General features: G+C 32.0%; 47 protein-coding genes, 1 tRNA gene and 1 riboswitch (1 of these 49 cut by a window edge). Of the genes, 26 read left to right on the top strand and 22 right to left on the bottom strand.

Annotated features, from left to right (window positions below; translation table 11 throughout):
• Window positions 1-23: 23 nt before the first annotated feature.
• The 4 genes from NHF47_RS00695 to NHF47_RS00680 all read right to left on the bottom strand — a co-directional run bounded on the left by NHF47_RS00695 (window position 24) and on the right by NHF47_RS00680 (window position 4,777).
• Window positions 24-105, bottom strand: a tRNA-Leu gene (locus NHF47_RS00695).
• A 130-nt stretch (window positions 106-235) separates the two neighbouring features.
• A complete protein-coding gene (accD, locus tag NHF47_RS00690; protein ID WP_252763116.1) occupies window positions 236-1,090 on the bottom strand; it encodes an acetyl-CoA carboxylase, carboxyltransferase subunit beta in 855 nt (284 codons plus the stop codon).
• A gap of 84 nt (window positions 1,091-1,174) precedes the next feature.
• Window positions 1,175-2,242, bottom strand: coding sequence for a class II fructose-bisphosphate aldolase (fbaA, locus tag NHF47_RS00685; protein WP_252763115.1), 1,068 nt, complete (start codon window positions 2,240-2,242; stop codon window positions 1,175-1,177).
• A gap of 45 nt (window positions 2,243-2,287) precedes the next feature.
• On the bottom strand, window positions 2,288-4,777 hold the full coding sequence (locus NHF47_RS00680) for a BamA/TamA family outer membrane protein (RefSeq protein WP_252763114.1): 2,490 nt from the start codon (window positions 4,775-4,777) through the stop codon (window positions 2,288-2,290).
• Window positions 4,778-4,878: 101 nt separating this feature from the next.
• On the opposite strand from NHF47_RS00680, the gene NHF47_RS00675 reads away from it, so the two are divergent.
• Window positions 4,879-5,601, top strand: a complete 723-nt coding sequence (locus NHF47_RS00675) for an RNA methyltransferase (protein ID WP_252763113.1) — start codon at window positions 4,879-4,881, stop codon at window positions 5,599-5,601.
• Between the two features lies 1 nt (window position 5,602).
• Here NHF47_RS00675 and NHF47_RS00670 read toward each other — a convergent pair whose 3' ends face one another.
• The 12 genes from NHF47_RS00670 to NHF47_RS00615 form a co-directional block, all read right to left on the bottom strand.
• Window positions 5,603-6,298: a porin family protein gene (locus tag NHF47_RS00670; protein ID WP_252763112.1), complete on the bottom strand. Its 696-nt coding sequence runs from the start codon at window positions 6,296-6,298 to the stop codon at window positions 5,603-5,605.
• Window position 6,299: 1 nt separating this feature from the next.
• On the bottom strand, window positions 6,300-7,031 hold the full coding sequence (gene ubiE / locus NHF47_RS00665; protein WP_252763111.1) for a bifunctional demethylmenaquinone methyltransferase/2-methoxy-6-polyprenyl-1,4-benzoquinol methylase UbiE: 732 nt from the start codon (window positions 7,029-7,031) through the stop codon (window positions 6,300-6,302).
• Window positions 7,032-7,064: 33 nt separating this feature from the next.
• Window positions 7,065-7,556 carry a dihydrofolate reductase gene (locus NHF47_RS00660; RefSeq protein ID WP_252763110.1) on the bottom strand — a complete coding sequence of 164 codons (492 nt, stop codon included), beginning with the start codon at window positions 7,554-7,556 and terminating at the stop codon, window positions 7,065-7,067.
• A gap of 17 nt (window positions 7,557-7,573) precedes the next feature.
• A complete protein-coding gene (locus tag NHF47_RS00655) occupies window positions 7,574-8,935 on the bottom strand; it encodes an aldehyde dehydrogenase (RefSeq protein WP_252763109.1) in 1,362 nt (453 codons plus the stop codon).
• 71 nt (window positions 8,936-9,006) lie between these two features.
• The gene (locus tag NHF47_RS00650) at window positions 9,007-9,702 is read right to left on the bottom strand and encodes a DUF547 domain-containing protein (RefSeq protein ID WP_252763108.1); all 696 of its coding nucleotides are present in this window, start codon (window positions 9,700-9,702) and stop codon (window positions 9,007-9,009) included.
• A gap of 253 nt (window positions 9,703-9,955) precedes the next feature.
• The gene (locus NHF47_RS00645) at window positions 9,956-12,400 is read right to left on the bottom strand and encodes a zinc-dependent metalloprotease (RefSeq protein ID WP_252763107.1); all 2,445 of its coding nucleotides are present in this window, start codon (window positions 12,398-12,400) and stop codon (window positions 9,956-9,958) included.
• Window positions 12,401-12,492: 92 nt separating this feature from the next.
• A complete protein-coding gene (locus tag NHF47_RS00640) occupies window positions 12,493-13,275 on the bottom strand; it encodes a bifunctional 2-polyprenyl-6-hydroxyphenol methylase/3-demethylubiquinol 3-O-methyltransferase UbiG (protein ID WP_252763106.1) in 783 nt (260 codons plus the stop codon).
• A 14-nt stretch (window positions 13,276-13,289) separates the two neighbouring features.
• On the bottom strand, window positions 13,290-14,114 hold the full coding sequence (locus NHF47_RS00635) for a thymidylate synthase (RefSeq protein WP_252763105.1): 825 nt from the start codon (window positions 14,112-14,114) through the stop codon (window positions 13,290-13,292).
• 140 nt (window positions 14,115-14,254) lie between these two features.
• A complete protein-coding gene (locus tag NHF47_RS00630; RefSeq protein ID WP_252763104.1) occupies window positions 14,255-15,916 on the bottom strand; it encodes a NupC/NupG family nucleoside CNT transporter in 1,662 nt (553 codons plus the stop codon).
• A gap of 13 nt (window positions 15,917-15,929) precedes the next feature.
• Entirely contained in the window at window positions 15,930-16,559 is a 630-nt protein-coding gene (locus NHF47_RS00625) for a bifunctional nuclease family protein (RefSeq protein ID WP_252763103.1), read from the bottom strand.
• 254 nt (window positions 16,560-16,813) lie between these two features.
• Window positions 16,814-17,782: an electron transfer flavoprotein subunit alpha/FixB family protein gene (locus NHF47_RS00620; RefSeq protein WP_252763102.1), complete on the bottom strand. Its 969-nt coding sequence runs from the start codon at window positions 17,780-17,782 to the stop codon at window positions 16,814-16,816.
• A 29-nt stretch (window positions 17,783-17,811) separates the two neighbouring features.
• Window positions 17,812-18,558 carry an electron transfer flavoprotein subunit beta/FixA family protein gene (locus NHF47_RS00615; protein ID WP_252763101.1) on the bottom strand — a complete coding sequence of 249 codons (747 nt, stop codon included), beginning with the start codon at window positions 18,556-18,558 and terminating at the stop codon, window positions 17,812-17,814.
• Window positions 18,559-18,955: 397 nt separating this feature from the next.
• On the opposite strand from NHF47_RS00615, the gene NHF47_RS00610 reads away from it, so the two are divergent.
• The 8 genes from NHF47_RS00610 to NHF47_RS00575 all read left to right on the top strand — a co-directional run bounded on the left by NHF47_RS00610 (window position 18,956) and on the right by NHF47_RS00575 (window position 30,734).
• The gene (locus NHF47_RS00610) at window positions 18,956-19,933 is read left to right on the top strand and encodes a pyruvate dehydrogenase complex E1 component subunit beta (protein ID WP_252763100.1); all 978 of its coding nucleotides are present in this window, start codon (window positions 18,956-18,958) and stop codon (window positions 19,931-19,933) included.
• A gap of 71 nt (window positions 19,934-20,004) precedes the next feature.
• On the top strand, window positions 20,005-22,491 hold the full coding sequence (locus NHF47_RS00605; RefSeq protein ID WP_252766045.1) for a DUF5686 family protein: 2,487 nt from the start codon (window positions 20,005-20,007) through the stop codon (window positions 22,489-22,491).
• A 103-nt stretch (window positions 22,492-22,594) separates the two neighbouring features.
• Complete coding sequence (locus tag NHF47_RS00600) at window positions 22,595-23,200, top strand: DNA-3-methyladenine glycosylase (protein ID WP_252763099.1); 606 nt, start codon at window positions 22,595-22,597, stop codon at window positions 23,198-23,200.
• Between the two features lie 108 nt (window positions 23,201-23,308).
• A complete protein-coding gene (locus NHF47_RS00595) occupies window positions 23,309-23,839 on the top strand; it encodes an inorganic diphosphatase (RefSeq protein WP_252766044.1) in 531 nt (176 codons plus the stop codon).
• Between the two features lie 111 nt (window positions 23,840-23,950).
• Window positions 23,951-26,491: a sodium-translocating pyrophosphatase gene (locus tag NHF47_RS00590; RefSeq protein WP_252763098.1), complete on the top strand. Its 2,541-nt coding sequence runs from the start codon at window positions 23,951-23,953 to the stop codon at window positions 26,489-26,491.
• A gap of 108 nt (window positions 26,492-26,599) precedes the next feature.
• Window positions 26,600-27,592: an isoaspartyl peptidase/L-asparaginase family protein gene (locus NHF47_RS00585; protein WP_252763097.1), complete on the top strand. Its 993-nt coding sequence runs from the start codon at window positions 26,600-26,602 to the stop codon at window positions 27,590-27,592.
• A gap of 12 nt (window positions 27,593-27,604) precedes the next feature.
• Window positions 27,605-28,276 (top strand): copper homeostasis protein CutC, encoded by a 672-nt coding sequence (locus NHF47_RS00580; RefSeq protein WP_252763096.1) that lies wholly within the window; start codon window positions 27,605-27,607, stop codon window positions 28,274-28,276.
• Entirely contained in the window at window positions 28,269-30,734 is a 2,466-nt protein-coding gene (locus NHF47_RS00575) for a glycoside hydrolase family 2 protein (protein ID WP_252763095.1), read from the top strand. The genes NHF47_RS00580 and NHF47_RS00575 overlap by 8 nt, the downstream gene beginning before the upstream one ends.
• Here NHF47_RS00575 and NHF47_RS00570 read toward each other — a convergent pair.
• The 3 genes from NHF47_RS00570 to NHF47_RS00560 are packed head-to-tail and all read right to left on the bottom strand — an operon-like array spanning window position 30,731 to window position 32,775.
• Window positions 30,731-31,321 (bottom strand): carboxymuconolactone decarboxylase family protein, encoded by a 591-nt coding sequence (locus tag NHF47_RS00570; protein ID WP_252763094.1) that lies wholly within the window; start codon window positions 31,319-31,321, stop codon window positions 30,731-30,733. The two genes, NHF47_RS00575 and NHF47_RS00570, sit on opposite strands and share 4 nt — an antisense overlap.
• Window positions 31,322-31,375: 54 nt before the next feature.
• A complete protein-coding gene (locus NHF47_RS00565) occupies window positions 31,376-31,990 on the bottom strand; it encodes a deoxynucleoside kinase (RefSeq protein ID WP_140997441.1) in 615 nt (204 codons plus the stop codon).
• Window positions 31,990-32,775 (bottom strand): hypothetical protein, encoded by a 786-nt coding sequence (locus NHF47_RS00560; protein ID WP_252763093.1) that lies wholly within the window; start codon window positions 32,773-32,775, stop codon window positions 31,990-31,992. Before NHF47_RS00560 ends, NHF47_RS00565 begins: the two co-directional genes overlap by 1 nt.
• Window positions 32,776-32,903: 128 nt before the next feature.
• On the opposite strand from NHF47_RS00560, the gene NHF47_RS00555 reads away from it, so the two are divergent.
• The gene (locus NHF47_RS00555) at window positions 32,904-33,809 is read left to right on the top strand and encodes a GLPGLI family protein (protein ID WP_252763092.1); all 906 of its coding nucleotides are present in this window, start codon (window positions 32,904-32,906) and stop codon (window positions 33,807-33,809) included.
• 3 nt (window positions 33,810-33,812) lie between these two features.
• Here the strand turns inward: NHF47_RS00555 and NHF47_RS00550 are convergent, their stop codons facing one another.
• The gene (locus NHF47_RS00550; protein ID WP_252763091.1) at window positions 33,813-34,493 is read right to left on the bottom strand and encodes a response regulator transcription factor; all 681 of its coding nucleotides are present in this window, start codon (window positions 34,491-34,493) and stop codon (window positions 33,813-33,815) included.
• Window positions 34,483-35,970 (bottom strand): sensor histidine kinase KdpD, encoded by a 1,488-nt coding sequence (locus NHF47_RS00545; RefSeq protein WP_252763090.1) that lies wholly within the window; start codon window positions 35,968-35,970, stop codon window positions 34,483-34,485. Before NHF47_RS00545 ends, NHF47_RS00550 begins: the two co-directional genes overlap by 11 nt.
• A gap of 118 nt (window positions 35,971-36,088) precedes the next feature.
• On the opposite strand from NHF47_RS00545, the gene NHF47_RS00540 reads away from it, so the two are divergent.
• Both NHF47_RS00540 and NHF47_RS00535 read left to right on the top strand, forming a co-directional pair.
• Window positions 36,089-36,925 (top strand): GLPGLI family protein, encoded by an 837-nt coding sequence (locus NHF47_RS00540; RefSeq protein WP_252763089.1) that lies wholly within the window; start codon window positions 36,089-36,091, stop codon window positions 36,923-36,925.
• 101 nt (window positions 36,926-37,026) lie between these two features.
• Window positions 37,027-39,741, top strand: a complete 2,715-nt coding sequence (locus NHF47_RS00535) for a carboxypeptidase-like regulatory domain-containing protein (RefSeq protein ID WP_252763088.1) — start codon at window positions 37,027-37,029, stop codon at window positions 39,739-39,741.
• Window positions 39,742-39,818: 77 nt separating this feature from the next.
• Here NHF47_RS00535 and metK read toward each other — a convergent pair whose 3' ends face one another.
• Window positions 39,819-41,069 (bottom strand): methionine adenosyltransferase, encoded by a 1,251-nt coding sequence (gene metK, locus NHF47_RS00530; RefSeq protein ID WP_252763087.1) that lies wholly within the window; start codon window positions 41,067-41,069, stop codon window positions 39,819-39,821.
• 554 nt (window positions 41,070-41,623) lie between these two features.
• Between metK and epsC the strand changes: the two genes are divergently transcribed.
• From epsC to metF, 14 genes are all read left to right on the top strand, one after another.
• Complete coding sequence (epsC, locus tag NHF47_RS00525) at window positions 41,624-42,448, top strand: serine O-acetyltransferase EpsC (protein WP_252763086.1); 825 nt, start codon at window positions 41,624-41,626, stop codon at window positions 42,446-42,448.
• A 10-nt stretch (window positions 42,449-42,458) separates the two neighbouring features.
• Window positions 42,459-43,370, top strand: a complete 912-nt coding sequence (gene cysK, locus NHF47_RS00520; protein WP_252763085.1) for a cysteine synthase A — start codon at window positions 42,459-42,461, stop codon at window positions 43,368-43,370.
• 112 nt (window positions 43,371-43,482) lie between these two features.
• Window positions 43,483-44,301, top strand: a complete 819-nt coding sequence (gene cobA / locus NHF47_RS00515; protein ID WP_252763084.1) for a uroporphyrinogen-III C-methyltransferase — start codon at window positions 43,483-43,485, stop codon at window positions 44,299-44,301.
• Complete coding sequence (locus tag NHF47_RS00510; RefSeq protein WP_252763083.1) at window positions 44,246-45,988, top strand: sulfite reductase flavoprotein subunit alpha; 1,743 nt, start codon at window positions 44,246-44,248, stop codon at window positions 45,986-45,988. Before cobA ends, NHF47_RS00510 begins: the two co-directional genes overlap by 56 nt.
• Window positions 45,989-46,076: 88 nt before the next feature.
• The gene (locus NHF47_RS00505) at window positions 46,077-47,717 is read left to right on the top strand and encodes an NADPH-dependent assimilatory sulfite reductase hemoprotein subunit (RefSeq protein ID WP_252763082.1); all 1,641 of its coding nucleotides are present in this window, start codon (window positions 46,077-46,079) and stop codon (window positions 47,715-47,717) included.
• A complete protein-coding gene (locus NHF47_RS00500) occupies window positions 47,718-48,476 on the top strand; it encodes a DUF2490 domain-containing protein (protein ID WP_252763081.1) in 759 nt (252 codons plus the stop codon). It begins immediately after the preceding gene.
• Window positions 48,469-49,092 carry a bifunctional precorrin-2 dehydrogenase/sirohydrochlorin ferrochelatase gene (locus tag NHF47_RS00495; protein WP_252763080.1) on the top strand — a complete coding sequence of 208 codons (624 nt, stop codon included), beginning with the start codon at window positions 48,469-48,471 and terminating at the stop codon, window positions 49,090-49,092. Before NHF47_RS00500 ends, NHF47_RS00495 begins: the two co-directional genes overlap by 8 nt.
• A 493-nt stretch (window positions 49,093-49,585) precedes the next feature.
• Window positions 49,586-50,878 carry an O-acetylhomoserine aminocarboxypropyltransferase/cysteine synthase family protein gene (locus NHF47_RS00490; protein ID WP_252763079.1) on the top strand — a complete coding sequence of 431 codons (1,293 nt, stop codon included), beginning with the start codon at window positions 49,586-49,588 and terminating at the stop codon, window positions 50,876-50,878.
• 2 nt (window positions 50,879-50,880) lie between these two features.
• Window positions 50,881-51,339: an OsmC family protein gene (locus NHF47_RS00485; protein ID WP_252763078.1), complete on the top strand. Its 459-nt coding sequence runs from the start codon at window positions 50,881-50,883 to the stop codon at window positions 51,337-51,339.
• A 97-nt stretch (window positions 51,340-51,436) separates the two neighbouring features.
• The gene (locus NHF47_RS00480) at window positions 51,437-52,390 is read left to right on the top strand and encodes an alpha/beta fold hydrolase (RefSeq protein WP_252763077.1); all 954 of its coding nucleotides are present in this window, start codon (window positions 51,437-51,439) and stop codon (window positions 52,388-52,390) included.
• Between the two features lie 5 nt (window positions 52,391-52,395).
• Window positions 52,396-53,493 carry an aspartate kinase gene (locus NHF47_RS00475; protein WP_252763076.1) on the top strand — a complete coding sequence of 366 codons (1,098 nt, stop codon included), beginning with the start codon at window positions 52,396-52,398 and terminating at the stop codon, window positions 53,491-53,493.
• Between the two features lie 170 nt (window positions 53,494-53,663).
• A riboswitch (SAM riboswitch) is annotated at window positions 53,664-53,774 on the top strand.
• 66 nt (window positions 53,775-53,840) lie between these two features.
• Window positions 53,841-54,830, top strand: coding sequence for a homocysteine S-methyltransferase family protein (locus NHF47_RS00470; protein ID WP_252763075.1), 990 nt, complete (start codon window positions 53,841-53,843; stop codon window positions 54,828-54,830).
• Window positions 54,830-57,508 carry a methionine synthase gene (metH, locus tag NHF47_RS00465; protein ID WP_252763074.1) on the top strand — a complete coding sequence of 893 codons (2,679 nt, stop codon included), beginning with the start codon at window positions 54,830-54,832 and terminating at the stop codon, window positions 57,506-57,508. Before NHF47_RS00470 ends, metH begins: the two co-directional genes overlap by 1 nt.
• A 77-nt stretch (window positions 57,509-57,585) precedes the next feature.
• A protein-coding gene (gene metF / locus NHF47_RS00460; RefSeq protein ID WP_252763073.1) for a methylenetetrahydrofolate reductase [NAD(P)H] crosses the window boundary here: on the top strand, window positions 57,586-57,671 show its 5' portion. Its footprint extends 871 nt past the window's final position; the window shows 86 of its 957 coding nt (coding positions 1-86); its start codon is at window positions 57,586-57,588; the stop codon falls past the right edge of the window.

Raw genomic sequence — 57,671 nt, 5'->3', positions numbered from 1 at the left:
AACTATTGTTCAGCTTTTTGTTGTGCGGGTAAAAGGACTCGAACCTTCACACCTTGCGGCACCAGATCCTAAGTCTGGCGTGTCTACCAATTTCACCATACCCGCTAAATTGGAGTGCAAATATAATTATTTTTAGATATAATCAAAAACTTTTAGCTGTTTTTTGAAAGGTTTTCTATCGCTTTTTTGCTAAAGGATTGAAAAAGAAAAAGCCAGCAATTGTGCTGGCTTCTTTTTATCGTATTTCTTGATTTAAAATCAAATCAATATATAAGTTGATTTTGTTTTTTAATTCTTTTCGGTGCGAAATAAAATCCAAGAATCCGTGTTCTAACAAGAACTCTGAAGTTTGGAAACCTTCTGGTAAATCTTTACCTGTGGTGTCTTTTACCACACGCGGACCTGCAAAACCAATTAAAGCACCTGGTTCTCCAATGTTGATATCTCCTAACATTGCATATGAAGCTGTTGTTCCTCCTGTAGTTGGATCTGTACAAAGTGAAATATAAGGTACTTTTGCATCAGCTAATTGCGCTAATTTAGCAGAAGTTTTGGCTAACTGCATTAAGGAATAAGCCGCTTCCATCATTCGGGCACCACCCGATTTAGAAATCATCACAAAAGGGATTTTGTTTTTGATAGCGTAATCAATTCCTCTAGCAATTTTTTCTCCTACAACCGCTCCCATGGAACCCCCAATAAAAGCAAAATCCATACAAGAAACTACTAAGTCTTTTCCTTTGGATTTTCCAACTGCAGTACGAACCGCATCTTTTAATTTGGTTTTCTCCATCGCTTCTTTTAAACGATCGCCATATTTCTTAGTGTCTTCAAACTTCAAAGGATCTTTAGATGTCATTTTAGCGTCTAATTCTTTAAATTCATTGTTATCAAACAAGATTTCAAAGTATTCAGCGCTACCTATTCGTACATGAAAATCATCTTCTGGACTTACCCATAAGTTTTTTGCTAATTCCTCAGTGTCAACAATTTTACCTGTTGGTGATTTGTACCACAACCCTTTAGGAACGTCTTTTTTATCTTCTGTTGCTGTTTGAATTCCTTTTTCTTTTCTTTTAAACCAAGCCATAATTCTTGAAGTTAGAAATTAATAATCAAAATTTAGAACTAGAAACCATAATATCCTAATTCTAAATTTTAAATTCTAAATTAATTATAAAGTGTTAACGTTATTTAAATCGGCAAATGCTTGCTCTAGTCTTTTGTTAAATGTTGCTTCACCTTCTCTAATCCATTTTCTTGGATCGTAGTGTTTTTTGTTTGGACTTTCTGGACCATCTGGACTACCAATTTGAGTTTTTAAATACTCGATATTTTTCGTCATATAGTCGCGAATTCCTTCTGTGAAAGCAAATTGTAAATCGGTATCAATATTCATTTTAATTACTCCGTAAGAAATCGCTTCTCTAATTTCTTCTAGTGTAGAACCACTTCCACCATGGAAAACAAAATCAACTGGGTTTGCCGTTGTGCTGTATTTGTTTTGTACGTATTCTTGAGAGTTCTTTAAAATTTTTGGAGTTAATTTTACATTTCCTGGTTTGTAAACCCCGTGTACATTTCCAAAAGCGGCTGCAATAGTAAATCTCGGACTTACCTTCATTAATTCTTCATATGCGTAAGCTACTTCTTCAGGTTGGGTATATAATTTGGAACTGTCAACATCAGAATTGTCTACACCATCTTCTTCACCACCAGTAATTCCTAATTCAATTTCTAACGTCATGTCCATTTTGCTCATGCGCTCTAAATATTTTTTAGAAATTTCAATGTTTTCTTCAATTGGTTCTTCTGATAAATCAATCATATGTGAACTAAACAAAGACTTTCCTTTTTCTTTGTAAAATTGTTCTGAAGCATCTAATAAACCATCAATCCAAGGTAATAAGTTTTTCGCACAGTGATCGGTATGTAAAATAACCGTTGCTCCATAAGCTTCTGCTAATTCATGTATGTGTTTTGCTCCTGCAACAGCTCCTAAAATTGCTGCTTTTTGATTTTCATTGGAAAGCCCTTTTCCAGCGTTAAATTGAGCGCCACCATTTGAAAACTGAATAATAACGGGTGCTTTTAGTTTAGCAGCAGTTTCTAGAACACCGTTTATTGTGCTTGAACCTGTAACATTAACAGCTGGTAATGCAAATCCTTTTTCTTTAGCATATTTGAATATTTCTTGAACTTGATTTCCAGTTGCTACACCAGGTTTTATTGAATGATTCATAGTTAGTTTGTTTAATATAATTTACAAAAATAATAATTTAAAAAATTAGAATGGGTAATTAATTCCAAAATTTAAGACAGTTTTACTAAAGTTTATATCTTTAAACCATCTTTCACTTTGTTCTTTTGCAGGATTGTATGCTTTGTAACCAAAATCGATTCTAAAGACAAAGAAATCAAAATCATATCGTAAACCAATTCCAGTTCCTACAGCTATGTCTTTTAAGGATTCAATACCATTAAAGGTGTAGGATTTGTCTTCTACATTGTCAAATACATTCCAAATATTTCCTGCATCTACAAAAAGACCACCGTTAATTTTTCCTACAATATTAAAACGATATTCTACACTGGCTGCGAGTTTTAAATTAGCTTCATTAAAATCATTAATACCGCCACTGCTTCCAGGTCCTAATCCATAGGCTTGCCAACCTCTATTATCATTGGAACCTCCTGCAAAATAACTTCGCGAAAAAGGAATAGAATTGGCATTCCCATAAGGAATAGCAATTCCTCCAAAAGTTCTAAAAGCCAGAATGTTCTTTTTACCTAAATCCCAGTGTTTGATTAAATCTACTTCTCCTTTTACATATTGCGCATATTCGATACCAAAAAGAGTTTCATTACCATTATCGCTTTCAGGTTGTGGCACTTGTTTGGCAAATAAACTTACTAAATTTCCTGCTGATTCAATTTTGGCTTTGATGGCATAAAAAGTATTATCTAAAAAACCTTTTCGAGTGTTTTTATTATATGTAAAAGCAGATGAAACAATCAAATTGTTTTCAATTAAACGTTTTCTTCTTTCTCCAATACTTCGTATCGAATTAAAATCAGAAGATTGGTTGTTAATTGGAATGGAACCATTTAAAACAGCGTCAATAAAACCTACGGCACTAGTATTGGTTAAGTTTCCTGTGTTTGGGTCCAAATACGTTCCTGTTGTATCATACACTTGAGCTAAATCGTTCAATCGATTATAAGAAGAGTTATACACATTAAAATAGTTGTCGATATTTAAATTACGAACAAATTGAATGTTTAATAAATCATAACGAATGGTAGTGTCGTCTTTGGGTAACCAATTGTAATTGATAATACTAGTGAAATTTTCTTTGTCCAATCCAATGTTTTTTTGATTGGTTAAACCAAAACTCATCTGTGTAGTAGGAAGCATTTCCTTTTTAATGATGCTAGTGGTTTTAAAAGGAAAAAATATTCTTGGAAACGTAAGTTTTACATCGGCTCCGTATTCAGAAAGGTTGAAAAAAGTCCCGTTTGGGTTGGGTAAATCTCGAGACGAACCAATATTACCTCGTGTTGAAATTTCTAAGGTTTCAGCTCTTCTAAAAAAGTTTCTAAAGGTTAACGAAAGATTTCCTGTAATACCAAAATCTTGAATATTGGAATGATTGAAATCAATAGAAGCGTTTAAATTTTTCTTTTTTAAGGGAATAAGATAAATATTGGCTACCAAATCATTTTCATCTTCTGTGGAAAGATCTTCTATATATTCAATATTAGGAAAATTAAATACCTTTAAGTTGCTTAATGATCTAGATGTTAATGTTTTGTCGTTGTCGCTAAAATAATTTCCTTTTTCAATAAAAATGGCATCAGTTATGGCTTTGGGTTTATAATTTAACTTTCCAATAGAATAAATATTATAGTTATTATAAACAACACTGTCACTAATTTTATATTTTCCTTTTTTAATAGGACTGTTGGTAAAAATATTTATTTGACTGATTTTATAAATCTTAAAAGGAGTTTTAACGAGCGTGTCACCTCTTTTAATTTTTCGGTCTTCAATATCATAAACAATATCTATATTGGTGTCTTTCTCACTGGTAATAACGTCATATCTCACATGGTTTACTTGAAAATCATAAACACCATGGTTTCTAAAATAAGTAGTTAATCGCGTTCTTTCTGCATCAAACTTTTCATCGTTAAATTGTTCGCCTTTTTTGATTAAAGAACGTGGTTGTGTTTTTACAAAAAGACTGTCCAAAGCTGGAGTTTCAATACGTTTGGAAATGCTATCAATAATATATCCTTTTCCTGTTTCTACATGGTAGGTAATTTCGGCTCTTTTTACACCTACAGAATCGACTTTTGCTGTTACTTTGGCATCAAAAAAACCTTGATTGCTATAAAAACCTTGTAGTCTATTTTTGGTTGTGCCAATTTTAATAGAATCAATAATAACGGGTGCTTCACCAGTTTTTTTTAAGAAGCGACTCAATCCAGAAACTAAAAAGGATTGGCTTAATCGATCCACTTGTTTATTGGATAGAATTTTGGCAAGATTTTCTCTTCTATTGGGTTTTCTTTCCAACCAAGCGTAATAAAGAGAGTCTGGATTGTCTTTGGCAATATTGTAGAGGCCTAAACGCAATGGAAATCCAAGAAGTTTTCCATTTGGTTTTTGGCTAATAAGACTTTCGACTCTTTCGTTTTTAACAACAGTATCATTGGTTATGACAGTGTTCTTCGTTAAGAGATGTTTGCCGTCTGGAACTTTTTTTACCATCGAACAAGAGTAAAATAAGGTGCCAGTTATAAATATAAATACTATTTTTGGAAAAATTTTTTTCAATTCGATTAATATAGTTAGTCAAAAATACAATTTTTATGCTTAGTAAAAACCAAATTAAGCTTATAACGAGTCTGCAACAAAAAAAATATAGAAAGCAGTACCAATTATTTTTTGCCGAAGGTAAAAAAGTAATTCAAGAGTTCCTAGATGCTAACTATGAATTGCACAGTTTATTCACTACAACTGATTTGTTTTTGTCTGTTGATACTAACAAAATTTATACCATAACGGTTGGTGAATTGAAAAAAATAAGTGCCTTAACTACTCCTAATTCTTGTTTGGCAATTTTTAAAATTCCGAAAGAAAAAAGAACAACTCCTAACGGGTTAATTTTAGCTTTAGATGATGTAAGAGATCCAGGGAATTTGGGAACAATTATTCGACTTTGTGATTGGTTTGGAATCGAAACGCTTTGGTGTTCTGAAGAAACAGTAGATATTTATAATCCTAAAGTTGTGCAAGCCACTATGGGATCTCTAAGTAGAGTAAATGTTTTGTATACGAATTTAGAAAAAAAATTAAGCGGAATTCGTGTGCCAATTTATGGTACTTTTATGGATGGTAAAAACATATATGAAGCCTCTCTTTTAAAAGAAGGCGTTATTGTAATGGGAAATGAAGCTAATGGAATTTCTCCTTCCATTGAAGCCTTGGTTACTCAAAAAATTGCCATTCCTAGGTTTGGTAACTTACAACAAACTGAAAGTTTAAATGTGGCAACCGCTACAGCTATTATTTTAAGTGAATTTAAAAGGTAAATTAGTGGAATGTGAAATTAATAAAGATACCTCTTGTTTTCATGGATTGAACATTTCCAGTCCAGGGACTGTCTGGTGTGTTGTCTCGAATTAATTCATCGTTCATGCTAAATACACCACGAATGGATGGAGAAAACTTGAAATATTCCAAATATAAGTCTATACCAAAACCTACTTCATAAAAATTAGACCATTTTTTCATTCTAAATCGATCATTGAAGTTGTCATCAGGTGCTTGTGAATTACTTCCTAAATTTAATGCTGTAGAGAGTCCTCCTACTAAATAGGGTCTAATATTTCCAGCACGTTTTGCAGAAAATTTAAGTAATAAAGGAAAATAAATATAAGTTGATTTTACTTCTCTCAGAGCATCAACAGGGTTGTCTATACCTGGAAAAGTTAAATTTCTTTGTGTAATATAAAGTCCTGGCTCAAATCGTAAATCTACATGGTCAATTATACGTAAGTTTCCAACTAAACCTACATTGAAACCAATTGTTGATTGTATTGATACATCTTCTGTGGGTTGTAAATAATCAAATTTAAAATCCAAACTATTAAAACCTAGGAAATAGCCCCAGTGTACTTTCTGTTTGTCGAAATTTTCGAGATTAATAATCGGGTCTTTCCCAAGTAAACCACCTTGAGCTAAGCTAATAGTGGTAGTTAGTAACAATAAAATAAAACTTTTTTTCATACTATTTCTTAGATGCATGATAAATTGTGGCAACTCCAAAGGTTTGAGGCAAATGCTTTACATCTATAAACCCAATTTTCCTTAAAATATTGTTCAAAGCTTCTCCAAAAGGGAAAATATTAGCAGAATCAGATAAATATTTATAAGCCACTTTGTCTTTAGAAAATAATTTTCCAATGAGTGGTAGAATAAATTTAGTGTAAAAAGCGTATCCTTGTTTATAAGGGAATCGAGTTGGGACAGAGGTTTCTAAAATAACAAAAATCCCATTTGGTTTTAAAACGCGAAGTATTTCTGCAAGTCCTTTTTCTAGATTTTCGAAATTTCGTACTCCAAAAGCTACCGTAATGGCATCAAAATAATTGTCTGGATAAGGAATATTTTCACTATCACCTAAAACCATAGTGATTTTATGGTCTAATTTTTTTTCATTAATTTTTTGTTTACCAATTTCAAGCATTCCAGCTGAAATGTCTAGACCAATAATTTCTTTAGCATCCGTTTTAGTCATTAAGATAGCTAAATCTCCCGTTCCAGTTGCGATGTCTAAAATGGTTTCCGGTTTGGTATTAGCCACTAATTGTAATACTTTTTTGCGCCAAGAAACATCAATTCCAAAAGAGATAACCCTATTTAAACCGTCATAATTGGTAGCAATGGCATCAAACATTTGGGCAACTTGCTCTTTTTTACCTAAATCTGAATCTTTGTATGGCGTTATATTTTTTGACATGATTTTAATTATATGGTGTGCAAAAATACGAATTTAATTTTCATTTCTACAGTAAGTAAGGTAGGTAAAATCATAAAGGTGTTTTTCGTCTTTAGGATGAAATTCTTCAGCAATTAAAGACCAATCTTTAGGGTCAAATTCTGGAAAAAAAGTATCTGCTTCTATAGTTGTATGTACACGAGTAAGTTCAATTTTATCTACTACATTTATAGATTGTTTGTAAATTTCTCCACCACCAATAATGAAATTTTCTTCATCTTTTGGACATTTAGCAATAGCTTCTTTCAAACTACTTACTACGATACAGTTTTCTGGGACAGTGTAGTTTTTTTGTCTAGTGATGATTATATGAGTTCTATTCGGTAAAGGCTTAGGGAAACTTTCAAAAGTCTTTCTACCCATTATGATGTAATGCCCCGTTGTTAATGATTTAAATCTTTTAAAATCGTCTGGTAAATGCCAAACTAAATCATTGTCTTTGCCTAATGCATTATTTTCTGCAGCTGCTGCAATTATGGTTAACATAGTATGTTTGTTTAAGTTTATAATTTCAATAAGAATTTTATTATTTTTAGTTTCTTCAACGAATGTGGGAAATATTTTAAATTCAATTCAAACCAATTGGGTTTTTCTAAAATACTTTTATAGTGTGAAAATGTTCTAAAACCATGTTCTCCATGATATGAGCCTATTCCACTTTCACCAACACCTCCAAAAGGTAATTTACTGTTGCTAATTTGCATAACGGCTTCATTTATACTTCCACTACCAAACGAAAGTTCGTTTAAAATTTTCTTTTTGGTAGGATGATCATTTGTAAAAACGTAGCAAGATAAGGGTTTTGGTCTTTGTTTGATCTTATGGATTATATCTGATAAATCCATGTAGGATAAAACAGGCAAAATAGGTCCAAATATTTCCTCTTTCATAATAGCATCTTCCTCTGTTATATTGTTTAAAAGAGTAGGTTGTATGTATCGATTCTCAATGTTATGGTTTCCACCAAAGAAAATTTTGTTTGAATCAATCAGTTCAGTGAGGCGTTTGTGATTTTTTTCATTAATGATTTGAACATAATTTTGATTTTCAAAACTGAAATGAGAAGCTTCAATTTCTTTTTGACACGCCTTTAAAAATTCGGCTTCTATTGCTTTGTGGACATAGACATAATCTGGAGCAATACAGGTTTGACCTGCGTTTAAGAACTTGGCCCAAATTAATCGCTTAACGGTCATTTTTAGATTACAATCTGCAGTAACAATTGCTGGACTTTTGCCTCCTAATTCTAAAGTTACTGGTGTTAGGTGTTTAGCAGCTGCTTCATATACAATTTTTCCAACAGTAACACTTCCAGTAAAAAATATTTTATCCCATTTTTGATTCAATAAAAAAGTAGTTTCTTCTATGCCTCCTTCCATAACATAGAAAAAATTGGGATTGAAATTTTCATTTATTATTCTAGCTAATGCCCGACTGGTATTTTTAGGCAGTTCGCTTGGTTTGAGTATAATAGTATTACCAGCTGCTATGGCTGCAATAGCAGGAGCTAATGAAAGTTGGTATGGGTAATTCCAAGCACCAATAATTAAAGTGTTTCCAAAGGGTTCAGGTACAATGTAACTTTTGGCTGGGAAATTTACCCAGTTAGTACTCACTTTTTTAATTCTTGACCATTTCTTAAGACGAGGTATTGCTTCATCAATGTCTTTATACAGTAGACCCAACTCATTAGTATAAGTGTCAAAAGCTGATTTTTTAAAATCGATATAAATGGCTTCGTATAAAAGAGTTTCGTTTTCCTGTAGGATACTTTTTAATTTTTTTAAAGCCTTTATTCTAAAAGGTAGGGATTTTGTTTGATTGGTATGGAAGAAAAGTCTTTGTTCTTGTATTATTTTTTTCATGAATTTTTGAATCAAAAATGCCTGTTTGAGGATTGTTTCAAACAGGCATTAAGATACTTACTTTTTTTGATTTATTTGTATAAATTCCAATCGTATTCTTTAAACTCTAATTTAGTGTTGTCGTTTATTTTTACTGCAGAATATTTATTGATAAAGCCTACCATATTCATGGGTCCAATAAAATCTGTGAAATACCATTCAAAAATTTTTGATAACTGGCAAGTTGCTGTCCCAATTGTGTTTTGTGTAGCGTCATTAATATAATTGCTGGTTGCTACGTCAAGATCATAATCAATACTATTTGAAGCATAGGCTGTATTTCTTAAATGTGGAGAAGAAATAGCTGTTGAATATAGTGCAAAATGAATTCTAGGATCGTTCATTGGACGTAAAATTTCATGTTCAATATGATCTAATGAAATTTTTTCACCATCAAAATCAATAAATTGCATTTTGAATGGATCTCTAATATAATTGATACTTTTAATAGGATAATTCTCTACTAATAATTTAATAATATTAGCATTGTAAACATTAATCCAGTAGGTTTTAACTTCAGCTTCTGACCAACTTTTATTAGGAGAAATTTTAGAGAAATTTTGTGCTATATTTCTAATTTCATTCATGTTTTTTAGAACCTTGTCGTAATCAACAACTCCCTTGCTCGATACATGTTTTTTCAGAAAATCATCATATTCTGAAAAATCAATAACTTGACTAAATCCATTTAAGGTAACAACTAATAATAATAGTAAAATTTTCTTCATAAGATTTTTTTAATAATTTTAATAATTTAAAAAAAACGATTGCAAAAATAGGAAATCTATTTTAGAATTGCAGTAAAAATAAGATAAATTTAATCGATAAATAAAAATTAAATTACTGTAAATCATAGTAGTAACTATTTGAACCGTCGTACTTATTTCATTATTTACAAAAAGTAAGCCAAATTGTAGAAAAATTGATTCTCTTTTTATAAAAATACTGCTTTTTTAATTATGACATTGATTTTCAGTTGTGTTATTTGGATTTGTTTTCCAATGTTTTTTCAATACGATTCAAACTTTCTAAAACATGATATTTAGTTTCTTTTTGAGTGATTTGGTTTGAGAGTGTTTTTAAATAGGATTTTAATTCTAAAAGTTGACCATAAATTAATGATTTAATGTCAGATAATTCAAATTTCGTAGTGGTGTCTTTATCTTCATAGAGTGTAATTAAATGACTTAAGTAAGCTTTTTGAAGATTTCTTTCTGAAATAGAATTTCCTTTAGTATGTATTGACCAAATATGGTTTCTAGTTTGAGTAAGTAATTCTAAAAGGGTAAAATTTTCTGAATCTATATATGCCGCATCTATTAAACGAGACATTCTTTCTAAACTCAATAAGTTGTTCAAATGTCTTTTTTGATAGCTTAAAAGTTTTTGAGCGTAATCATCTGGAGTAAATTTATTAAGTAATTTTGGGTTAACCAACCAATCTTGATCAGAAAAAGCATTTTTTAGTAGCCAACTTACAGCCTCTTTTTGCTTGTCTTTTGCAATAACGGTATAAATTGCTCCTTCCTGATTCGGTTTTTTTTCGATTTCATCAACTCCACCTACATACGTCACAACATGACCAATATAACGACTCCAAACACTAAGTAGTTCTCCATATAATTCTTCTAAATCCTCATAATTGTTAGTTTGACTACTTGTCCATTCAGGAAGATTTTGGGCCACAATTTTTAAGTTTTTTATACCATAATCACTTGCTTTCATGGCATTATTACTTATGTCTTCAGTTTGCGAATAAGGATTAAAACTGCTCGATTGTTTTCCAAATTCATACATAGGGTTACCTGCTTTTTCTAAAATCCATTGATCTAAAACTGGAATTTCATCTTCTGGTGTGGTTGCATTTGGAATAATTCTATAGCCCCAGTTTACAGCATAAGCATCATAGGGTCCCATTTGTCTTATGAAACGAACATTAGTGTCTCCAGGTTGCGCAATATAATTGAATCTTGCATAATCCATTATACTTGCAGAAATTCCATTTAGTTTTGTAAAATTTGGTTTTCTGTAATCATCTACATTATAAGCACAACTTGCACTCATATTATGAGGAAAACCTAACGCATGTCCTACTTCGTGAGCGATAACCATTTGCATCATTTCGCCCATTTCTTCATCACTGGTATGCAATGTTCGTGCGGAAGGATTAGCAGCTCCTGTTTCAAGAAGATATCTATTTCTATATGAACGGAGATGATTATGATACCAAATAATATCACTTTCAATAATCTCACCAGTTCTAGGATCTGAAATACTAGGTCCAATGGCATTTCTTGTGGTACTCGCTACATAACGAATTACAGAATAGCGAATGTCTTCTGGATTAAAATCTGGATCTTCTTCTTTTGTAGGTGGGTCTTTCGCTAAAATGGCATTTTTAAATCCAGCTACTTCAAAGGCTTTTTGCCATTCCTCAACTCCTTTTTTTATGTAGGGTCTAAGGTTTTCAGGTGTTGCGGGATCTAAGTAATAGATGATGGGTTTGATAGGTTCAACTAATTCTCCTCTTGCATAAGCTTCAGGATCTTTGGGCTCCAATCGCCATCTTCTGATATACGTTTTTTTGTCCGCTTTTAATTCTGTACTACTATAATCGTATTTATTCAAGGTAAACCAACCTACACGAGAATCAAAATAACGTGGACGCATAGGGTTATCAGGTAATAATATCAGCGATTGACTCATTTGAACGCTAATGGATTCCGTATTTTCTAAAATAGAAGGCTTTGAAGCATTATAAGTAAAATCCTGTAAAATTTCTATATTTAAAGGAAAAGCTTTCATATAAGTAATAAAACTTCTGCTTTCGTCTAAATTTTTAACTTTATAAGCTTCTCTTATTCTAGGAGACAAACCACTAATCGCTTTTACATCTGTTGAAAAAAATTTGGTCACATCAATTACAGTTGCGGTGGAGTCTTTAGAAAATGCACTTATATCAAATGTAAATAAAGTGATATCATTATTATTTGCTTTAACAGAAATGTTGATTGGTAAACTATCATTGGCAATACTATTTGCAGATTTTACTTTAATGAGTAATTTGTCTTCAAATCGATCCCAAAAAATCATTTGTGTATTCGTTTCAATACCAGCATTTACATAACCTCCTCCAAGACCTTCAGGAACCTTTGCAAATTTGCTCACCAAAAGCATGTCTTTATTTAAGAGTTGGTTAGGAACTTCAAAATAATATGTATCGGTTACTTTGTGTATTTTAAATAAACCAGAAGTAGTCTTAGCGTCTTTAGTAATCACACTATTATAATCCTTTATTTTTCCTGTTTTTTTCTTTTCGGTTGCTGCAGTTATTTCTGTTTTTGGTTTTTGTTTCTTTTTCCAAAATTGTGCAGTACTGCTATGAAATGCGAAAAGTGCTAAAAAAAGTAAGGTAATTTTTTTCATTCGTTTAAGTATAGTTTTTGCTAAATTACTAAATTGATAAAAAGGAATAAAAAAAGTGTTTTGTTTTAAGAAAATAATAACGTTTTAATGATTTATCTTTTTTTCTTAAAAATAAAAAACAAATCCAAACAATCTTTAGTGTCGTCTGTTAAAATGAAATCGGTGTTACTTATTGATAAACAAATTTCAGGATTTTTTTTCATTAAAAGGAAGCGATTAATCCGATTGAAAAATTCATACACTATTTTAAATAGGGAAGAAGGAAGATGGTTTCGAAGATTTAAAAAATCCAATTTAATTATTTTTTGAGTAGTCTTTGTGTTCATTTGAAAATAATGATTCACTTTTTCATTTCCTGAAATACCTTTTTTTGAAATAAGTTTAAATTGTGTTGAAGAAAATAATTGTAACAATTCTAGATCTGTATACTCTCTAATGTGCCAAGGGTTTTTTGTAATGGTTTTATTTTTATTGGGAGTAGAAAGAATTAATGTTCCATTAGGTTTTAAAACACGGTATATTTCTTCAAGAAACAAATCATCTTTTTCAATATGTTCAATCACGTGGAAACTTATTACAGTATCAAAGCGTTCATTTTCAATTTCTAATAAAGGTGGAACAGTTCCGTGAATGAAAGAATTTTCTGGGAAGTTTTGGATTTGCTCTTCAATTAGCTTTTTGTTTTTGTCAATTCCAGTGTAAGTAGTCCCTTTTTTTACAACAATTTCTAAACCTCTACCAATACCACAGCCAATTTCTAGTACATTGCCATGAATGTATTCTTTTGCAGAATAGTACCCAAAAAGTAACCTCTGATGAACAGGATTGTCGGATTTAATTTTGGAAGAAGTTACTTCTGTACTGTAATGTGACATCAAAAAAAATCTAATTAAACGGCCACAGCACCTTTAATATGAGGATGAGGATCATATCCTTCCAATGTGAAATCCTCAAAATCAAAATCAAATATATCTTTGATTTCAGGATTTAATTTCATTTTGGGTAAAGGACGACATTCACGTGATAATTGTAACTCCAATTGCTCAATATGGTTGTTGTAAATATGTGCGTCACCAAATGTATGGATGAAATCGCCAACTTGTAAATTACAAACTTGAGCCATCATCATTGTTAATAAAGCATAAGAAGCGATATTAAAAGGCACACCTAAGAAAATATCAGCACTTCTTTGGTATAATTGACAACTTAATTTTCCATCAGCAACATAAAATTGAAAGAAGGCATGACAAGGAGGTAAAGCGGCTTTACCATTGGCAACATTTTCTGCAAAGGAAATAGAAGTGTCTGGTAACACACTTGGATTCCATGCAGAAACCAGCATTCTGCGGCTATTTGGGTTGTTCTTTAAAGTTTCAATAACTTCTTTTATTTGGTCGATTTCCTCACTATTCCAGTTTCTCCATTGATGGCCATAAACAGGTCCTAAATCGCCATTTTCATCTGCCCATTCGTCCCAAATTTTAACGCCGTTCTCTTTTAAATAGTTGATGTTAGTGTCTCCTTTTAAAAACCACAATAATTCGTAAATGATAGATTTAAGATGTAGCTTTTTTGTGGTTACCATAGGAAAACCTTCACTTAAATCGAATCGCATTTGATATCCAAATACACTAATAGTTCCCGTTCCTGTACGATCTCCTTTTTGGTTCCCGTTTGCTAATACATGTTTTACTAAGTCGTGATATTGTTTCATCTTATTTGGTTAATGGTAAAAGATAAGGGTTGTTTTTTATTAAAAAAAATATAAACAAACCTATTTTCTTTTCTAAATTTTATATAAATATATTTTTTGTTTCAACTATTTCTACCTTTTTTTGGTTTTACCTAAAAGGGTTACCCAATAATCATTCCGGCTATTGTTGCAGATAATAGTGAAGCAATACTTCCGCCAATAACTGCTTTTAATCCAAACTCAGATAATGTTTTTCTTTGATTAGGAGCCAAAGAACCAATTCCTCCAATTTGAATTCCGATAGAGGCAAAGTTGGCAAAACCACAAAGCATATAGGTGGCCATAATTACCGATTTTTCATAGGTAAAATGGATGTCATTAGCAGCATTCTTTAATTCGGCCAATTGAATATAACCAACAAATTCTGAAGCAGCTAATTTAATTCCTAATAATTGTCCCATCAGCATCATGTCTTCTTGTGCCACACCAATTAACCACATTAAAGGAGAGAAAATAAGTCCGAGAATCGTTTCTAATGAGAATTTGGAATAGGGTGTGTTATCAGCAATAATAGTATTTAATCCAGACCAATCTCCAATCCACCCTAATGTATAATTAATCATGGCGATAAAAGCAATGAATACTAGTAGCATAGCTGCTACATTGGCAGCCAATTTTAACCCTTCTGTTGTTCCTGTCGATATAGCATCTAAAATATTAGAACCAATTTTTTCTTTTGAAACTTCAACATTGGTGTCAATGGATTCTGTTTGAGGATATAATATTTTTGAAATAACAATGGCACCTGGTGCTGCCATAACTGAAGCAGCTAATAAATGTTTAGCAAATTCTAATCGTAGCACAGGGTCATTACCGCCTAAAAAACCAATGTAAGCAGCAAGTACTCCGCCAGCCACCGTAGCCATTCCACCTACCATTACAAGTAAGATTTCAGACTTGTTCATTTTCTCTAAATAGGCTTTAATCATTAGTGGTGCTTCTGTTTGTCCTAAGAATATATTACCTGCTACAGATAAACTTTCAGCTCCGGATATATGCAATAGTTTGGTTAAGACTTTTGCTAATCCTTTTACAACAATTTGTATTATTCCTAAATAGAATAACAAGGAAGTTAAAGCTGAAAAGAAAATGATAGTTGGTAAAACTTGAAATAAAAAGATGAAGCCAAAACTTTCAACATTCATCATTCCGCCTAGAAGAAATTCGCTACCTGCTCTAGTAAAATCTAATACTAGAACAAAAAGGTTACCTACAAATTCAAATGCAGATTTTACAAATGAAATTTTTAGTACTCCAATAGCCAAGATTAATTGTGCCGCTAAACCAATAAAGACGGTTTTCCAATTAATAGCTTTTCGGTTTGCACTAAACACGAATGCGATAGCTAGTAAGGCTAACATTCCTAAAATACCTCTTGCAATTCCACTTGCAGTTATTCCAGTACTTTTTACTAAAGTGTTAGTGGTTTCAGTTGACTTCTTAATTTTATTTGAAGAGAAAAAAGAATAGGCTTTGTCTCCTTTTTTTAAAGTAAGTGTTGAATCGGTTTTAGTTTCAATTACGAAACGTTTTGTAGGTGAATCTGAACCGTTTTCAAAAAGAAATAAAAATTTATCTTGTATTAAATAATCGCCTTTTTGAAAAAGACTGTCATTAGATAATTGGAGTTGGTAAGTGCCTTCTTTTAATTCTAAATAATCGTTTTTAGAAGTGCCTAATTGCCATTTTTTTTCAATTTCTTGTGCATTTATATTTAAAAAAGTAAATATAAGAGAGAGGCATAAAAATATATTTTTAATCATTATGGATGTAGTATTAAGATTCTTTTTTAGAGATTTCATCTCTTATTTTTGCAGCTTTTTCATAGTCTTCATTTTGTACGGCTTCTTCTAATTTATCGTACAATTCTTGTAAGGAAAAACCGCTATATTCTTCTTGTGGAGAAACGACAGGATCATCACTTCCAAAAGTTTCTGGAGTGGATAAAACATCATCGGTTTCGTTGCTGTTCTCTTCGTCTTTTGAGGGGTTTATTTTTAAGTAGATACCCGCTTTGTCTAGGATATTTTTGTAAGTAAAAATGGGTGCTCCAAAACGTAGTGCTAATGCAATTGCGTCGGAAGTACGCGCGTCGATTATTTCTTCAATTTTATCTCTTTCACAGATGATACTTGAAAAGAAAACACCATCTACTAATTTATGAATGATGACTTGTTTTACAATTATGTCAAATCGATCTGCAAAATTTTTAAATAAATCGTGGGTTAGGGGGCGTGGCGGTTTGATTTCTTTTTCCAAAGCTATGGCTATGGATTGTGCTTCAAAAGCACCGATAACGATAGGTAATTTTCGTTCTCCATCCACTTCATTTAAGATGAGTGCATACGCACCATTTTGTGTTTGGCTATAGGAAATGCCTTTTATTGTTAATTTGACTAAACTCATTATATAATTCGTAACAAGTACTGATTGAATATAAAAAACAATACTTAAAGATTATTAAAATAAACTATGATTCTATTTAGCCCTGATGGTAGCGATATCTTTTATGCGGATGTAATCTGCATAAAAAATAAAGCGTACAGCAGGAAAATGGTTGGCAAAAATACCAAAAACATTCGCTCCAAAAATAAAAAAAAGAGCTATCTAAACAAAGATAACTCTAATTTTAATATAATATATTTTTGAACAATTAAAAATTAAGCATTGTTTGCTTTAAAAGCTTTTAGTTTTTCAATTAATTGTGGCACTACTTCAAAAGCATCACCTACTACACCATAATCTGCTACTTTAAAGAAAGGAGCATCAGCATCTGTATTGATAACTACTTTAACTTTAGAAGAGTTAATACCAGCAATATGTTGAATAGCACCTGAGATACCAATAGCAATGTATAAATTAGCGGCCACAGGTTTTCCAGTTTGTCCAACGTGCTCACTGTGGGGTCTCCATCCAATATCAGAAACAGGTTTTGAACAAGCTGTAGCAGCTCCTAAAACAGAAGCTAATTCTTCAATCATTCCCCAGTTTTCAGGACCTTTTAAACCACGACCTGCAGAAACTACGATTTCAGCATCAGCAATCGTAACTTTTCCAGTTACTTTTTCGATGTTTTCTACTTTTACTCCAAAATCAGCATCATTTAATGAAGGTGTAAAGTCTTCTTCAGTAAGTGAAGTCTCAGATTCAAAAAGTCCAAAAGAGTTTTTAGCAACTCCAATAACTTTTACCTCTGTATTGATTTCAGTAATGTTGAATGCTTTATTGGAAAAAGCATTTCTTTTTACTTGGAAAGGACTAGTGCTTACCGGTAATGCCACTACATTTGAAGCATAACCCGCATTTAAACTTACGGCCACTAAGGGAGCCAAGTATAAACTGTCTGTTGTTGACGATAATACTATTAATTTAGTGCTTTCTTTTTCAGCTGCTTGTTTAATTACATCGGCATAAGCCTTTGCATTAAAAGGGCTTAATTTGTCATTAGAAACTTTTAATACTTTAGAAACACCATATTTTGCTAATTCAGATGTATTCGCTTGGTTAACAGTAACTGCAGTTACTGTTGTGCCCATTGCATCTGCTACTTTTTTTGCATAAGAAGCTAATTCTAATGCTACTTTTTTAAATTTTCCTTCTGCTGCTTCAGCATATATTAAGATTGACATGATTCTATATTTTTATGTTAATGGCTAAATTAGATTACTTTTGCTTCGTTATGAAGTAGATTAATTAATTCGTCTAAATTATCTGGACTAATTAATTTAACTGCTGATTTTGGAGCAGGTTTTTCAAATTTAACAGCTTGAGTTGCGTTGCTGTCGTTTGTTGGTTCGTTAACGGCTAACGCTTTTGAACGTGCCATCATAATTCCTCTCATATTTGGAATTCTAAGGTCTTTTTCTTCTACTAGCCCTTTTTGTCCACCAATAATTAGTGGTAATGTAGTTGAAAGTGTTTCTTTACCACCGTCGATTTCTCTTACAGCAGTCGCTTTATTACCTTCAATTTCTAAACCTGTACAAGAATTAACAAAATTGTATCCTAATAATCCAGCCATCATTCCAGGTACCATTCCACCATTGTAATCCAATGATTCTTTTCCAGCAATAATTAAATCATAACCACCTTGTTTTACCACTTCAACAAGTTGCTTTGCTACAAATAAACCATCTGTTGGATTTGCATTGATACGAATGGCTTCATCTGCTCCAATGGCTAATGCTTTTCTTAATGTAGCTTCTGCATCTGTACCACCTACATTTACTACAGTAACAGTGGCACCTTGCTTTTCTTTAAACCAAACGGCTCTAGTTAATCCAAATTCGTCGTTTGGATTGATTACAAATTGAACACCGTTTGTGTCAAATTCAGTATCATTGTTTGTGAAGTTGATTTTTGATGTAGTATCAGGTACATGGCTGATGCAAACTAATATTTTCATTGTTTAATTTTTGAGATTTAATGGCACGAAATTACAAAAAAATGTTTAAAAATACTATGCATGCATAATAAATTTTTAATTATTTTTTATTTTATAGGTGAATGTTGTATTAATCTTGATAATTTTAACAAGAAAAAAACTTTTACTTTCTGTATTTAAGTGAAGAGATGAATGTGGTTAAGTGCTTATAGGAATTAAATTTGTTAGTTATAATCCTTAATTCACGTTTTATTTCCCAATTTTTGTTTACGAAAAGGTTATCGTTAATATTAAAATTCTAATATTTAATTTATCGACACGTAATAATTTAATTTTTTCCTATTTTTGCGATTCAATAAATAAATTAAAAGATACAAGGTGTTGTTTTTGCAGCATTTTTAAATTTAACATCCATATAATGAAGACAATTCAATTTAGAGAAGCTATTTGTGAGGCAATGAGCGAAGAAATGCGTCATGATGAATCTATATATTTAATAGGTGAAGAAGTAGCGGAATATAACGGTGCTTATAAAGCATCTAAAGGAATGCTTGATGAATTTGGGCCAAAAAGAGTTATTGATGCGCCAATTGCTGAGCTAGGATTTGCTGGTATAGCAGTAGGTTCTGCAATGAATGGGAATCGTCCTATTGTGGAATTTATGACCTTTAACTTTTCACTAGTAGGTATTGATCAAATTATTAATAATGCTGCAAAAATGAGGCAAATGTCTGGTGGTCAGTTTAATATCCCTATTGTTTTTAGAGGACCAACAGCTTCTGCAGGTCAATTAGCAGCAACACATTCACAAGCTTTCGAGAGTTGGTATGCCAATTGCCCAGGACTTAAAGTTGTAGTTCCTTCTAATGTATACGATGCAAAGGGGCTTTTAAAATCGGCAATTCGTGATAACGATCCTGTTATTTTTATGGAATCGGAACAAATGTATGGAGATAAAGGAGAAGTGCCAGAAGGAGAATACACATTACCTTTAGGGGTAGCAGATATAAAGAGAGAAGGTAAAGATGTAACTATAGTATCTTTTGGAAAAATTTTAAAAGAAGCTTTTATTGCGGCTGATGCCTTAGAAAAAGAAGGGATTTCATGTGAAATTATCGATTTAAGAACCGTTCGTCCTTTAGATTATGATACCGTTTTAAACTCAGTTAAAAAAACAAATCGATTAGTGATTTTAGAAGAAGCATGGCCTTTTGGAAGTGTTGCATCGGAAATTACTTATATGGTTCAAGAAAAAGCATTTGATTATTTGGATGCTCCTATTCAAAGAATTACAACTGCAGATACACCAGCTCCTTATTCACCAGCTTTGTTAAAAGAATGGTTGCCAAACGCAGATGATGTAATTAAAGCAGTAAAGAAAGTTGCTTACAAGTAAATAAAAACTTATTATATTTGAAACTTCATCAAGTAATTGATGGAGTTTTTTCTTTTTTTGAATTTAAAAATATGCGCTTACAAAAAATATTGTTTCTGTTTTTTTTATTTTCTGTTTTTGGTTTTGCTCAAACTAAAGTAGGAGGTAAAGTGGTGGATGAGTTTGGAGAACCCGTTCCATTTGCAAATGTTATTTTTAAAAATTCGAAAGAAGGAGTTATTACAGATGAAAATGGTAATTTTTATTTTGAATCCAAACAAAATTATTCCACTTTACAAATTTCATTTATCGGTTTTGAAAAAAAGGAGATTCCATTAAAACCAGGATTGAATACTGGATTAAATATTGTTTTAAAGGAAGGAACTCAATTGAAAGAAATTGTGGTTTATTCAGGTAAAACATCTAAAAAAGATAATCCAGCACTAGATATTCTCAGAAAAATTTGGGAAAGAAGAAGAAAGAATGGACTCAAAATGTTCAATCAATATGAATATGATAAATATGAAAAAGTAGAATTCGATTTAAATACCATTGATTCTGCTTTTATGGCAAGTAAGATGTTCAAAGGCATGGAATTTGTATTTGAACAAATCGATACGTCTAATATATCTGGAAAAACATATTTACCAATTTTTATCAACGAAACCTTGAGTAAAGTATACGGTGATAATGATTCCAAAAAATACAAAGAAATCATTGAAGCGAATAAAAATTCTGGTTTTAGTTCGGGAGATGGGGTGAATACCTTTATTAAAGATTTGTATGCCGACTACGATATTTATGATAATTATTTAAAATTCTTCGATAAAGATTTTGTAAGTCCTTTATCTCGTACAGGAATCAATGTGTATAATTATGTTCTGAATGATAGTATGTTTATCGATAATAAATGGTGTTATAATATTGTCTATTATCCAAGGCGAAAAAATGAACTTACGTTTAAAGGTGATTTTTGGGTAAACGATACCACATTTGCTATCAAAAAGATAAATCTAGAAGCCAGTAAAAGTGCTAATATCAACTGGGTTAAAGAAATTTATATAGAGCAAGAATACGATGTATTAAACGATTCTGTTTTCTTATTGAAAAGAGATTACATGATGTCTGATTTTAGTTTTTCTAAAAAAGAAGAGTCTAAAGGAGTATATGGTAAACGAACTACTCTAGCGAAAAACCATCAATTTGATATCAAAAAAGAGGATAAATTTTATAAAGAAGAGGTCAATTATTATGATAATGAAGTCTTTAATCGTCCTAAAGAATATTGGGAAACCAATCGATTTGAAGCGCTGAACAAAAATGAAGCTGGAATCTATAAAATGTTAGATACCTTAAAAGAAGTGCCTCGCTTTAAAAGAATATATAATTTAGCCTCTATCTTAGGAAGCGGTTACATCGAAATCCCAAAATGGAAAATGGATTACGGACCTATTTTTTCTACCTTTGGATATAATGATGTGGAAGGAATACGAACACGTGTTGGTGGAAGAACTTATTTTGGGAGTAATGATTTATGGAGAATTCAAGGTTATTTAGCCTATGGTTTCAAAGACGATAAAGTAAAATATGGTATTTCTGGAAAATGGATGGTAGATAAAAAGACAAGAATTATCTTATCAGCAGGAAATAGAAGAGATGTAGAACAAATAGGAGTAAGTTTAACCACTTCAAATGATGTGCTAGGAAGAAGTTTTGCTTCCTCTTCCTTGTTTTCTAGTGGAATTAATAACAAATTAACCTCAGTTAATTTAACAACTTTAGGCTTTGAAATTGAACCCGCTAAAAACTTAACCTTTCAAGCAAATTTTTCGTATAGAACATTGGAATCTGCCTCTAACGAATTTAGCTTGAATTATTATACAGATGCCTCTAGAACTACTACAGAAAGCATGGTCAAACAGTCGGAAATTAATCTGGTAGCCGAATTTACTCCTAAAAGAAGAACCGTTGGTTATGGTGTAGAGCGGTTATTGGTTGATAATAATTTTCCAAGAGTCTTTGTTAGCTATAGTCAAGGTTTAAAAGGGGTAATGAATAGCGATTTTGATTATCAAAAAGTACAATTGTATTATCGTCAACCAGTTTTAATTGGTGGTTTCGGAAGATTATTTACAACTATAGAATTAGGTAAAACTTTTGGTCAAATTCCGCTAGGGTTAATGGGAGTCATTCCAGGAAACCAATCCTATTTTATTATAGATAATACCTATAACCTTTTAAATTACTACGATTTTGTAGCCGATGAATATGCTTCTTTGCATTTTGAACATCATTTTAATGGTAGATTGTTTTCAAGAGTGCCTTTATTAAGGAAATTAAATTGGAGAGAAATTGTAGGTATAAAAGGGGTTTATGGTACAGTTTCAGAAGAAAACCGTCTCATTAATGCCTCAGGTCTAATTTATAGAGCACCAGAAGATGTGTATTGGGAATACAATGCAGGAATTGGGAATATCTTTAAAGTATTACGAATCGATTTCGCATGGAGAGGAAGTTATTTAACCATTCCTGATGCCAATAAATTTACCGTTAAGGCTTCTTTCGGATTTTATTTTTAATCCTTTGGGTGTTCCCTTTCAGGTCGCGTCTTTCACTCTATCTTTTTTGTTTCTTGAAAACAAAAAAGGATGCCGTTACAACCGCTAACACAAAAGAAATAACATGAAAAGAGCCATTCCTTTTTTACTTCAAAAAGACGCTGTTTTTCAGGAAATCTTGAATTTGTATGGACAGCCCCATATTTCCACAAGACCAGAAGGTTTTGTGTCACTTTGTAAGCTAATTATAGAACAGCAAGTGTCCTTAGCTTCTGCTAAAGCATGTTTTCTAAAATTAGAATCTTTCTTAGGAATGGTATCACCAAAAACAATTCTCAAGGCTTCAGAAAAAGATTTGAGAAATAATGGTTTGTCCAAACAAAAAGCCAATTATCTCAAAGCATTAGCAATTGCTGTAATTGAAAATGAATTGGATTTGGAAAGCCTTTCCCAAAAAGAGGAAACAGAAATCAGAAAACAACTAACAGCTATAAAAGGAATTGGGAACTGGACTGCCGATGTGTATATGATGTTCTGCCTTCAAAAAGAGAATGTATTCCCCATAGGCGATATCGCTTTGCAAAATACCCTTAAAGAATTATATCCAGTAACAACTAAAGAAGAAATGCTAACTTTAGCCAAAAAATGGGAACCACATACTTCTTTAGCGACTTATTTTTTCTGGCATTATTACTTAAAAAAGCGCAATAGAGCACCTTTGGTTTATTAAATTGTTAAATAACAATTATTTTACCTTTAGTTGCAAAATAAATTGGGAATTCATTCTTTAAAAAAATCTAGAATGATTACATTTGCACCCGCTTTAAAAATAAAAAAAATGACAGCAGATAAAGTTACAACATTTGATGTATTGATAGAAATTCCAAGAGGAAGTAGAAACAAATACGAATATGATTTCGAGTTAAAAAGAATGCGTTTTGATAGAATGTTATTTTCTTCTATGATGTATCCTGCAGATTACGGATTTATTCCAGAAACTTTAGCTTTAGATGGAGACCCATTAGACGTTTTAGTTTTAGTAAACGAACCTACTTTTCCAGGTTGCGTTATGGAAGTAAAACCTATTGGTGTATTCCATATGGCTGATGACAAAGGACCAGATGAAAAAGTAATTTGTGTACCTGTTTCTGATCCAATTTGGAATAAATTAAACGATTTAAGTGATGTAAATCCGCACTTAATTAAAGAAATCGAACATTTTTTCCAAGTTTACAAAGACCTAGAAAATAAAAAAGTAGATGTAGAAGGTTGGGGAGACGTAAATGAAGCAAAAGAAATTTTAGTAAAATGTACCAACCGTTTCAACGAATTAGAAAATAAACCAGAAGGATTATTTAGTATTAAATAAATTGTGATAATCCATGTAAAAAAGGCAATATTCATTAGGAATATTGCCTTTTTTGTTTATTTTTGTTAAAAACCTTAAAATAAGTTTAACTAAAACAACCAAAAAAACTGTATGGATTCAATAATGATTTATGTGCCTGTAATTATGGCATTATTAGGTTTAGCTTTTATGTTTTATAAAAGAGCCTGGGTTTTAAAACAAGATGCTGGAGATGGTAAAATGAAAGAAATCTCCGACTATATATATGAGGGAGCTTTGGCTTTCTTAAAAGCAGAATATAAATTGTTAACTTTTTTTGTTATTGGAGCCAGTATTGCTCTAGCGGCAATTTCATTTATAGTGCCAACAACACATATACTTATTGTAGTAGCTTTCATCTTTGGAGCTATTTTTTCTGCATTAGCAGGAAATATGGGGATGAAGATTGCTACCAAAACGAATGTTAGAACAACTCAGGCTGCAAGAACCAGTTTACCTCAGGCGTTAAAAGTGTCTTTTGGCGGTGGAACTGTTATGGGTCTTGGTGTTGCAGGATTAGCCGTTTTAGGTTTAACAGTGTTTTTTATTATTTTATTCCAAGTTTTTATGAATGGAGTTTGGGAATCAACCATGTTTGATGGGGTTCAAAAATCTCCAACTGAATTGATGACTATCGTTTTAGAAACCTTAGCAGGCTTTTCTCTTGGAGCAGAATCCATTGCTCTTTTTGCACGTGTAGGTGGCGGAATCTACACTAAAGCGGCTGATGTAGGTGCGGATTTAGTAGGTAAAGTTGAAGCAGGAATTCCAGAAGACGATCCTCGAAATCCAGCTACAATTGCTGATAATGTGGGTGATAATGTAGGTGACGTCGCAGGTATGGGAGCGGATTTGTTTGGTTCTTATGTAGCAACGGTATTAGCAGCTATGGTATTAGGTAATTATGTTATCAAAGATATGGGTGGTGCCATCCAAGATGCTTTTGGAGGGATTGGACCTATTTTATTGCCAATGGCAATTGCTGGTTTTGGAATTTTATTCTCTATCATTGGAACTATGTTAGTAAAAATTGCTTCTGATGATGCTAAAGAAAAACAAGTTCAAGGTGCTTTAAATATTGGTAACTGGGTTTCTATAGGATTAACATTAGTTTCTTGTTATTTCTTAGTACAATATATGTTGCCAGAAACCATGAAATTAAATTTCTATGGGGAAGGCTTAAAAGAAATTTCATCTATGCGTGTTTTCTACGCTACAATTGTTGGTTTGTTTGTAGGTGGAGCTATTTCATCAGTTACAGAATATTATACAGGATTGGGTACGAAACCCGTCTTAGCGATTGTTCAAAAATCTTCAACAGGTGCTGGAACTAATGTGATTGCTGGTTTAGCAACCGGTATGATTTCTACTTTTCCAACAGTATTATTATTTGGTGGCGCTATTTGGGCTTCTTATGCTTTAGCAGGGTTTTATGGTGTTGCTTTAGCAGCTTCTGCAATGATGGCAACAACTGCTATGCAGTTAGCTATTGATGCATTCGGACCTATCGCTGATAATGCAGGTGGAATTGCTGAGATGAGTGAGTTGCCAAAAGAAGTGCGTACTAGAACTGATATTTTAGATTCAGTAGGGAATACTACTGCTGCAACTGGAAAAGGATTTGCAATTGCTTCTGCAGCATTAACTTCATTGGCTTTATTTGCTGCTTATGTTACTTTTACAGGTATTGATGGAATTAATATTTTTAAAGCCCCAGTATTAGCCATGTTATTTGTAGGCGGAATGATTCCTGTAGTTTTCTCAGCTTTGGCGATGAATTCTGTGGGTAAAGCTGCTATGGATATGGTGTACGAAGTACGTCGTCAATTCAAAGAAATTCCAGGAATAATGGAAGGAACTGGAAAACCAGAATATGGTAAATGTGTGGAAATCTCTACAAAAGCGGCTTTACGCGAAATGATGTTGCCAGGTATTTTAACTATTGGCTTCCCTATTGCAATTGTTTTATTAGGAATGTTAGTATATCAAGATAATAACCAATTAGTAGCAGAAATGTTAGGAGGCTATATGGCTGGAGTTACCGTTTCAGGCGTGCTTTGGGCTGTTTTTCAAAATAATGCGGGTGGTGCATGGGACAATGCTAAAAAGTCTTTTGAAGCTGGTGTTGAGATTAATGGAGAAATGACTTATAAAGGTTCTGATGCTCATAAAGCAGCTGTAACTGGTGATACAGTAGGGGATCCTTTCAAAGATACTTCAGGACCTTCAATGAATATTTTGATAAAATTAACGTGTTTGATTGGTTTGGTTATTGCTCCAATTTTAGGAGGGCATTCCGCTACTTCTGAAATGGCTATGGGGGCGTGTTGTCATAAACATGGTGCAATGGTGGAATGTGCATCCATGAGTGAGGCTGAATGTATTGAAAAAGGCTGTATGAATCCTAATTGTAAGATGTTACAAGGTGAAGTTATACACAGCTTAAACCATGATGTTCATGCAAATTCGGAAACTCGTAAAGAAGTACAAATTGAAAAAACAGTTGCTGAAAATGGTACTGTCAAAGCGGTTGTGAAAATAACTGAAATGCATGATGGAGAGGAGAAGGTGTCCGAAAAAACTTTTGAAGGTACAGATGCAGAAGTTACTGCACAAATAGAAATGCTTAAATAATTTTTTCTAAAATATTTTCACACAAAAAATCTCTTTTAATGTATTTTGAAAGAGATTTTTTGGTTCTAGTATAGGTTTCAATACATTTATAACTGATTTAAAAACAATATGAAAAACAGAAGAGATTTTTTAAAAACGACAGCAGCAGCTTCTGTTGGTTTAGCGTTATATTCGTTTAAAACGAAGGAAGAAAATAGCAATCAAAAGAGCAGTGCAATAAATAAACCTATAGTTTTGTCAACTTGGAATTTTGGAATTCAAGCTAATGAAGAGGCCTGGAAAATTCTAAACAATAGAGGAAGAGCTTTAGATGCAGTAGAAGCGGGTGTTAAAATTCCTGAAGGAGATCCGAATGAAAGAAGTGTTGGTTTTGGTGGTAGACCTGATAGAGATGGGAAAGTAACTTTGGATTCTTGCATTATGGATGAATTTTCAAATATTGGTTCTGTAGCTGCATTGGAACATATTAAACATCCTGTATCAGTTGCTAGAGCTGTTATGGAGAAAACACCTCATGTCATGTTAGTGGGAGATGGTGCTTTACAGTTTGCACTTTCTCAAGGATTTCAGAAAGAAAATTTATTGGTTGAAGCTTCTGAAAAAGAATGGAAAGAATGGCTGAAAAAGAGTGAGTATAAACCTATTGCTAATATTGAAAACCACGATACGATTGGTATGATTGCTTTAGATAGTCATGGTAATCTTTCTGGAGCTTGCACTACTAGTGGAATGGCTTTTAAAATGCATGGAAGAGTAGGTGATTCTCCTATTATTGGTGCAGGATTATTTGTAGACAATGAAATTGGAGCTGCTACTGCCACAGGACATGGAGAAGAAGTCATTAGAATTGTAGGCTGTCATTTAGTGGTCGAATTAATGAGACAAGGAAAAACACCTCAAAAAGCTTGTGAAGAGGCAGTGGCACGAATTGTTAAACTTACAAAAAACAGAAATAAAAACTTAAAAGATATTCAAGTTGGATTTATCGCGCTAAATAAAAAAGGAGAGTATGGCGCTTATTGTATACAAAGTGGTTTTAATTATGCAGTACAAGATACTTCTGGAAATAAATTAATAGATTCGGCTTACTTTTTGAAATAAATTGATCCAATAATGCCATCATTAGAAATTGCCTGCTTTAATTTAGAATCTGCTGAAATCGCTCAAAAAAACGGAGCTGATCGCATAGAATTATGTGTTGAAATGAGCATAGGAGGTACAACGCCTTCACTCGAAATGATTCAAAATGTGAAAGCAAAAATAAACATTCCTATATATGTGATGATTCGTCCGAGAGGTGGAAATTTTGTTTATAATGAAACAGAATTGGAATGGATGCAATCAAAAATAAAAGTAGTAAAGGAAATGGGAATTAATGGATTTGTTTTCGGAATTTTAGATGTTGAAAATAAAGTAGATGTGATTCAAAATAAAGCTTTAGTTTCTCTAGCAAAACCTTTACCGTGTACTTTTCATAGAGCTTTTGACGAAGTTTCAAATCCTTTCCAAGCATTAGAAGAACTTGTTGCATGTGGTTTTCAAACGATTTTAACTTCTGGAAACGCAAAAAATGTTAACGATGGTGCTACTCAGTTAAAACGGTTAGTTCAAAAAGCAAATAACAGAATAATTATTATGCCAGGAGGAAGTTTACGTTCTTCGAATTTGAAAATGATTCAACAAAAGACAAATGCAATATTTTATCATTCTTCTGCTATTACTGATGGAACAGAAACTGCCGATCCCATAGAAATTCAACGCTTAAAATCGATATTAAATGAATAAGTATTTGGTCTTGTTTTTCTTCCCTATTGTGTTTTTTGGGCAAAACTTAAAACGGTCATTAAGTAGTGAAAATTGGAAATTTAAACAAGTTGATACAAAGAATTGGTTTACCGCAACAGTTCCTGGTACGGTTCATACTGATTTGTTAGCCAATAATGTAATACCTGATCCTTTTTTGGAAACCAATGAAAAAAATGTACAATGGGTCGAAAAAAAAGATTGGGAATATAAGACTTCTTTCTTTCTCTCTCAATCTGAAATGAATTTTAAAAATATTGATTTGCAGTTTGATGGTCTTGATACATATGCTTCTGTTTTTTTAAACAACCAACTTATTTTGGAAGCCAATAATATGTTTCGAATTTGGAAAATTCCCGTTAGAAAGTATTTGTTAGAAGGAGAAAATATACTCAAAGTGGTTTTCAAATCAGCAGTGATTGAAGAGCAACATATAGCTAAGAAGCAATCGGTTCAATTGCCTACAGATGAAAGAGTGTATTCAAGAAAAGCACCCTATCAATATGGTTGGGATTGGGGACCAAGATTGGTTACAGCAGGAATTTGGAAAGATGTAAAATTACATTTTTGGAACCAACTTACTTTGGTAAACAGTAGTTACAAACAAGTTCAATTGGATTCTCAAAAAGCTGATTTAGAGTTTAACACAACAGTGTTTTCTGAAAAAAAACAAGTAATTACAATAAAGGTTAATGACTCAATTGCAAAGGTTGAATTACAAAAAGGATTGCATAAGATTCCAATAAAATATAGGATAAATAACCCTAAATTGTGGTGGTGTAATGGTTTAGGTGAACCCAATTTATACGCTTTCAAGATTAGTTTGTTTGACGATTTACAAGAAATAGAATCACAAGAAATGAACATTGGTTTACGAACCATTGAATTAATTCAAGAACAAGATGCTATAGGGAAAAGTTTTTATTTTAAGCTGAATGGCAAGCCTGTTTTTATGAAGGGAGCCAATTATATTCCAGAGGATAGTTTTTTGCCAAGAGTTGCGGATAGTGTTTCTCAAAAACGAATTGAAGACGCAGTGGCAGCAAATATGAATATGTTGCGTGTTTGGGGAGGCGGTGTATATGCTAGCGATGCTTTTTATAACGCTTGTGATAAAAATGGAATTCTAGTGTGGCAAGATTTTATGTTTGCTTGCGCCATGTATCCAGGAGGGAAAGATTTTTTAGAAAACATAAAGCAAGAGGTAATCGATAATGTAAATCGAATTCAAAATCATCCTTCTTTAGCACTTTGGTGTGGCAATAATGAAATAGATGAAGCGTGGCATAATTGGGGTTGGCAAAAGCAATTGAAGTATTCTAAAGCAGATTCTACTCAAATATGGAAGGATTACCAAAAAGTATTTCACGAATTACTTCCAAATACGTTGGATAGTTTGTATCCAGAAAAAAAAGCGATTTATTGGCCATCTTCTCCTTCCATTGGTTGGGGAAGAAAGGAAAGTTTGCTACAAGGAGATGCTCATTATTGGGGTGTTTGGTGGGGAAAAGAACCTTTTGAAATATACGAAGAAAAAGTGGGACGTTTCATGAGTGAATATGGATTTCAAGGAATGCCAGATATGACTACTTTTAACTATTTTTCGAATGGAAATCAATTAGAATTTGATTCCGAAAGTATAAAAAGCCATCAAAAACATCCCACAGGCTATGAAACCATAAAAGAATACATGCAACGCGATTATATAATTCCAAAGACCTTTGAAAATTATAGTTATGTTTCTCAATTGTTGCAAGCAAAAGGCATGAAAGTAGCTATTGAAGCGCATAGAAGGGCAAAGCCTAATTGTATGGGAACACTCTATTGGCAGCTCAATGATTGCTGGCCTGTTACCTCTTGGAGTTCTGTTGATTATTTTGGGAATTGGAAAGCGTCGCATTATCAAGTAAAGCAAAGTTTTGAAAACCTCCTTATTTCGGTTGGAGAAGACAAAGAAAAATATCAGGTGTATTTGGTAAATGATAGTTTGCAAGATATTTTAGGTAATTTAATTTTGAAAACTATAGATTTTAATGGAAAAGTACTTTTTGAAAAGACTATTCTAACAGAAGTGAAAGCAAATTCAAGTCAAATCGTGTATACCTTTTCAAAAAAAGACATTCCTAAGAAATATCGAAAAAAATCAGTGGTGCAACTTCAGTTTGTAACGAAAGAGAAAAAAGTGAATACTACTTTTTATTGGGTTAAACCCAAAGACTTACAGTTGCTAAAACCAGGTCTAAAGATTACAAAAATAGATGAAGTAACCTATGAAATTACATCAAATGTAGTAGCTAAAAATGTGTGTTTGTCTTCAGATGAGAAAACTCATTTTAGCCACAATTATTTTGATGTTTTGCCGAATGAAGTCTATACCATAAAAGTCACACAACCTGTAAAAACAGTTTCTGTTAAAAGCTTATTTGATACCCTAAATTAGATATGTTTGCCAACTTCCCAGCCTGTTTTTTCTAAATATTGGTTCCCACTTTCAATGGCTCCTTCTTCTAAGGTAGTTCCCATAGAATCATTCCAACGATTTAAATAACCAAAAAGTGAGATAACTCCTAGCATTTCTACTATTTCACCTTCGTTCCAATGCTTATATAATTCTGTTTTAATAGCTTCATCAACAGTATTTGGAACCAAAGAAGCTGCTAATGAAAAATCTAATGCGGCTCTTTCAGCATCTGAAAAAGCAGGATGCGTTTTATATTCCCAAATGTTATTTAATTGCTCTTGTTCTGCACCGTAGCGTTCTGCTGCTCTTATCGCATGCGCTTGACAATAACGACAGCCAGTAGCATTACTACTTACCCAGGCAATCATTCTTTTTAAAGCTGAAGTAACGCGACCTTGGTTTTCCATTACTGCCATATTTAAATTGATAAAGGCCTTTGATATGGCAGGTCTGTGTTGCATTGTTAAAACCGAATTAGGACAAAAACCTAAAGTCTCATTAAAAAAAGTGGCTAACTCTTTTGTTGCAGTATCATGATCAGGGTGTAAAGGAGTGACTAAAGGCATGTTATTTTTGTTTTAGTTGTTAAATGAAAACCCCCTCTTTTGGAGAGGTTTAAATTAAAATAAACCGTTTAATTCGGCATCAATTTTGTTAATAATACTTCCTAAATCTTCAGGATTGTCTACAAAATTTATATTGTCTACATCGATAATGACTAATTTTCCTTTGTCATAGGTTTCAATCCATGCTTCATAGCGTTCATTTAATCGACTTAAATATTCAATAGAAATTGTGTTTTCATAATCTCTACCTCTTTTGTGAATTTGACTTACTAAATTAGGAATTGAACTTCTCAAATAAATCAATAAATCAGGCGAGCCTACTAAGCCTTCCATTAAATCAAATAAAGATTTGTAATTGTTGTAATCCCTATTAGTCATTAAACCCATAGTGTGAAGGTTAGGCGCAAAAATATGCGCATCTTCATAAATTGTTCTATCTTGAATGGTAGTTTTACCTGATTCTCTAATTTGCAATACTTGTCTAAAACGACTGTTTAAAAAGTAAATTTGTAAATTAAAACTCCAACGTTCCATTTGATGGTAAAAATCATCTAAATACGGATTATCAACAACATCTTCAAAATGTGCTTCCCATTTAAAATGTTTTGCTAATAATTTTGTTAAAGTGGTTTTCCCGGCTCCAATATTTCCAGCAACTGCTATATGCATTACGGTAAAAGTATTTTATAATTAATAACTTTGTTTGGGGTAAAAATAGATAAAATTCCATTTTTATAATAGAATTTATCAAATGAATTTTTAGAAATATTTATTTCATACTGTTTGTTTTTCTTGATGTCTAAAAAAATAAGCTTTTCTTCTCTTTTGAAAATGCAATTTTCATCCGAAAGGATTTGTATGCTATCATACTCGGGTAGTTTGCCTAAAGAATTTATTTTCCCAAAGATTGAAATACGATATCCATTTTTTTCATCATCTATCCAATAAAAATAATTATAATCGGTAGCATAATCTACTATTTTATGGGTTAAAGGTGTAGATAAATAGTTGTAAGTATTTGTATTGAAATTGTACAAACCTATTTTTTGACTTATAAAATCATAAAACCAAATTTGATTTTGAATAGCGAGTCCAATACAGTCAAAATTAATAATGTCATCAATTGTGTTTCCTTCTATTTTATGTGTTTCGTTTAATTGATTATCAACCAGTATAATAGTGTTGAAATCTTTATAAAATAAAACAATTTGTAAAGGATTATAGATATCAACATGAGTTAAATTTCCTAATGAAATAGCATTATAACTTATTGTTTTATCTGCTGTTTTTTTGTAAAAAACATTATTGGTTACATAATAAAGATTTTGATTGTTGTTTTCAAGAAACACTTTATTTTCCTTAGGGATAGAATCCAACGGAACGGTTGTAATTTTTTCTTGTCCAAATGTTACAATAAAAAAAATAAAAAATAAAAATGTGTAATTCAATTTCATCTAAGAAAAATTAAACCTTTTTTAAAAAATAGAATCTAAAGATAGTATTTTAACTTTATATTTACTGAAATACTGTAACAAAAACCATTTTTGAGAGTCTATATAATAGCTGTAAAAACTAAAAAAACATGAAAAAAATACCTTTATTGTTGGCTTTATTTGTTTCCCAATACTTTTTTGCGCAAGAGTTTCAAGGTACTGCTGTGTATGAATCAAAGACAAGTACGGCAGAGCTTATGAAAAATTTTGGAGGCAATCGAGAAATTACTCCAGAAATGCAAAAAAATATTGAAGAACGAATGAAAAAAATGTTTGAAAAAACGTTCATTCTAAACTTTAACAAATCGGCTTCTATTTATAAGGAAGAAGAAAAATTAGATGCACCTGGAACCAATAATGGAGGGCGCATGATGATGTCGATGATGGGTGGCGGTGGAACGCAGTATAAAAATGTAAAAGAAAAGATGTATGCTGTAGACAAAGAGTTTTTTAGTAAAGAATTTTTAATTAAAGATAGTTTGCCAAAGTACCAATGGCAAATGGGTTCTGAAACTAAAAAAATTGGGGAGTACACTTGTTTTAAAGCTACTGCAGTAGTGGCAACAGATCCAACAGATTTTAGAAATTTTAGAATGAGAGGTTCGCGTAACGATGAAAATAAAGAAAAAGAACAGAAAGAAAAAGATTCTGTTAATGGATCCAAAAAAACAAATTTCATGAATGACGATATCGAACAGATAAAGGAAAAAACAATTACGGCTTGGTATTGTCCTGAAATTCCTATTAATCAAGGGCCTGATAAATATTGGGGTTTGCCTGGATTAATTCTAGAGGTTAATGATGGCACAACAGTATTACTATGTTCTAAAATTGTATTGAATTCTAAAGAGAAAGTAGAAATTAAAGCGCCTACAAAAGGAAAAGAAGTTACTCAGAAAGAATATGACGAAATTGTCAAGAAAAAAATGGAAGAAATGAGAGAAATGTATGGAGGTCAAAGAGGTGGCGGTCCAGGAGGAAGAAGAGGATTCTAATTTTTAACCAATTAATTTATAACCTCGACCTCTACTGTTAATGATTTGAACGGTAGGGTCGAGGTTTAATTTTTTTCGCAATCGCGTAATAAAAACATCCATACTTCTGCCGCTAAAAAAATCATCATTTTCCCAAACAATAGTTAAAATAGTCTCCCTAGTAATTATTTCTCCTTTGTTTTTTAATAATAATTCTAAAAGTAACGCTTCTCTATTCGTTAATGAAAATGTTTCTTTGGGATGTGTTAATAGCTGTGTGTCAGGATTGAAGTGATACTTTCCTATTTGAAAATTTGTTTTTTTCTCGATTTGGAGTTTTCTTTCTGTTAAAGCAATGATTCTAACAATTAATTCCTCCATACTAAAAGGCTTTCTAATGTAATCATTGCAGCCAATTTTAAAACCCGTAACTACATCTTGTGTTTGAGATTTAGATGTTAAAAATAAAATAGGAGTTACTTTGTCTGCTTTTCTTATTTCGGTTGCCACTGAAAAGCCATCTTTTTTAGGCATCATGATATCTAATACGATTGCATCAAATGAATTTTTGTAAAACACTTCTAATGCAGTTTCTCCATTTTCACACAAATGGACTACAAAATCACGATTTTCTAAACTCTCTTTGATGATTAAACCTAATGAGGATTCATCTTCTGCTAACAATATTTTAAGTTTAGTATCCATAAGGTAAAATAATTCTAAAGACAGTAGGGTTTGTGTTCAGTAATTCTAATGTGCCGTTGTGTTTGTGAATGATTTCTTTTGAATAATACAATCCAATTCCATATCCTTTCACATCGTGTAAATTTCCAGTTGGAATTCGGTAGAACTTTTCAAAAATAGATTTTTCTTCAGTTTTTGGAATACTATTACCATTATCTTCGACATCAATAATAATATTGTTGTTCTCTTTTCTACATTTTATAGTTATTGTGTTTCCACCATATTTAATTGCATTATCAATCAAATTTGAAACAACATTATCCAAATAAAAGGAATCACCAGAAACAAAAAGCGGTTTTTCGGACCCAATAAAAGCAATCTCTTTAGTTGTGATGGTTTTGTATTTTTCAGTAATGTTTTTTAAAAAAGAAGTAATATTGATTTCTTCATAACTTAAACTTAATTCTTCTGTAGATAAAGTAGCGGTCTCTAAAATCTTTTCTACCATACTTTCTAGTTTTATAAGTTGGTTTTTAGAAATGGAAATGTATTTTTTATTTTTTTCTAAATCATTAGTAGGATTGAAATTACTCATGCCTTCTAAAGCTGTAGCAATGGTAGTTATAGGTGTTTTAAATTCGTGAGTAATATTGTTAATAAAATCGTTTTTTATTTCATCCATTTTTTTTTGTTTGTTAATGGTGTAAAGCATAAAAAATAAACAACCTATTACAGCCAATAAGAAAACAAAAGATAATAAAAGTTCAACTCCCATGCGTTGAAAAAGTTGCAAATTGGAATACTTAAAATCTAATAGTAAAGTTTCATCTGGTTTGAAAAAGGAAGATTTAGGGATGATTTTTTCAGAAAACGACGTTTTATTTGCAGAGAAATAATAAAATAGAGAATCTTTTTTTCGATGTTCAAAACCATATTCGAGTCCAATTTTTTTTCGGTCTAATTCTAATTTAAAAATTGAATCTAAGGTTTTATATCTAATGGTGTCACTAGACATATTAATTACAATTCGATTCGGAAATTGTTCTACACCACCAATTTCTTTTTGAGCTGTCATGCCTTTTAAAACTCGAATGGATTTGTTTTTTGGGTGCGAATCTTGTTTTGTGTCCGCAAAAAATATTTTTGTATCAATTTTGATATTATCATCGCTAAAACTTTCCAAAAAAAGACTATCTGTTTCTTTTCTTTTAGGAGATTTCGTCCTAATTTCATTCTTGAAAAGAGGATCTTTTAAAACCAGATTGATAAAATCTTTTGATTTTAAATTTTTATCCGTACTAAAAAAACTAATTACATCTTTTTTAGATTGTTCAGTAAAATACATTTCTAATGCTTTGTCATAAGCAATCTGAATTTCATTAAAAAGTCGGTTTTTATTGGTAATGTAATTTTTATAATTCCAATATACTTGAAGACATATCGTACTTAAAATAACGATACTTATAAATAAAAATATTTTTTTGATATTCACATTCATGTTTCAAAAATAGGAAGTATTTCAAAAGAATTAACACTGTTAACATACGTTAACAAACATTAACCCTTTGTTTGTATAAGAATTTTTTAGTTTGTCTCATAATTTTAAATAAGCGAAAATGAAAACTTTAACCTTTACAACATTATTCTTGTTTTTTGTATTAATTAATTGGGCTCAAAGCCTTGAAGGTGTAGTGTATTATACCTCAAAAACGCAATTAAAAGATTTTAATATTACAAGTAATGATCTAACACCTGAAATGAAAGAGGATATGATGGAAAAAATGAAAAAAGCATTTGAAAAAACCTTTACTTTACATTTTACCAACTTTGAATCTATTTATGAAGAAGAGGAAAAATTAGCGAAACCAAAACCTTCTTCGGGTCCAAATATAAAAATGGATTTCATAGGGAGTAGTACTTCTGGGAAACTGTATAAAAACTTTAAAAATAGGCAATACATAAAAGAAGACGATATTTTTGGAAAAGAATTTCTAATAGTAGATTCTTTGCAAAAGATGAATTGGAAATTAACAGAGGAACAAAAGAAAATAGGAAATTATCTATGTTTTAAAGCTGAATTGAGTATTCCAGTTAGTGAAGAAGACAAAAAACAATATGAAGAATTTAAAAAGAAAAAAGAAGCAGGTAAAACCAATCTGTTAGAATTGAAAGAACCAAAGGAGGAGATTATAGAAGCTTGGTATACTTTAGATATTCCTATTTCAAATGGTCCAGGAAAATATTGGGGGCTACCTGGATTAATTTTAGAATTACATGAATTTAATACTGTTTTTTTGTGCAATAAGCTTGTTTTAAATCCAAAAGATAAAATTGAAATAAAAGTTCCAAAAAATGGCAAAAAAGTTTCACAAAATGAATTTGATTCTATACAAGTGAAAAAGTTAAAAAGTATGACGAATGAAAATGGGGTAATTGAAATTAGAATCAATTAAACCTTTTTAAAAATAGAAGGTCTAAACGATGAAATTAACGAATTAAAATGTAACAAATGCCAATAAATTTAGTCTTGTATATGAATAAAAAAACAAATCTCATGAAGCAAATTCTTTTTTCAATTTTATTATTTGTTACGTCTTTTAGTTTTGCTCAAAATATTCGGTTTGAAGGAGTAGTTAAAGATAGTACAGGTTTAGGCTTAGAGATGGCCAATGTAATGGCAATCAATACAGAGACTAAAGCAATGGATGCCTATGCGATTACCAATGAAAAAGGAAAATATGCCTTGAATTTGAAAGCCAATACTTCGTATCAAATAAAAGCCAGTTATATAGGATTTCAATCCTTTGAACAAAATGTAAAAACAACTGCAGAAAACACCAATTTTGACATAAAAATGTCACAAGGTGTTCAATTAAAAGATGTAGAAGTAGTGTATGAGATGCCTGTTTCTATATCTGGAGATACGATAATATACAATTCGGATTCCTTTACCAATGGCACGGAACGCAAATTAGAAGATGTTTTGAAAAAATTGCCAGGTGTTGAGGTGGATTCTGAAGGTCAAATTACAGTGGAAGGAAAATCGGTTCAAAAAGTAATGGTAGAAGGCAAAGATTTCTTCGATGGAGATACCAAAATTGCCACTAAAAATATTCCTGCAAACGCGTTAGATAAAATTCAGGTGTTGCGTAATTATAATGAAGTTGCCAATCTTCGTGGTCTAGAAAATAATGAAGAAAACGTAGCGTTGAATATCAAATTGAAAGAAGGGAAAAAGAATTTTTGGTTTGGTGATATTACTGCTGGAATTGGTGTTGGACATGAAGAAGATCGGTATTTGATAAATCCCAAATTGTTTTATTATAACCCTAAAATTAGCATCAATGTAATTAGTAATTTTAATAATATTGGAGAATTGCCTTTAACAACGGGTGACTATTTTAAATTTACAGGTGGTTTTCGAAACATGATGCGTAAAGGAGGTTCTAATTTTAATATTGCTTCTAATGATTTAGGTATTGGGAATTTGAATAACAATCAAGCGGCCAATATTGATACTAAATTTGGTGCGGCCAACTTTAGCTACAATCCTACAAAATCGTTAACATTTAGTGGTTTTGGCATCGTTTTAGGAAATAAAACCAATACTAGAAATCTTTCAATTACGGATCGACCTAATGAAGGTGATTTACAAGATGAAACAAGAGAAGATGTATCCAATCAAACTACGACACAAACCTTGTTGAAATTAAGTTCCAGTTATGTGCCATCAGATAAATTGCATGTTGATTATGATGCTTTGTTGAAGTTTTCAGATCAAAAAGAAAATCAATCTTCTATATCCAATGTTTTAGGAGCGATTTATACCAATAAAAAACAAAATCCAATTTCGTTAAATCAGAATTTCAATTATTATTATACTTTAAATGATAAGAGTGTTTTTGCTTTTGAAATGCAACATTTGTACCAAGAAGAAGATCCTTTTTACAATGCTATTTTAGCTAATAATCCATTTCCAATAATTGATTTTCAAGCACAATCGCTATATGATATTAATCAAAATAGATTTGTTAAAACGAATAAATTAGACGTAAAAGGGGATTATTATTATATGGTAACTCCAAAAAGCAATATTAATCTAACAATTGGCAATACGTATTCGTATCAAAATTTCAATTCTGATATTTTTCAAATTTTAGATAATGGTGCTATAAATACTAACTTAATTGATGCTACTAAAAATGATGTAGACTATGCTTTTAATGATGTTTTTATGGGCTTGCATTATAAGTTTATAACGGGTAAGTTTACTTTTAATCCAGGTTTCAGTGTGCATCAATACAACACCAAAGATAATCAGTTACAAAGTTCAAATACCATGAGTTTCACTCGCTTTTTGCCAGATGTATATGCTTTATACCAAATTAAAAAATCAGAAACATTAACCTATAATTTTTCCTTACAAAATAATTTTACAGACATTGCAAAACTTGCTGAAGGCTATGTGTTCTCCAATTATAACAGTTTGTTTAATGGAAACCGAAACTTGGAAAACTCCTTATCTCAAAACCATAGTCTGCGTTATTTCAAATACAATATGTTTAACTTCGAAAATATTTTCGGATTCTTAAATTATACGAAACAAGTAGATGCGATTAAAAGTAAAGCGTTGTTGAATAATGTTTTTCAAACCTCTACTTCGGTAAACATGCCTTCTAATTTTGCTGATGAATCCATTTCGGGCTCTTTTAACTACGGGCGTTCATTTGCTAAATATTACAAAGGATCTTTAGGCTTAAGTATGAATTGGGGGAAATTTAATAATATTCGTGTATTCCCAGATGCGGATTCGGATCCAACAAACAACCCAACCACAATTCAATCTACAGAATCTTTTACGCAAAATTATAATGTGAAATTTGCAACGAATTATAAAACCTTGCCTAACATATCGTTAGGTTATACGTATACAATTAATGATAATTTTACCGATACTTTTTATACAGATAGCCCAACGATAGGTTTGGAATATTATTTCTTAGATGCTTTTTCATTTGTTTCTGATTATACGTTTAATCATAATAGAAACAAATCAAAATCGGTGGACAATGAATATGATTTTCTAAGTGCAAGTTTGATTTATCAAAAGAAAGATAGTAAGTGGGAGTATAAACTTTCGGGAACGAATATCTTGGATACAAAATCTTTAAATAATAATAGTTTTAATCAAATTGCCGGAATCAGTAATTTTTCCAGTTATTTTGTTCAACCAAGATACATTATCTTAAGTTTAAAATACAATTTATAAAGAATAATAGTGTTAGTTATAAAAAAAGCCCGACATGTAAATTAAATGTCAGGCTTTTTTGTCTATTAGTATTAAAATTAAAGTCCGAATGCACTCTTAATTTTATCTACAAAGTCTAATTTTTCCCATGTAAACAATTCTACAGTAACTGTTTTTTCATTACCACCAGGAGCTGAAAAAGTTTTTGTTACGGTTTCTGATTTTCTACCCATGTGGCCGTAAGCTGCCGTTTCACTGTAAATAGGGTTTCTTAATTTTAAGCGTTGCTCAATAAAGTAAGGTCTCATGTCAAATATTTCAGCTACTTTTTTAGCAATTTCACCATCTGTGCTATTTAATTTACTTGTTCCATAAGTATTTACATAAATATTAGTTGGTTCTGCTACTCCAATAGCATATGAAACTTGTACTAAAATTTCATCTGCTACTCCAGCTGCTACTAAGTTCTTAGCAATATGTCTCGTTGCATAAGCTGCTGAACGATCCACTTTACTTGGGTCTTTTCCAGAAAAAGCACCACCACCATGAGCTCCTTTTCCGCCATATGTGTCTACGATAATCTTTCTACCCGTTAAACCAGTATCACCATGAGGTCCGCCAATTACAAATTTTCCAGTAGGATTAATATGATATTTAATACTATCGTTGAAAAGATGAGCGTATTGTGGATTTTTAGCAATAACTCTTGGGATTAAAATTTCGATAATGTCTTTTTTAATCTTTGCTAGCATAGTTGGTTCATCAGCAAAATCATCATGTTGTGTGGAAACAACAATAGCATCAATACGAACAGGTTTGTTATCGTTATTGTATTCTAATGTTACTTGGGATTTTGCATCAGGTCTTAAGTAAGTAATATCTCGATTTTCCCTTCTTAATTCTGCTAATACTTGAAGAATTTCATGAGAAAGCTTTAATGCTAACGGCATGTATTCTTCTGTTTCATTAGTTGCATAACCAAACATCATCCCTTGATCTCCAGCTCCCTGTTCCTCTTTTGTGGCTCTATCAACACCTTGATTAATATCGGCAGATTGCTCATGAATGGCAGAAAGAACACCGCAAGAATCTGCTTCAAACATATATTCACTTTTGGTATAACCAATTTTACGAATTACTTCTCTTGCAATTTGTTGTACATCTAGATATGTTTTGGATTTGACTTCACCTGCTAATATTACTTGGCCAGTAGTAACTAGGGTTTCACAAGCAACCTTTGACTCAGGGTCAAATGCTAAAAAGTTATCAATTAATGCGTCACTAATTTGGTCAGCTACTTTGTCTGGATGTCCTTCACTCACAGACTCTGACGTAAATAAATAAGCCATAGTTTCTTTTTAAATTAAGTGAGGTATATTTGAGCTAATTGTATAGAAAATACTAAAGTAGTAGGTACTGCTTTAGCATTTTTTTTAATACTAACAAATAGTATTAAGAGGTTGCAATCAGTTCAAATTTTTCCTCTTTTTTATTAATGGGGCAAATTTAGGAAATCAATTCGAATATAAAAGCGATTCGTTTTTATTTTTTAAATATATTAACATTTTTAATTAAAAACTAGAATGGTTGGTTTTTTTGGTTTTTAAAATGGATTAAAAGTTGTTTTTTAGTTTTTTAATTTGCTTTTGACTTTTAAATGTGTAAAAATTAGAAAATTATACTATTTAGTTTTTTTAAATAGTTTTTTTTTCTACTTTTGACACAAATAAATACTAGAAATAAAAATGATGTTATTCGTATGCAATATGTGTTGTATGATGTGGAAAAATCCGCAGAGTATCTCTATTGCTTAAAAATAATAATTATTATACGAGTTATAGGACCTCTGCAGAAATGCAGAGGTTTTTTTGTTTAACACACTATCGATTAAGTTACCAAGTATATGAAACAAATGACTATCAGTGCTGTCTTATTTGAAAAAAATAATTCTACTCAGAGCCTATCTATTACTAAGAAGAAAATAGAATTTTGGATTGAGGAATTGTTTGCGTGGTTGTTTTGTAAAAGTGGTGAATGTACGAATATAGAATTGTTTAAACATACAGAAGAGGCTTTGCAATTGGATTTGCAGTTGTTTCTATCTCAAGTTGGTGTTTTGGATAAAATTACTACTGCAACGAGTTTGTTTGAAGATTTAATCATCATTCATAGTGATTTACTTGATGATTTGGAAGCCATTATCGAGTTTGATCCAGCTGCAAAATCTAAGGATGAAGTCTTACTTTCCTATCCTGGTTTTTTTGCTATTGCAGTCTATCGAATTGCAAATAACCTTTGGAATAAGGGAGTTGCAATTTTACCGAGAGTTTTGTCTGAATATGCACATGGAAAAACGGGAATAGATATACATCCAGCGGCTAGTATTGGGCAACGTTTTTTTATTGACCATGGAACAGGAATTGTTATTGGTGAAACTGCAATTATAGGGAACGATGTAAAAATATATCAAGGTGTAACATTGGGCGCATTAAGTGTCAGTAAAGATAAAGCTACTCAAAAAAGACATCCTACGATAGAAGATAATGTTATTATTTATGCAAATGCAACTATTTTGGGAGGAAATACTGTTATCGGCAAAGGTTCGGTAATTGGAGGGAATGTTTGGTTAACTGAAACCATTCAAGAAGAAACCTTAGTGTATCATAAAAGTGAAACTATTGTAAAATCAAAACACAAATCAAGTGAACCTATAAACTTTATAATTTAATTTAAAACATATGAAAGTAGAAAATATCTTAAATACAATTGGGAATACCCCAGTAATTAAAATTAATCGAATGTACGGTTCAAATAAAAATATTTGGATCAAATTGGAAAAAGCAAATCCTGGAGGAAGTATTAAAGACAGGATTGCGTTAGGTATGATTGAAGATGCTGAAAAAAAAGGATTACTTAATCCTGAAAGTGTAATTATTGAGCCTACTTCTGGAAATACAGGGATTGGACTTTCATTAGTTGCTGCCGTGAAAGGATATCGAGTTATTTTGGTAATGCCTGAGTCTATGAGTGTGGAGAGAAGAAAATTAATGGAGATTTATGGAGCCCAATTCGAATTGACCGCTAGAGAGAAAGGAATGAAAGGTGCTATTGAAAGAGCTGCTGAATTGGTTCGTGAAATCCCAAATGCTTGGTCGCCTTCTCAATTTGATAATCCGGCTAATGTGGAGGCGCACAAGAAAACAACCGCTTTAGAAATTATCGAAGATTTTCCAGAGGGTTTGGATTATATTATCACTGGTGTAGGAACGGGTGGACACATTTCTGGTGTTGCTGAGGTATTAAAGAAAAAATTTCCAAAATTGAAAGTAATTGCCGTGGAACCTGAATTGTCTCCAGTTTTAAGTGGTGGAGCTCCAGGTCCGCATCCTTTGCAAGGTATTGGAGCAGGTTTTGTTCCAGGAAATTATCATGCTCAATTTATTGATGAAGTCATTTCTGTTTCTAAAGACGAAGCGTATGATTTTGCTGGTAAAATTGCTTTGGAGGAAGGTGTTTTTGTGGGAATTTCAACGGGTGCTTCTTTAGCTGCTGTCGCAAAAAAAATAGCAACACTACCTGATGATGCAGTGGTGCTGACATTTAATTATGATACAGGTGAGCGTTATCTTTCTGTAGAAGATTTGTTTTGATAATTAGATGCAATTAATTTATTGAGACAGGTTATTTAGAAGATAAAAAAATAAAAACTTTAATTACTTACTCTATAAAACCTATGGGGTAAGTGTTTTTTAAAAATTAATAATGATACAAATTTCAACAAAAGGTAAGGTAATACTTGCTGGTGCAGGTCCAGGGGATCCTGATTTAATAAGTGTAAAAGCACTTAAATATTTGCAAGTGGCAGATGTGATTTTAATAGACCGATTGGTTTCTCCCATTCTAGTAGATGAATATGCAAAAAAAGAGGCGACTATAATTTATGTAGGTAAACAATGTTCCAAAGGAATTCATACGCCACAAAGTGAAATTAATGAATTAATGGTTGAATTTGCTAGTCTTGGAAAGTTAGTGCTTCGATTAAAAGGAGGTGATGTTTCTTTGTTTTCAAATGTTTTAGACGAATTGCAAGTTTTGGTTGAAAACCAAATTCCCTATGAAATTGTTCCTGGTATTTCTGCTGCTTTTGGTGCTGCTGCTTATACAGGGATACCGCTAACAGCTAGGTCGTATTCAAGAGGAGTGCGTTTTCTTACTTTATATGATTTGAAAAATGTTACCCATGAACAATGGAGAAACTGGTCTAGTACCGAAGATACGCTTGTTTTTTATATGAGTGGGCAACGTTTGAATACTTTGGTGAATCAATTTATACTTCACGGAGTTGAAAAAAATAAAGGTTTAGCTGTTGTGCAACAAGCGACAACACCAGAGCAAAAAACCCAAGTATTTCAATTTACAGACTTAGAAAAAAAATCGTTACCAAGCTTTGAATATGTGCCTACACTATTGATTGTAGGTAATGTGGTGAATTTGCACCACGAATTTTCTTGGTTTAAAGAACAAAATGAAACCACATCCTATTTTGATAATCATAAAACCCTTTTACAAAATGCTATCTGATACTAAATTAAATTATTTACAACAACTCGTTCAAAATGCTTCTAGAGAGGAAATAATATGGACAAAAGGCTACTTGGCAGGTTTTTTAGAGGGAAGTAAAAACGAAATTCAAATTCCAGTGATTGCTTCAACAGAAAATGTCGCTGTTAAACCCTTGATTATTTATGGAACGGAAACGGGGAACTCTAAGAAAGTAGCTTCTCAATTACTGGCTAATTTCAAGAAAAATAAAATTCAAGCTAAAGCAATCGATGTGTTTCAATACGACACAGCAAAATTGGAAAAAGAAACTATTATCCTATTTGTAATGAGTACGCAAGGAGAAGGTGAATTTCCTCAAAACGCGATTCAGTTTTACAATTATCTACAAAAAAATGATTTGGATTTGCAGCATATTTCCTTTGCGGTTCTTGGTTTAGGGGATTCTTCATATCCATTATTTTGTCACGCGGGTGTTTTATTGGATGAAATTTTATCCAAAAGAGGAGCAAAGCGTTTGTTACCTTTAGTAAAGTCAGATGTTGATTTTGCTCCAAATGTGTTACAATGGGAACAAGATTTGCAACAAGTTTTCAAACAGCAAACAACTACTGAAGTTGTGATTTCAAAGATGGCTACTACAACATCACATAAGAAAAGTTATGTGGGGAAAATTAATAATAAGATTATCTTGAATGATATAGGTTCTAATAAGAAAACCTATCATATTGAGATAGTTACAGAAGAAGAGGTCTTGTATGAACCTGGTGATGCTTTAGGAATTATTCCTAAAAACAGTAAAGAAGATACTCAAGCTATTATGAATTATTTTCAAGCAGATGCTCAAAAGTTAATTACCATAAATGGCGAACAAAAAACAGTGGAAAATTGGTTACAAGAAAAAAATATAAAGGGACTTAGTAAGCGTTCACTTGAACAATTAGGACACTTATTGCAAGCTGAAATTACTTTTGAAAGGGCAGATTTAATAGATGTTTTGCAAGTATATCCTAAACCTGATTCTTTTCAAATTGAAAATTTATTAGAAATTCTTTTACCCATTGCGCCAAGATTGTATTCTATTGCTTCTTCCAATGAAGCACATGATGGAGAAGTACATTTAACCGTAAATTTAAATACTTTTAATGTAAGCAATCAACTTAAAACAGGATTAGCGTCACAGTTTTTAGCAGATTTTCCGTTACATGAACCTCTCGATTTTTATATTCATAAAAATCAAAATTTCAGATTGCCTAAAGAAGATACCGACATTATAATGATTGGTCCAGGAACTGGAATTGCGCCTTTTAGAAGCTTTTTATCGCAAAGAGATGCATCAGGAGCAGAAGGTAAAAACTGGCTGTTCTTTGGGGAACAACATTTTGTCCATGATTTCTATTATCAAACCGAAATTCAAGAATGGATTGCAACAGGCGTTTTAACAAAATTAGATACGGCTTTTTCTAGAGATCAAGAGCGTAAAATATATGTGCAAGATCGTATTAAAGAAAAAGCAAAAGAATTTAATGCTTGGCTTGAAAACGGAGCTCATTTATATATCTGCGGACAAAAGAATCCTATGAGTGCTGATGTGGAAGAAGTAATAGTGGAAGTGTTATCTCAAGAAAGAAACATAGCTACAACAGAAGCAAAACAAATTTTAGAAGAGTTAGAAGCAACAGGAAAATATCAAAAAGACGTGTATTAAATCCATTCGTCAGTTCGCGTGTTTTTTGTGGAAGGGAATAAAACAAAAAATGTATCGAGAACATTTAAAAATCAAATTTAAAATAAAAATGAGCACTAAATTATCTCCAGTAGAATTTATAAAAACAAAAAGTGACGGTTTACGAGGAACTTTAAAAGAAAGTATCGACTTAGATAATCATACCGGTAATGTACGACCAGATGATGAAACATTGGTTAAGTTTCATGGAATGTATGTGCAAGATGACCGAGACAGAAGAGCAGAAAGAGCGGCTAAAAAATTAGACAAATTATACTCTTTTATGATTCGTTTGCGTATTCCTGGCGGACAAATTACAGCAGATCAATGGTTGGCCATTCACGAAACTTCAGAATCATATGGAACCGGAACGTTGAAAATTACTACGCGACAAACCATTCAACTACATGGGTTGTTAAAGCATCAATTGCGACCTACGATTCAATCTTTTAATGTGGCAAAATTAGATTCAATCGCAGCTTGTGGCGATGTAAATAGAAATGTTATTGTTTCTGCACATCCGCAATTATCACCATTGCATAAACAAATTCACGATTATGCGGATAAAATTTCAACCTTATTATTGCCCAAAACGCAATCGTATTATGAAGTTTTTATTGATGGAGAAAAAATATACGAGCGTTCGGCTGAAGCAGATCCGTTATATGAAGATCGTTATTTGCCAAGAAAATTTAAAATAGCAATTGCCATTCCGCCAAGTAATGATGTGGATTTGTTTACCAATGATTTAGGGTTAATTGCTGTTGTTGAAAATGAGGAGTTGAAAGGGTTTAATCTTGTTGTAGGTGGTGGTTTAGGAACAACACATGGAAATGAAAATACGTTTCCGCGTTTGGGAAATGTACTTGGGTTTATCGATTCTGAAGAAAAAATCTTAAATGCAGTTTATGAAGTGCTAACCATTCAAAGAGATTTTGGAAACCGATCCGATCGAAAATTATCTCGTTTGAAATATACTATCGAAAAATTGACAGTTGACGGATTTAAAAAAGAATTAGAAAAAAGAATTGGTTTCTCTTTGGAGGTAGCAAAACCTTTTCAATTTACAGAAAGAAATGATCGTTATGGTTGGGAAAAAAACCATCAAGGGAATTGGTTTTATACTCTTTTTGTGGAACATGGTGTAGTGCAGCCGAATCAAAAAGCTTTTTTACTAGAAGTAGCGAAATTAAAAATATCCAATTTTATTTTTTCGGGGAACCAAAATTTAATTCTAGGTGAAATTAAAGATAGTGAAAAAGAAAAAATAGAAGCCTTGTTGAAGCAGTTTGTTATTGAAACCCATGTTAGTGCGCTTAGAAAAAGTTCGATGGCTTGTGTTGCTTTACCAACTTGTCCTTTGGCTTTAGCCGAGGCGCAACGTTATTTGCCAGTTTTGGTAACCAAAATAGAGCCTTTATTAGAAAAATACAATCTATCCAACGAAGAAATTTCAATTAGAATGACGGGCTGTCCTAATGGTTGTGGGCGTCCTTATGTAGCTGAATTGGGTTTCATTGGTACAGGTCCAGAACAATATAATTTTATGCTAGGAGGTGATCGTTATGGGGAAAGATTGAATAAACTATACAAAGAAAAACAAACCGAGACTCAAATTTTAGAAGAAGTTGATCTTTTATTAGGGAAATATGTGAAAGAAAAACTAGAAAACGAAACTTTTGGTGATTTTGCTTTTAGAACTGTGTTTTAGATGAAAAATAGAATAGAGAAAGCAGTACTTGTTTTTTTATTGCTTTCTCAAATTGCAATTTTCGGACAAAAAAATATAATTCATCAAAAATTGTTTTGGATTGGATATTATCCAACGTTTGTTTTTAATGAAGACTGGAGTTTGAAAAGCGAAATTCAAGAGCGCGTTTTTTTAGAACCATTTCAACAGCATCAGTTATTGTTTAGGAGTGATTTAGAAAGAAAGTTACTAGAAAATTGGATTGGTTTTGTTGGTTTTACTTTTTTTCTTCAAAGTCCGAATAACCCTTGTACAAAGAATATGTTAATGGTTCCAGAGTTAAGACCTAATATTGGTATACAAAATAGTCAAAAATATGCTTTCTTTTCAGTGTCGCATCGGTATAAATTAGAAGCACGTTTTTTTGCATTAATTAAAGAAAATGAATTGACTGATAACTATGTTTTTTCAAATTTAAGAATGAGATATCAATTAGGGATAGATTTCCCATTATACAAAAAAGAGCAATCTGACAAAATAATTTTAAAAGTAAAAGATGAGGTGCTGTTTAATATAGGAAATAAAATTGTAAAAAATACATTTGATCAAAATCGGATCTACTTGGGTTTACATACTATAGTTAATTCAAATGTTGCTGTCGAATTAGGATATCTAAATTGGTTCCAGCAGCAAGCGAACGGTATCGATTTTTACAATAGAGATATTCTTAGATTGTCATTCTTTCATAAAATAGATTTTAAAAATAGTACAAATGAGTAACACACTTTTTCCAGTTTTTTTAAAAACAGATACAGCTCACTTTTTGATTGTTGGAGCAGGAAATGTTGGTTTAGAAAAAACAGAAACCTTATTGCGACAAAATCCTACTATTCGAATTACCATTGTTGGGATACAAATACATCTAAGATTAAAGCAAATTGTAGATTCTTATGCTACTATTACTTTTTTTGAAAGACCTTTCGAAGAGAATGATTTAGCTGAAAAAGATTTTGTAATCATTGCTACTGATAGTGCTGAGGTAAACTTAAATGTAAGAAACTTAGCAAAAGGAAGAGGTATTAAGGTAAATGCAGCAGACCAACCCGATTTATGTGATTTTTATTTGGGATCTATTGTAAACAAAGGAAATCTTAAAATTGCAATTTCAACGAATGGCAAGTCGCCTGTTCTAGCAAAGCGAATGAGGGAATATTTTACTGCTATTATACCAGATACTATTGATGAAAACTTAGCTGTTTTGCATCAGTTTAGATCAAATCATAAAGGAGATTTGCAGCAAAAATTAAATGATTTAAACACAATTACAGCCGCTTTTTCTGTTCAAAAGAAACCGGGTTTTTGGAATAAATTCAAAAGATTATTTGCGATAAACTGAAAAAGGGACAACTTGTAATTTTTTTTAGGCTTAACAAACGGTAATATAGAATAAAAATCTATTTATATTATTTTAAATAGTAAAATTTAGAAAAATATACTAATATATTTGTAAATGTAGAATTTAGTTCTAAATTTGCAAAGTAATAAAAACAAAAACGATGAGAACAATTATGTGTATGATGTGTAAAATGATGTGGAACATTCCGCAGAGGTAACGTATGCATAATTCTAATAAATGATACAAAACCTCTGTTAAACAAAACGGAGGTTTTTTTATATCCTTAATTTAAAAATATAAAAATGAAAAATAATAATAAAATGTGTTGTATGATGATGATGTGCATGTGCGCACCACCTTAGTATGTCCAAAAGATAATGGTTAAACTTTAGTTATGTTTAAAAATGGAACCCTTTTGGAAAAACTTTCAAAAGGGTTTTTTTAATGAGAAAAATCAAAAAATAAATAATAAAAACAATTAAATCAAAAAATTATGAGTACTCAAAAATTCGCAACAAACGCTTTACATGCTGGTCACGATGTTACAAAAAATGCTGGAACAAGAGCTGTACCTATTTATCAAACAACCTCTTATGTTTTTAATAATTCAGATCACGCAGCCAACTTATTTAATTTGTCTGAAGCAGGTTATATCTATACTCGATTGAACAATCCTACAAATGATGTGTTAGAACAACGATTGGCGGCTTTAGAAGGTGGCATTGGAGCTGTTGTAACGGCTTCAGGAACAGCTGCAATTGCAACCGCTTTACAAGTTTTATTAAAAGCAGGTGATCATATTGTAGCTTCTAGTAGTTTATACGGCGGAACTTACAATTTATTGAATGTTACGTTACCAAGACTAGGAATTACAACCACTTTCGTTGATCCTTCCAACCCTGAAAACTTTAAAAATGCCGTTCAAGAAAACACACGCGCTTTTTTTGCTGAAAGTTTAGGAAATCCAAAATTAGATGTGCTAGATTTAAAAGCGATTGCTAAAGAAGCACATGATTATAAAGTGCCTTTTATTGTAGATAATACGGTAGCTACACCTTACTTGTTAAATCCTATTGAACACGGTGCGGATATAGTAATTCACTCTTTAACAAAATATATTACAGGAAACGGAACTTCTTTAGGTGGAGTAATTATCGATGCTGGAAAATTTGACTGGAGTAACGGAAAATTTCCGGAATTTACAGAACCTTCTCCAGGATATCATGGCTTGAAATATTATGAGGTGTTAGGTGCAGCTTCTTTTATTGCAAAAGTGAGAATTGAAGGATTACGTGATTTTGGTGCCGCTTTAAGTCCGTTTAATGCGTTTCAAACGATTCAAGGTTTAGAAACCTTAGAAATTAGAATTAAAAAACACTCTGAAAACGCTTTGAAATTAGCACAGTGGTTAGAAAAACAAGAGGAAGTAGCATGGGTAAATTATCCTGGATTAGAAACTTCTTCATACAAAGATTTAGCTGATAAATACCTTCCAAATGGGAAAAGTGGTATAGTAACTTTCGGATTAAAAGGTGGTTTTGATGCGGCTAAGAAAGTAGTAGACGAAACCAAATTATTCTCTCTTTTAGCAAATATTGGTGATACGAAATCCTTAATTATTCATCCAGCAAGTACTACACACCAACAATTGTCTGAAAAGGAACAAGCAACTACAGGTGTAACACAAGATTTAATTCGTCTTTCAGTAGGGTTAGAAGATATTGAAGATTTAAAAGCAGATTTGAAAGAAGCATTTGTAACAGTTAAAAACGGATTAAAAGTATAAATATGAGCGCAAAAACAGTAACTATATATGGTAGAGCAAAAAGAGATGAGCAGTTTTTAATAAAAACAGAAAACCACGATATCCGAATTAGTAAAAATAAAAACCACCCTGATTTAGATGCGCCAAGTCCTTTGGAATACGTTTTGGCTGGTTATGCAGGTTGTATTAATGCAGTCGGTACTTTAGTGGCTAAAGAACTAAAAATTGAATATAAATCTTTACAGGTAGATGTTTCAGGAGATATTGATGTTGATAAATTTTATGGAAGGGAAACTACTGAGAGGGCTGGTTTTAGCAAGCTAAAAGCAACGATTAAATTAGAAGCTGATATATCTAAAAAACAATTAGAAAATTGGTTGAAAACAGTAGAAAGTCGTTGTCCTGTTTATGATAATCTTGTCAATCCAACTCCTATTGAAGTGGATTTAGTAAGTGCATTCGATACAGTGAGTGTAATTTAAAAATTAAATGAATGGCTACGTTTGTTGTGGAAAAGGTCTTTGGTTGACAAAATCAAAGACTCTTTTTCAATTTTAAATGTGTTAAGCGGAAAAAAATATGCTACAAAAAATAGAAATTGCAAATTTTGTCTTAGAAAACGAGAAAAGAAAAGCTGATGTTTCTTTGTTTTATCAAGTTTTTGGGAAACCTATTGGCAACGCTCCAATAATTTTAATCAATCACGCCTTAACTGGAAATTCAAATGTGTCTGGTGAGAATGGTTGGTGGAAAAATGTAATTGATTACGACCATATTATCGATTTGCATCAATATACCGTTATTGCTTTTAATATTCCAGGGAATAATTTTCAAATTGAAAATGGCTTGTCTTCTGATTATAAAGAAATATCAACTCTAGATATTGCTAAGTTGTTTTGGTTGGGCTTAGAAACAATGAATGTTACAAACCTTTACGCTGTAATTGGAGGTAGTTTAGGAGGAGGTATTTCTTGGGAAATGGCCGTTTTGCATCCCGAAAGAATTCAAAAAGTAATTCCTATTGCGAGCCATTATTTTGCTAGTGATTGGGTAATTGCAAATGTAGGTATCCAAGATGATATTCTTAATTATAGTAAGAATCCAATTGCAATTGCTCGAAAACACGCTATGTTGTTGTATAGAACGCCTTTGTCTATTAATCAGCGGTTTAAAAATGCTAAAGAAGGAAATATTTACACTGTAAATGATTGGTTGTCTTATCATGGTATTTTATTAACGGAACGTTTTTCTTTAAATGCTTACCGACAAATGAATTTCTTATTGGGTACCATTAATATTGTAAAAAATGGATTCAATCTGAATTGTTTTCTAAAAGAGACCAAGATAGAAGTTCATGCCATTAATATTAATTCTGATTTGTTGTTTCAAAATAATTTAGAAGAATACCAAACCTTGCATAAAAATAACGCCAATTTCAATCATTACATAATCAATTCTATTCATGGGCATGATGCTTTTTTGATGGAATACCAACAACTGAACGAAATATTAAAACAAATTTTTTTAAATTAAAACCTATGAATACAACAATAAATATCATCATTTTTGGAATTGGCAATGTGGGTAGTACACTTGTAGATCAAATTATTGAAAAGCATGACTTTTTTAAAGAAAAGTTTAAAGTTAATTTGAGAATTCCGATTGTCTGCAATTCTAAATTTGCCTTATTTACTAAAAGACCGTTGCCTTTAAACTGGGTGGAGGAATTTAAATCCTTAAGTCAAAATTATGTTATTGAAGATATTTATAATTATGTACTTCAGAATGAGTTAGAAAATGTTATAGCTGTTGATGTTACAGCTGATGAAGGAATCGTTACAAATTATATTCCGTTTATTCAGAATAATTTTAATATAGTTGCAGCTAATAAAAAAGCGAATACTTTGCATTCTGATTTTTATAAAGAATTAAGAAGGGTTTTGCATAAAAATGAAAAGCAATTTTTGTATGAAACGAATGTTGGTGCAGGGTTACCTGTTATTAATACCATACAAGATTTGTATTTGGCAGGAGAAAAAATTACCAAAATAAGAGGGGTGTTTTCAGGAACTATAAGTTATATTTTTAATCGATTTGGTAACGAAAATGTACCTTTTTCTAAAATACTAATTGAAGCCGAAAAATTAGGTTTAACGGAACCTGATTCTCGAGAGGATTTATCTGGAAAAGATGTGGCTAGAAAATTATTAATCCTCTCTAGAGAATTGGATTTAAATAATGAATTTGAAGATGTAAAAATTACCTCGCTTACCACTGAAAAGATTGACGCATTATCGAAAAGGAATTATTCCATTAGCAAAGAATTATTGGATAAAGATTATGAAATTGCAAAAATTACTCAAAGTGAAAATCATGTGTTGCGATATGTAGGTGAATTGGATGTATTGCAAAATAATTTAGAGGTTAAATTGGTTTCGGTGCCCATACAATCTGCATTGGGACAACTAAAAGGAGCTGATAATCTAATTGAAATTTTTACAGAATCCTATGGTGATATTCCTATAGTTATTCAAGGTGCTGGAGCAGGTAAAAAAGTCACTGCAAGAGGTGTTTTGTCTGATATTATTAAAATTGCCAAACAATTTAAGGTTAAAAAACAACTTTTAGAGGTGTAGAGAAAATAGTTTTAAATTATGGAATTTCAAAATTTTATAATCTATAAAACTATTTTTTTATTTTTAATTAGTTTTTAAAACTAAAATTATATTCAAGTTAAATTAAAATTAGAAAATATTTCTATTTTGTAAAAACATTAGTACTTTTGCGGGGTTCGTAAAAATACTGATTGTTATCATGAAAGCTGGAGAGATTAGACTCTGTGAAAGCTTAGCAACCCTATTTCTTATAGAAGGTGCTACATTCTATTCTGATGTGATGTGTCAGAAAAAGATAACGTAAGAAAGTCTCCTTTTCTTGATAACAAAATTTTAAAAAATAAATGCTGTAGCGCAAAAAGATGCATATGTCAAAAATTTTGGATGAAATTCAAAAAAGAATATTAGTGCTCGATGGAGCCATGGGAACGATGTTGCAACGCAATAATTTTTCTGAAGAAGACTTTAGAGGGGAACGATTTAAAGATTTTCCACATCCGTTGAAAGGAAATAACGATTTACTCTCCATTACACAACCTGAAGCGGTAAAAGCGGTGCATCGATTGTATTTTCAAGCGGGTGCAGATATTGTAGAAACGAATACTTTTTCAGGTACCACTATTGGTATGGCAGATTATCATTTGGAAGATTTAGTTTATGAATTAAATTATGAGTCTGCTAAAATAGCACGTGAAGTGGCGGATGAATTCACAGACAAACCGCGTTTTGTAGCGGGTTCTATTGGACCTACTAACAGAACAGCAAGCATGAGCCCAGATGTAAATGATCCTGGTTTTAGAGCGGTAACTTTTGATCAATTGAAAGAAGCCTATAAACAACAAGTGGAAGCCTTAATTGATGGTGGATGTGATGTACTTTTAGTAGAAACCATTTTTGATACTTTAAATGCAAAAGCAGCACTTTTTGCTATTGAAGAAGTTAAAGAACTAAGAAAAATTGACATTCCGGTAATGGTTTCTGGTACCATAACAGATGCTTCAGGTCGTACTTTGTCAGGACAAACAGTGGAAGCTTTTTTAATTTCAATAAGTCATATATCCTTATTAAGTGTTGGTTTTAATTGTGCTTTAGGAGCAGATCAGTTAAAGCCGTATTTAAAAAGACTAGCAAATAATACGCAATTGAATATTTCTGCTCATCCGAATGCAGGTTTACCCAATGCTTTTGGTCAATACGATCAATCTCCAGAAGAAATGCAATTTTTAATTCGTGAATATCTTCAAGATGGTTTGGTAAATATTATAGGAGGGTGTTGTGGTACAACTCCAGAACATATCCAATTAATTGCAGAAGTTGCTAAAGAATTTAAACCTAGAAAAGTTGAAGTTGAAGCATAATGAAAGAAGGGGATTGTAAAAAATATTTAAAATTATCGGGCCTTGAACCCTTAATTATTACTCCAGAAACTAATTTTGTCAATGTTGGAGAACGTACTAATGTAACGGGTTCACGTAAATTTCTTCGCCTCATTAAAGAAGGAAATTACGATGAAGCATTGGATATTGCTAGAAATCAAGTTGAAGGTGGCGCGCAGATCATTGATGTTAATATGGATGAAGGGATGTTGGATGGTGTTGCAGCAATGACTAAATTTTTAAATTTAATTGCTGCTGAACCAGATATTGCCCGTGTACCGATAATGATTGATAGTTCTAAATGGGAAATTATTGAAGCTGGTTTAAAGGTAATTCAAGGAAAAGGAATTGTGAATTCCATATCTTTAAAAGAAGGAGAGGCAACTTTTGTACATCATGCTAAATTAATAAAAAGATATGGTGCGGCTGTTATTGTGATGGCTTTTGATGAGGTTGGTCAGGCTGATACCTATGAAAGGCGTATCGAAATTTGCAAAAGATCGTATGGAATATTAGTAAATCAAGTGGGTTTCCCTGCTGAAGATATCATTTTTGATCCCAATATATTTCCGGTTGCTACTGGTATGGATGAGCATAAACTAAATGCTTTAGACTTTTTTAGAGCTACGAAATGGATTAAAGAAAATTTACCTTATGCCGGAGTTTCAGGAGGCGTAAGTAATGTGTCTTTTTCTTTTAGAGGTAATGATAAAGTGAGAGAAGCCATGCATGCTGCTTTTTTATATCATGCCATTCAAAATGGAATGACAATGGGAATTGTAAATCCAGAAATGCTTGAGATTTACGATGAGGTAGATACAAAGTTACTGGAGCATGTGGAAGATGTTTTACTTAACAGAAGAGAAGATGCTACTGAAAGATTATTAGAATTAGCGGAAAGTTATAAAGGAGATGTAACTAAAATCAATGAAAAGGCTATTCAAGAGTGGCGTAATGGAAGTATTCAAGACCGATTGACACATTCTTTAGTAAAAGGGATTGATGAATTTATCGAAATTGATGTAGAAGAGGCAAGATTGCAATCTAATAAAGCTATTGAAGTTATTGAAATCAATTTAATGGCTGGTATGAATGTAGTTGGAGATTTGTTTGGAAGTGGTAAAATGTTTTTGCCTCAAGTGGTAAAATCTGCCCGTGTGATGAAAAAAGCAGTGGCTTATCTATTACCTTTCATTGAATCTGAAAAAACAGGAAACTCTTCAAGTGCTGGAAAAGTATTGATGGCTACCGTAAAAGGAGATGTACACGATATAGGTAAAAATATTGTTGCTGTGGTTTTAGGATGTAATAATTTTGAAATCATTGATTTAGGGGTTATGGTGCCACCCGAAAGAATTATAGAAACAGCAATTCAAGAGAAAGTGGACATCATTGGTTTGAGTGGTTTAATTACGCCGTCTTTGGATGAAATGGTGTATTTAGCCAAAGAAATGGATAAGTTAAACATCAAAATACCCATAATGATTGGTGGTGCAACCACTTCTAGGGCGCATACCGCAGTGAAAATTGCTCCTGAATATAAAGAAACTGTAGTGCATGTTAATGATGCTTCAAGAGCAGTAACTGTAGCTAGTAACCTGCTTCAAAAGGAAACCAAGGAAAATTATGTTAAAGCAATTAGAGAAGAATATAATACCCTTCGTGAAGGCTATTTAAATAGGAGTAGAGAGAAAAATTTCTTGTCTATAGATGAAGCACGTCATAATAAATATAAAATTGATTGGTCAAATTATGTGCCTTCCAAGCCTAATTTTATAGGTACCAAGGTTATTCAAGTACAATTATCAGAATTGGTAGATTTTATTGATTGGACACCCTTTTTTCAATCTTGGCAGTTGTTTGGTAAATATCCAGCTATTTTAAATGATGAAGTGGTAGGAGAACAAGCGACACAGTTGTTTCAAGATGCTCAAAAAATGTTACTGCAAATTGTTGAAGAAGTATGGTTTGAAGCCAAAGGTGTTTTGGGAATTTTTCCAGCCAATCAAATAAATGATGATGATATTAGTGTTGTGACTTCGGAAGGAATCGAGAAGTTTCTAACATTAAGACAACAGTCTCAGAAAACAGTTGGTGCTCCCAATTTTGCTTTGGCTGATTTTGTAGCGCCTAAAGATTCTGGAATACAAGATTATATTGGTTGTTTTTGTGTTTCTACTGGTTTTGGTGTAGACGAAAGAGCAACTGTTTTTGAACAACAATTAGATGATTATAACTCCATTATGGTGAAAGCTTTGGGGGATCGATTGGCAGAAGCATTTGCTGAATATCTGCATTTAAAAGTGAGAAAGGAGATTTGGGGTTATGCAACAGATGAAAATCTTAACAATCAAGAGTTGATTAAAGAAGTTTATAAAGGAATTCGTCCAGCACCTGGTTATCCCGCTTGTCCAGATCATCTAGAAAAGCCCACGATATGGAAGTTGTTGCAAGTAGAAGAAAATATAGGTGTTACTTTAACTGAAAGCATGGCAATGTGGCCTGCAGCATCGGTTTCTGGATATTATTTTGCACATCCTGAAAGCAAATATTTTGGATTGGGAAAAATAAAAGAAGATCAAGTAAAAGAGTATGCAAACCGTAGAGGTATTTCGGTAGAAATGGCTTCAAAATGGTTAGCTCCAAATATAGCAGATTAAATTTGTCGTATTGTCAAATGTTTCAAAGTCTAAAAATAGACTTTCGACTTTCGACTATATGACCTTAACACATACATATGAAAGTAACACAACATATAGAAAAAGCCAACGGTAAAACTCTTTTTTCATTCGAAATTTTACCCCCTTTAAAAGGACAAAATAT

Source organism: Flavobacterium sp. NRK F7 (assembly GCF_024054195.1).
Taxonomy (GTDB): Bacteria; Bacteroidota; Bacteroidia; order Flavobacteriales; family Flavobacteriaceae; genus Flavobacterium.
This window is presented reverse-complemented; position numbering and strand designations above follow the sequence as displayed.

Coding starts and splice junctions, on each gene's coding strand:
- accD (WP_252763116.1), bottom strand. CDS start 1,090: ATGGCTTGGTTTAAAAGAAAAGAAAAAGGAATTCAAACAGCAACAGAA.
- metK (WP_252763087.1), bottom strand. CDS start 41,069: ATGGCTTATTTATTTACGTCAGAGTCTGTGAGTGAAGGACATCCAGAC.
- NHF47_RS00535 (WP_252763088.1), top strand. CDS start 37,027: ATGAAGCAAATTCTTTTTTCAATTTTATTATTTGTTACGTCTTTTAGT.
- NHF47_RS00500 (WP_252763081.1), top strand. CDS start 47,718: ATGAAAAATAGAATAGAGAAAGCAGTACTTGTTTTTTTATTGCTTTCT.
- NHF47_RS00545 (WP_252763090.1), bottom strand. CDS start 35,970: ATGAATGTGAATATCAAAAAAATATTTTTATTTATAAGTATCGTTATT.
- fbaA (WP_252763115.1), bottom strand. CDS start 2,242: ATGAATCATTCAATAAAACCTGGTGTAGCAACTGGAAATCAAGTTCAA.
- NHF47_RS00645 (WP_252763107.1), bottom strand. CDS start 12,400: ATGAAAAAAATTACCTTACTTTTTTTAGCACTTTTCGCATTTCATAGC.
- cobA (WP_252763084.1), top strand. CDS start 43,483: ATGATACAAATTTCAACAAAAGGTAAGGTAATACTTGCTGGTGCAGGT.
- NHF47_RS00585 (WP_252763097.1), top strand. CDS start 26,600: ATGAAAAACAGAAGAGATTTTTTAAAAACGACAGCAGCAGCTTCTGTT.
- NHF47_RS00540 (WP_252763089.1), top strand. CDS start 36,089: ATGAAAACTTTAACCTTTACAACATTATTCTTGTTTTTTGTATTAATT.
- NHF47_RS00480 (WP_252763077.1), top strand. CDS start 51,437: ATGCTACAAAAAATAGAAATTGCAAATTTTGTCTTAGAAAACGAGAAA.
- NHF47_RS00610 (WP_252763100.1), top strand. CDS start 18,956: ATGAAGACAATTCAATTTAGAGAAGCTATTTGTGAGGCAATGAGCGAA.
- NHF47_RS00675 (WP_252763113.1), top strand. CDS start 4,879: ATGCTTAGTAAAAACCAAATTAAGCTTATAACGAGTCTGCAACAAAAA.
- NHF47_RS00600 (WP_252763099.1), top strand. CDS start 22,595: ATGAAAAGAGCCATTCCTTTTTTACTTCAAAAAGACGCTGTTTTTCAG.
- epsC (WP_252763086.1), top strand. CDS start 41,624: ATGAAACAAATGACTATCAGTGCTGTCTTATTTGAAAAAAATAATTCT.
- NHF47_RS00595 (WP_252766044.1), top strand. CDS start 23,309: ATGACAGCAGATAAAGTTACAACATTTGATGTATTGATAGAAATTCCA.
- metH (WP_252763074.1), top strand. CDS start 54,830: ATGAAAGAAGGGGATTGTAAAAAATATTTAAAATTATCGGGCCTTGAA.
- NHF47_RS00640 (WP_252763106.1), bottom strand. CDS start 13,275: ATGTCACATTACAGTACAGAAGTAACTTCTTCCAAAATTAAATCCGAC.
- NHF47_RS00470 (WP_252763075.1), top strand. CDS start 53,841: ATGTCAAAAATTTTGGATGAAATTCAAAAAAGAATATTAGTGCTCGAT.
- NHF47_RS00495 (WP_252763080.1), top strand. CDS start 48,469: ATGAGTAACACACTTTTTCCAGTTTTTTTAAAAACAGATACAGCTCAC.
- NHF47_RS00615 (WP_252763101.1), bottom strand. CDS start 18,558: ATGAAAATATTAGTTTGCATCAGCCATGTACCTGATACTACATCAAAA.
- NHF47_RS00670 (WP_252763112.1), bottom strand. CDS start 6,298: ATGAAAAAAAGTTTTATTTTATTGTTACTAACTACCACTATTAGCTTA.
- NHF47_RS00505 (WP_252763082.1), top strand. CDS start 46,077: ATGAGCACTAAATTATCTCCAGTAGAATTTATAAAAACAAAAAGTGAC.
- NHF47_RS00510 (WP_252763083.1), top strand. CDS start 44,246: ATGAAACCACATCCTATTTTGATAATCATAAAACCCTTTTACAAAATG.
- NHF47_RS00565 (WP_140997441.1), bottom strand. CDS start 31,990: ATGCATATAGCAGTTGCTGGAAATATTGGAGCCGGGAAAACCACTTTA.
- NHF47_RS00630 (WP_252763104.1), bottom strand. CDS start 15,916: ATGATTAAAAATATATTTTTATGCCTCTCTCTTATATTTACTTTTTTA.
- NHF47_RS00485 (WP_252763078.1), top strand. CDS start 50,881: ATGAGCGCAAAAACAGTAACTATATATGGTAGAGCAAAAAGAGATGAG.
- cysK (WP_252763085.1), top strand. CDS start 42,459: ATGAAAGTAGAAAATATCTTAAATACAATTGGGAATACCCCAGTAATT.
- NHF47_RS00655 (WP_252763109.1), bottom strand. CDS start 8,935: ATGAAAAAAATAATACAAGAACAAAGACTTTTCTTCCATACCAATCAA.
- NHF47_RS00650 (WP_252763108.1), bottom strand. CDS start 9,702: ATGAAGAAAATTTTACTATTATTATTAGTTGTTACCTTAAATGGATTT.
- NHF47_RS00490 (WP_252763079.1), top strand. CDS start 49,586: ATGAGTACTCAAAAATTCGCAACAAACGCTTTACATGCTGGTCACGAT.
- NHF47_RS00550 (WP_252763091.1), bottom strand. CDS start 34,493: ATGGATACTAAACTTAAAATATTGTTAGCAGAAGATGAATCCTCATTA.
- NHF47_RS00580 (WP_252763096.1), top strand. CDS start 27,605: ATGCCATCATTAGAAATTGCCTGCTTTAATTTAGAATCTGCTGAAATC.
- NHF47_RS00620 (WP_252763102.1), bottom strand. CDS start 17,782: ATGTCAATCTTAATATATGCTGAAGCAGCAGAAGGAAAATTTAAAAAA.
- NHF47_RS00680 (WP_252763114.1), bottom strand. CDS start 4,777: ATGGTAAAAAAAGTTCCAGACGGCAAACATCTCTTAACGAAGAACACT.
- ubiE (WP_252763111.1), bottom strand. CDS start 7,031: ATGTCAAAAAATATAACGCCATACAAAGATTCAGATTTAGGTAAAAAA.
- NHF47_RS00575 (WP_252763095.1), top strand. CDS start 28,269: ATGAATAAGTATTTGGTCTTGTTTTTCTTCCCTATTGTGTTTTTTGGG.
- NHF47_RS00635 (WP_252763105.1), bottom strand. CDS start 14,114: ATGAAACAATATCACGACTTAGTAAAACATGTATTAGCAAACGGGAAC.
- NHF47_RS00625 (WP_252763103.1), bottom strand. CDS start 16,559: ATGAGTTTAGTCAAATTAACAATAAAAGGCATTTCCTATAGCCAAACA.
- NHF47_RS00555 (WP_252763092.1), top strand. CDS start 32,904: ATGAAAAAAATACCTTTATTGTTGGCTTTATTTGTTTCCCAATACTTT.
- NHF47_RS00475 (WP_252763076.1), top strand. CDS start 52,396: ATGAATACAACAATAAATATCATCATTTTTGGAATTGGCAATGTGGGT.
- NHF47_RS00570 (WP_252763094.1), bottom strand. CDS start 31,321: ATGCCTTTAGTCACTCCTTTACACCCTGATCATGATACTGCAACAAAA.
- NHF47_RS00605 (WP_252766045.1), top strand. CDS start 20,005: ATGCGCTTACAAAAAATATTGTTTCTGTTTTTTTTATTTTCTGTTTTT.
- NHF47_RS00560 (WP_252763093.1), bottom strand. CDS start 32,775: ATGAAATTGAATTACACATTTTTATTTTTTATTTTTTTTATTGTAACA.
- NHF47_RS00660 (WP_252763110.1), bottom strand. CDS start 7,556: ATGTTAACCATAATTGCAGCAGCTGCAGAAAATAATGCATTAGGCAAA.
- NHF47_RS00590 (WP_252763098.1), top strand. CDS start 23,951: ATGGATTCAATAATGATTTATGTGCCTGTAATTATGGCATTATTAGGT.